We start from the raw sequence: 55,137 nt of genomic DNA on the forward strand, positions 1-55,137 counted from the left end.
CTCGGCATCACCGCGTCGCTGGAAGTGCCCGCGCGGCAGTCGTTCGTCGCCGAGATGGTCGGCAGGGACAAGGTCACCAACGCCGTCGCGCTCAACTCCTCGATCTTCAACATGGCCCGGATCGTCGGCCCGGCCATCGCGGGCTTCGCGATCACCTGGGTCGGCACCGGCTGGCTGTTCATGGCGAACGCGGTGAGCACGGGCGCCGTCATCGCCGCGCTGGTGATGATGAACCCCGACAAGCTCTTCCGCGGCCCGGCCATCCCGCGTGAGAAGGGCCAACTGGTCGAGGGGCTGCGGTACGTCCGGCGGCGCAGCGACCTGATGACCGTGATGGTGCTGGTGTTCTTCGTGAGCACCTTCGGCATCACGTACTTCACCTCGCTGCCGATCGTCGCCGCGAACGTCTTCCACACCAACGCCGACGGCTACGGCCTCCTGTCGACTCTGGTCGCCGTCGGCACCTTCACCGGCGCGCTGATGTCGGCCCGCCGCAACACCCGCGGCGGTCCCCGCGTGCGGCTGCTGCTGATCTCGGCGTTCCTGCTCGGCGCGTTCGAGGTGGTCACCGCGTTCATGCCGACGTACCTGACCTTCGGCCTCGCGCTGATCCCGCTCGGCTTCGCCACGATCACCTTCCTCAACACCGCGAACGCGCTGGTGCAGACCGCCGTCAGCCCGGAGATGCGCGGCCGCGTGATGGGCCTCTACGTGCTGGTGCTGATCGGCGGGAACCCCATCGGCGGCCCGATGACCGGCTGGATGGCCGACGCCTTCGGCGGCCGCTCGCCGTTCTACATCGGCGGTGCGATCTCCGCGCTCGCCGCGGTAGTGTGCGCCGTCGTGCTGATCCGGCGCGGTGGGGTGAGTTTGCCGGTGCGGCGGTTCGGAAACGGGCTGCGCGTGCTGAAGAGGGAGCGGGTGTGAACAAACTCGGTGTCGAACCGTCGGTGACCCGCTGGAACGACGGCGAGGCCCGGTTCCTGGACTGGACGATCGACGGTGTCGCGCTGCGCTCGATCGTCCCCGTGCAGGAGCGGACGCCGTTGTCCCTGGACGGGGACCTGTGGCGCGAGTCGGCGGTCGCGACGCTTTGCCGCCTGCTCGGCGATCTACCGGGCGATTTCGACGACGGCCGGGTCGCGTTGCTGTTCTGCCCGCTGTGCGGCGATCTCGGCTGTGGCGGCTACAGCGTCGAGGTCGTCTTCGGCGATGACTGGGTCGAGTGGCGGGGTTTCGGCTGGCAGTACGACTACGAGCCTTTCGACCCCGCTCAGGAGTTCGCCTTCGCCGTGGCCAGGTTCGATCGGAAGGCGTACGAGACCCTGCTCCGCGACCTCCTGTCGAACTACCGGGCCTAGCGCCCGAGGAGCGGGGGCACCATCTTTTCGGCGAGCGCCGTGAGATCGCCGGTGCCCTTGAACTTCAGCGTCTGCCCGCCCGGGTCGTTGGTGAGCTGCACGATGACGGATCCGTCGTCGACCTGCGCGGGCAGCCCCGCGACGCTCGTGGTCGGGCGGACGAGCGAGGACAGCTCGCTGTAGTCCGCGGTCACCCCGTTCAGCTCGCAGGCGGCGAAGAAGGTCGGTTTCGCGTTGTCGGCCGGTACCCCGAGCGCGCGGCCGAGTTCCCCGCACAGCAGCCAGGAGACCACCGGGAGCGGCTGGTCCTTGATCGGGCCGGGTTCGCGTTTCTCCAGCGGGATCTCGCCGTCTTCGCCGATTTTCGGCAACGCCGGCCCCGGCGGTGTCACCCCCGCGATCAGCGCCTCGGCGAGCGCTTTCGCCTTGCCCTCGGTCTCGGGATTCTTGATGGCCCTGCCGCGGAGGGAGACGCGCAGCACCGGCGAGGCGCCGTTGTGCGGCGCGACCTCGACCAGCTCGACGCTCAGGCTGGTGCCTTCCTTGTCGGTGGCGATGACCGCGACCTTGCCGGCGACGGTGGTCCTCGTCGGCAGGCCCCGGCTCGTGTCCTTGGGCAACTCGGGGATCATCTGCGCGCTGACGTCGAGTTCCGCGGTGACCGCGTGACAGGCCCCGCCCGCCTCCCGCAGCGTGCGGCCGCCGAGGATCTCCTCCCAGCGTTGCTCCGGGATCGCCTGGCAGAGCACCTGCGCGCCGGTGTCGTCCGTCAGTGCGGTCACCATCTCGCCCGTCGGCATCGGGACCGGGCGGAGCGCCTGCCCGGATTTGGACGGCCAAACCTCCGGCAGTTCGGCTCCGGTGCCGGGCTCGTCCTTGTTCAGCACGGTGATCGCGACGGCGATGGCGACGCCGGACAGCAGCAGGACGCTCGTCAGCGCGCAGCCCGCCCAGATCCACATCGGACGGTCGGTCTTGCGCGCGATGCTGCGGTAGTCGTTCCCGGTGGCCACGGGGAGAAGCTAGCCCGTCGGGCGCCCGCTGTCCGGCGAAACGCCAACCCGATGGGTGGATGGGGTGAGTGAGGTTGAGGTAGACTTCGATCAGCGCCGGTTACTAAACCGGTGAAGTGGACCCGGCAGCCTTCCGGACGGTGGGTGGGCCGGGTTTCGCGTATCCGGACCTCAGAGGGTTCTGACCTCCTTCACCATTTCTCTCGCCCGGGTCTTCCAATGGCCCCCACGCTGCCAGCACCACGCGAGCGCGTCCGGGATGGCGAGTAGTGGTTCCTCGAACGCGCGTAGGTGCCGGTACTCGAGAACGTCTTGGCATCCGTGCTGCCGGACGGATCGGTAGAGCGTCTTCCGGTCCAGCTCCACATCGACTCGTCGCTTTCCAGCACGAGCATTCTTGTGCCGGCTTCGGCGAGGTCCTCGACCAGCACGTCAAGACAGACTTCACGCTGACGTCGCCGACGATGCGCCGAGGCGTCGTAGATCCTCACTGTGGGCTCGAGCTCTGCGATCGTGTCCAGAATGCGTTTGCGGCGCCCGTCGTTCTCGTGGGTGAAATGCAGACGGCGTTGACCTGGCAGCACCAGACTTCGCATGGCGCGCCGGGCGGACGTGAGGTCGCCTGAGAGCAGTGCGGCGGCCGTCACCAAGTAGCCGCCTTCCTTGCTCTCGTCGACGAACACGTGGTTGATCATCCGGTCATTGTTCCGGAGTGGTCCGACAAGAAGATCATCGGCCGAGTGCGCTTTTCTTGAGAATGCGCAAGAAGCGGCAATTCCTGGCTGGGCTCCGTGAAGGACTCCTTCACTACCTTGAGGGCCAGGGTCTCGGCAAAGTCGGCTATCCGCTGGTCGCAGAGGTGACGGAGTGGGCTCGTCACCCGTGGCCTGACACGCTCCTCGAATGTCCACTGAGGACAGTCTTGGCACATTTTTGCCCGATTTGGGTGGTTTACGGGGTGGTCGTGAGTGGTAAGTGTCGTTCTAACGCTTCTTGTCGCTCACGACCCCGCTGGAAACCCTCGAAACCTGACACGTGCGGATAGTCGACTTTGCCGGAACCCTGACCTTGAGGGTAGTGAAGGAGTCCTTCACGTCCTGGGGCATCGGCCTTGAGTCACCGCCACCGGGCCGAGGGAGGCGGCTCCAGCGCCTCCCGCAGGTCACCGCCCACCGCGTCCGCGATGTCCTCGACCGTCCACCCGTCCCGCTCGAGGACGGGATCCTTGATCGCGGTCTGGCGGAGGACGCACAGGATGTCGCCGCGGAACCGGAGGATCTGCCCGGTGACCCCCGCCGAAAGGTCGCTGAGGAGGTAGGTCACCAGCGGCGCCACCCGTTCCGGGGTGTGCTCCGGGGTCTGGACGACGCTCGGGTCCCGCTGGGCCATCCGTGTCCAGGCCACCGGCGCGACGGCGTTGACGCGGATGCCGTGGTCGGCCAGATCGGCCGCCCAGGAGGCGGTCATGGAGGCGACGGCGCCTTTCGAGGCCGAGTACGCGGCCGCGCGCCGCTGGCCGATCATCGAGCCGGAGCCCACGTTCACGATCACGCCGCTGCCCCGCTCGCGCATCACGGCCGCCGCCGCGGTCCCGCAGAAGAGCGGGCCCAGCACGTTGACCTCGACCACTTCGCGTATCCGGGCGGGGTCGTCCGCCCACGGTTCGGCGCGGTAGTTGACGCCGGCGTTGTTGACCAGGCCGTCGAGCGTGCCGAACTCGGCGACGCACTGGTCGATCAGTCCGGCGGCATGTCCGGCGTCGGCGACCGAGTCGCCATTGGACACCGCGCGTCCGCCCCGGGCGCGGATCTCACGCGCGACCTCGTCCGCGAGTCCGGCTTCGACGTCGTTCACCACGACCGCGGCGCCCTGTGCGGCCGCATGGTGCGCGAAAGCCCTGCCCAGGCCCTGTCCGGAGCCGGTGATCACCACGGCCTTGCCGCTCAGAAGACTCATGGGGACAGTTTGCCGTCACTCGGAAGGGTGAGATCGGCGTCTCTCGGTCGTACCCCTTGCCGGGGTAGATGAGGTTAGGCTAACCTCATACATGTCCGCTTCGTGGTGGGAGCGGCAGTCAGTTCGGGAACGGACGAAGCCCCGCAACCGGGTTACCCCCGGAGGCGGGGCTTCGTTCATGCCGGGGGTTCATGGTCGAGGACCCCGCCGGTCTGGTCAAGGCCGTTCCGGTACCCGGGCGAGTTCGATCCCGAACTCCTTCCGGTAGACGTCCAGGATCTCCTGATCACTCGAAAGCCTGGTTTCCTCGCGGACGCCGTGGGTGGTGACGATCAGCTTGTCACCCGCCAGGGTGACCCGGCCGTGCTTGGTGGGCAGCGAGCACCTCGGTCCCCGCGTGAAGTCCGACTCCGGCGAGGCCGACTGCCAGAACGCCGTCGGGATGAACTCGTCCAGTGTCCGTGACCGCTGCTCCAGCCGGTACTGGGGCTTGCCGTCCTGGACGACGTCGATGTCGCCGTAGGCGGCGTCGAGGATCAGGAACTCGCCGTCCGGGTCGGCCTGCGACTCGGTGGCGGACAAGCGCAGCGGGAACCGGCTGAACTTGCCGAAGCCGACGTCGGACAGCCACGGCTCGTCGAGCTCCACCCGGACGGCCGCGTGGTCGAACGGTGGTCCGAGGGTGCCGTCCGGCCGGAAGACCTTCGCGGCCTTCAGCGTGGCGTCGAAGCCCAGTTCTCGCAGCAAGGCGGCGAAGAGCCCGTTCAGCTCGTAACAGAAGCCGCCGCGACGCCGTCGCACGATCTTGTCGAACAGCGCTTCGGTCTCCAGGACGATCGGCTCGCCGAGGTGGATGCTCAGGTTCTCGAACGGCACCACCGAGAGATGGCGTTCCTGCAGCACCCGCAGCGCGGCGACGTCCGCGGTGGCGGGACGGTCGAGTCCGAGGCGGTCGAGGTATGCGGCGACGTCCATGCGCCCACCTTGACACCTCGACTTCGCTGGAGGTCAAGCAAGGAAAACGGGGCCCTCCGGAAGGAGAGCCCCGCTTCGTGGTGAGAAGGTCAGCCGAGCAGCAGGCCGTTGCCACCGGCGACGGCGTTGTCGAACCGCTTGGAGATCTCGGCCCAGTTGAAGATGTTCCACAGGGCCTCGACGTACTTCGGCTTCACGTTCTTGTAGTCCAGGTAGAACGCGTGCTCCCAGACGTCGACCAGCAGGATCGGCGTGGTCGGCAGGACCAGGTTGTTGTGGTGGTCACGCAGCTGCTGGGTGATCAGCGTCTTGCCGATCGGGTCCCAGGAGAGCGCGGCCCAGCCGTTGCCCTGGATCGTGGTGGCGACCGCGGTGAACTGCGCCTTGAACTTGTCGAAGGAGCCGAACGCCTCGTCGATCGCGGAGGCCAGCTCGCCGGTCGGCTTGTCGCCGCCTTCCGGGGAAAGGATCTTCCACCACACGACGTGGTTGGCGTGCCCCGCGAGGTGGAACGCCAGCGTGGTCTGCAGGCCGACGATGTCGCCGAAGTTGCCGGCCTCACGGGCTTCGGCGATCTTGTCGAGCGTGTCGTTCGCGCCCTTGACGTAGGTCGCGTGGTGCTTGCTGTGGTGCAGCTCGTTGATCTCGCCCGAGATGTGCGGCGCCAAGGCGCTGTAGTCATAGTCGAGATCGGGGAGCACGTAGCGGGCCATCGGCCCTCCTTCTGTCTTCGACACAAGTTTCCAAGGACGAACTTAGTCGTCTTCACCCGTTTGCGGCGACCGGGGGCGCCGCGTTTCTCCCCAGGTGGAACGACTCGTTCTCAGCAGCTGTACCCGTTGGGCCGACTGCCTGAAACCCACTTTGCTAGCTCTAGTTAGCTGGAGGTCAAGGCAGTGTGACGGCGGTCATCAAGCCAGGTAGGGCAATCCCACCAGGTGATAGGACGCGATTACGCCGAGGAAGGCGATCAGTGCCACGGAAACCACCGTGTAGGTGATCCGGGCGGGCGTGTTCCACCAACCGCGCAGCCATGCGAGCGCCTTGCAGACGACGGCGGCGCCGGTCAGGAGCAGGACGGCATTCGGCAGGAGCAAGGTGACGCTCAGCAACGGGGAGTGTCCGGAGGTCAGCGCGACGGCGGCACCGCTGAGGTCGCTCATGAGCAGGGTGAAACCGACCGCGAACAGCGTCACGGCCAGCGCCGCGGACCAGGCGGCCACGGTCGCGAAACGGGCGCCCTTCGAGTACCGCTCCCGGCCGCGCCGGACGAACGCGCGGATCGGCCACCACAGCAGCGCGCCCAGCAGGAGCAGCAGCGCGATACCGAGGATCAGCAGGTGCGTGGAGGACGACTCGAGCCACGACATGCGTTCGTAGGAGGAGTTCGGGTCGTCGCCGGAGAAGAGCAGGACCTGCCCGCCGGACTCGCGGAACGCGATCCGCTCGCCGCCCTCGTCGGTGAACAGCCCGGGCTCGGTCTGCGTCCAGCGCCGGGTGCCTTCGCCGAGGCCGGATGTCGTCAGCACGCCGTCACCGTCCGCGGTCACCGAGACGGCGCCCGCGAGCGCACGGACCTTTGTGAAGTCGTCGAAGTCCAGCCTGGTGCTGTTGTAGCTGCCCTCGAACCGTGAGACGTCGCCGGCCAGCGGTTTCGGCGCAGGGACGGGTGCGGCGGGATGCAACCGGTCGAGGAACGCCTTCAAGGCCTCGAAGGTGACCGCGGCGGCGTCGCCGGAGAACGCGCCGCCGTTGAACGTCAGGTAGACGCCGGTGTTCTTCTCCGGGATCAGCTCCAGCACGCTCAGGAATCCCGGCGAGTCACCGACCTTCTCCACCAGGCGCAGCCCGTTCAGCCGCCGTTCCGAGAAGCCGAAGCCCACTCCGGGCAGACGCGGGTCGTTGCGGAACCGCGCGCCGTGCATCTGGTCGAGCAGGGAGCGGCTGAACGTACCGGGCACGAGGTTCGCGGAGAGGTAGCGGCCCATGTCCGCGGGGGTGGCGACGTTCCCGTCGCCCGCGGGCGGTTCCGGGCCGTAGTTCGCGGGCGGGACGACCTGCGCCGAGCCGTCCCAGCGGTGGCCGGTGGCCAGCGGGACGTCCGGAGTGGGCTGCGCGACGCTGCTGTTCTTCATTCCCAACGGTTCGAAGATGTGCTGACGGACATAGTCCGCATAGGACTGTCCGGAAGCGAGCTCGACGAGGTGCCCGGTGAGGGCGAAGCCGTAGTTGGAGTAGGCGGCGTACTCGCCGGGCGGCCGGACGCGGGTGGGGATCTCCGTCGCCAGGTGTTCCGCGAGCGGCGGAAGCTTCTCGTCGCGCGGGGTGAACATCCGGTACACGTGGTCTTCGAACCCCGCGGTGTGGGTCAGCAGGGAGAAGAGGGTGACCGGACGGCCGGGGAAGGTGTCGGGCAACTGGAACGACTTCAGGTAGCCGTTGACGTCGGCGTCCAGCGCGAGCTTGCCCTGCTCGACCAGCTGCATCGCGGCCGTGGCGGCGATCGACTTGCCGACCGAGTTGATCAGGAAGCCCGTGCGCTCCGGGTCCACCTTCGCCTGAGTGTCTATTGAGGACACTCCGTAGCCCTTGGAGAAGACGGTCTTGCCCCCTTCGACGACCACCACGGCGGCACCGGGAATGTGATGTTCGGCAAGGCTTCGAGGGACGATCTCGTCGAAGACCCCGGCGGCGGAGGACGGGGTGGCGGCCTGGGCGGCGGGAGCCGTGACGATCGTCGTGAGGGTCAAAAGTACGGCGGTGGCCGCGATCCGGAACATACCTGGAAAATTAGGGTCTTCCGGGGTGTCACGGGATCCGGTGGGCCGCCGATCGTGGGGTAGGGCGAGCCCTACCCCACGGCCCGCGTCAGGAGAACGAAACCGGGATGAAGACGTCCGAGTTCCGGTTGTTGGACGCGAAGTGGTCGCGCCGCGAGACGAGGGCACACGTCACCGACGGGTCCGAACAATCGAGGCCGTTGTTGACCTCGGCGATCCGGATCTGGGTGGTGAAGGTGCCGTTCGCGGCGATCGGCGAGGAGCCGCCGGGGAAGTTGGTGACCCAGGAGGACGGGCCGACACCGGAGCCGCCCTGGCCGTCGCCGCCCGCGCAGGGGCTCGGCTTGGTGCCGTAGCTGTAGTCCTCGGGCACGGCGCACAGTGCGACGTAGTAGCCCTCGGCGGAGCTGAAGCCGCTGCCCGTGACGGTGATGGTCTCACCGGCGGCGGCGAGGCCGGTGGCGTTGGAGGCGGAGAGGGTCTTGCCGTTGTTGGTCGCATTGCCCGGCGCGGCCGAGGCCGGGGCCGCGAGCGCGGTGACGGCCGCGGTGGCGGCGGTCGTGACCAGTGCGGCGCGGAGCAGGACCGATCTCTTCGACATGGGTAGTTCCCTTCGATCACAAGGAGGTCACAGCCTTAGGCAAGGCTTACCTATCGCCAGGTAAATATGGTTAGCCTTGCCTAATGTTGTCAAGGGGGTTGCTGCCCACGGTCGCTCTGCTCCTCGTCATCGTTGTCAGCGGCTGCTCGGCACCGCCCTTGGCGACCACGAAAGCGGTCGAATCCGGTGCCGATCTCCGGCCGCTTTCCCAGGTCGAGCCCTTGGCGGAGCCGAAAACCCGGACCGGACCCGGTACCGCGCGCCTGGCGCAGGCGGACATCGCCGGCGACAAACCGGCGGCGCGGCATCTTCCGGCGACGATCACCGACCACCAGGGCACACCGGTCACGGTGACCGACACCAGCCGGATCCTCGCCTTCGACATGTCCGGCACCCTCGCGGCGACCGTGTTCGGCCTCGGCCTCGGCGGCAACGTCGTCGGCCGGGACGTCTCCACCGGGTTCCCGTCGGCCAGGAACCTGCCGCTGGTCACCGTGAACGGCCATCGGCTCAACGCCGAGGCGATCCTGGCGCTGCGGCCGACCGTGGTGATCACCGACACCACACTGGGCCCCTGGGACGTCGTGCTGCAGTTGCGCGCGTCCGGGGTGCCCGTCGTCGTCGTGGACGCGAAGCGCTCGATGGACAACGTCGGCGACATCGTGCGCCAGGTCGCCGCCGCGCTGGGCGTGCCGGAGTCCGGCGAACGCCTCGCGACGCGGCTGGCCGGTGAGGTGGACGCCAAGAAGGCGGAGATCGCGAAGCTCGCCCCCGCCGATCCGGCCCGCAAACTCCGCGTCGTCTTCCTGTACATGCGCGGGCAGGCCGGGGTGTATCACCTGTTCGGCAAGGGTTCCGGCGCCGATTCGCTGATCGGCGCGCTCGGCGCCGTCGACGTCGCCACCGAGGCGGGGATCGAGGGCATGCGCCCGGTCAACCCGGAGGCGCTGGCCAAGGCGAAACCCGACGTGATCCTCATGATGACCAAGGGACTCGAGTCCGTCGGCGGGGTCGACGGCGCGCTCCAGGTGCCCGGCGTCGCGCAGACCCCCGCCGGGCAGCACCGCCGTATCGTCGACATGGCGGACTCGCAGATCCTGAGCTTCGGACCGCTCACCGCCGGCGTGCTCGACGCGCTGGCACGGGCCCTCTACACCCCGGGTGACCCAGGATGAACCGCGGTTTCCGGGTGACGGCGGTCTTCGCCGTGCTGATCGCCGGTGTCCTCGGGATCTCGCTCGTGTCCGCGGGCAGCGGGCAGTTCGGCATCCCGCTGTCGCAGGTCTTCGATTCGGTGCTGCACCGGTTCGGGCTCGCGGAACCGCGGCTGGACCCGTTCGCCGAGGGCGCGCTGTGGCAGGTCCGCTTCCCCCGCGTGGTGATGACGTTGCTGGTCGGCGGGGTCCTCGGGGTCTGCGGCGCGTTGATGCAGGGGGTGTTCGGCAATCCGCTCGCCGAACCGGCCGTGGTCGGGGTCTCGTCCGGGGCCGCCGTCGGCGCGAGTCTGTCCATTGTGGCCGGTTGGACCTTCTTCGGCGCCTTCACCACGCCCGCCTTGGGATTCGCCGGTGGGCTCGTCACGACACTGCTCGTTTACGCGCTTTCGCGGTCGCGCGGGCGCTCCGAGGTGGTCACGCTGATCCTGACCGGGGTCGCGGTCAACGCGGTCGCGATGGCGATCATCTCGTTCCTGATGTTCTCCGCCGACCAGGCCGCTCGCGAGCAGATCGTGTTCTGGCAACTGGGTTCGCTGGCCGGTTCGCGCTGGCCGTACGTCGTCACCGTGCTGCCGCTGGTCGCCGTCGGGGTCGTCGTGTCGATCGCGCTCGCGCGGAAACTCGACCTCCTCGCACTGGGGGAGCGGCAGGCCCGGCATCTCGGCGTGGACGTCGAGAAGCTGCGGCTCGGCGCTGTCGTGGTCGTCGCGCTGATGGCGGCGGCGGCCGTTTCGTACTCGGGGATCATCGGGTTCGTCGGCCTGATCGTGCCGCACGGGCTGCGGATGCTGCTCGGTCCCGGGCACCGCGTGCTGATCCCGGCGAGCCTCTTCGGCGGCGCGCTGCTGCTCGCCGCGGCGGATCTCGGCGCCAGGACCCTCTTCACCTACGCGGATCTGCCGATCGGCATGCTGACAGCGCTCGTCGGCGGCCCGTTCTTCTTCTGGCTGCTGCTGCGCACCCGGCGTCGATCGGGAGGCTGGGCATGAGCTTCTTCTCCCGGCGGGACATCGCCTTGCCCGAACCCGTGGAACGCGGTGCCGTCGCCGCCGAACTGGAGCGGGTTTCTTACGCGGTGGAAGGGAAAACCCTGCTTCGCGAGGTCTCGTTGCGGCTGCACGCGGGCGAGGTCCTCGCGGTCGTCGGACCCAACGGCGCGGGCAAGTCCACCACGCTCGGCCTGCTCGCCGGGGACCTCCGGCCGGAATCGGGCCGCGTCCTCGTCGCGGGGAAGGACTTGAGCGGCTGGAGCGGAATCGAACTCGCGCGGTTGCGTTCGGTCCTGCCGCAGCAGAACACCGTGACCTTCCCGTTCACCGTCGCCGAGGTCGTCCGGATGGGCCGGACGCCTTGGGAGGGAACGGAAGCCAAAGACTTCGACGAGACAGAGATCGCGGCCGCGCTCAAGGCGACCGGGATGACCGAGTTCGCCGAACGCCGGTTCACCACGTTGTCCGGCGGCGAGCAGGCGCGGGCCGCGCTCTCGCGGGTACTCGCGCAACGGGCGGGTGTCCTGCTGCTCGACGAACCCACCGCCGCACTGGATCTCCGGCACAGCGAGGAAATCCTCACCCTCGCGACCGCGCGGGCCGAGGCGGGGGACGCGGTGCTCGTCGTCTTGCACGACCTCGGGCTCGCCGCCGCGTACGCGGACCGGGTCGCTGTGCTGTCCGAAGGAGAGTTGGCCGCCGAGGGCACCCCCGCCGAAGTGCTGACGGAGTCGTTGCTCAGCGAGGTCTACCGGCATCCCGTGGAGGTCCTCATCCATCCCCGCACCGGGAAACCGATCGTCCTGCCCCACCGAGCGGCCGAGGAGCGCCGATGAAGAAGCTGACGATACTGGCCGTCGCCGCGGGCCTGCTCATGATCGCCGCGCCGATGCCCGCCGCCGCGGCGGGCGCGAGAGTGACGTTCTCGCCCGGCTCCGCGGATCCGGAGTACGCGACGTCCTTGCAGGTCAAGGGAACCGGATTCCAGTCCGTGCCGAAGGGGTACGGCGGGATCTACCTGTTGTTCGGCTGGGTCGCCGACGGCGCGTGGCAGCCGAGCCAGGGCGGCGCGGCCGGCGCGAGCTACCGCTACGTGAAGGACAAGGAGACCAAGGACAACAACGGTTTCCAGCGGTTCCTCGCCTTCCCCGGCAGCGACACGGCGTCCGCGGCCAACGGCGAGATCGCCGCCGACGGGACCTGGTCGACGAAGATCGTGCTCCCCGGCGCGCGGTTCAAGGCCGCCGACCGGACCGGGAACATCGTCGACGTCGACTGCCTCAAAGTCCGTTGTGGACTGATCACGGTCGGCGCGCACGGCGTGGTCAACGCGAACAACGAGACCTTCACCCCGGTGGCGTTCGCGGTGCCGAAGGCGCCCACGACCCAGGCCGTCGCGCCGCCGCCTCCTTCGTCTTCACCGGCGCCGCCGCCCTCCTCCGGCGCGGCGCCGGTGTCGTCCTCGGCGCCACCACCGGTGTCCACTGTGGAATCCCAGCCCGTGGCGGCTCCGGCTCCGGCCGTGCAGCCCACCGCGCAGAGCGGGGAGTCCGGTTCGTGGTGGTGGATCGCCGTCGTGGCGGGTGTGGTGCTGATCGCCGCGCTCGCCGTCCCCCTGATCCGGGCCCGCAAGCGGACCCGAAACGCGGAAGGTGAATGAAGTGTCCTTGCGAAGATGGGGCGCCGTGCTGGCCGGTGCGGCGCTGGTGGCCGGGATCGCCGTCACCCCGGCGCTCGCCGCCGATCCGTTCACGCCGAAGGTGACCGTGACGCCGAGCACCGGGCTCGACCCGGCGGGCACGAAGATCGTCGTCAAGGGCACCGGATTCGATCCGGCCGTCAACGACGCCAAGGGTTTCGGCCTCCGGGTGGGCCCGGCGAAGGCCGATGTCCGCGACCGAACCGGTAAGGACTTCCAGGTCAGCAGACTGATCAAGAAGGGCGCGGTCGGCAGCCAGATCCCGCTCGACGACGGCGGGAACTGGGAATACACGGTCACGATCAAGGCCGAGTACGTCGCGAGCGGCACGACCTACAGCGCGAAGACGCAGCCGTTCAGCCTGTTCGTCTTCGGCTGGGACACCCCGGTGCTCACCTGGGACAGCAAGACGCCGCTGAAGTTCACCGGGATCGGTGATCCGGATCCCGGACCGGGTGACGCCGGCGCCGGGCTCGGCTGGGGGGTCCGTCAGTCCTGGCGGAGCTACATCACCCGGGGCGGCGGCACGGTGACGCCGTCGAACGGGGCGGTGCTGGATCCCTCGGCGCCGAACGTCGAGCCGTTCCCGTACAAATGGAAGTACGGATCGTCCACATGGGACTCCGGCAAGGGCGTGGTCTCGTACACCGGCCAGGTCGCGTACACCTTCGAGGCGCACACGATCTGGGACTTCACTCTCGCCGACCCCCGGATCACCTTCGCCGGTGACGGCACCGGGAAGCTCACCGCGAAGGTCGGCTATTCCTTCTACGGCACCAAAGCCGCGCCCACGAAGGTGAGGGCACCGTCCGACGTGGTGTTCGCCGATCTCAAGCTGAAGGCGCCGTCGCAGGCGGGGGACAACGTCGTCGTCGACATCGAGTCGGCGAAACTGACCAAGGAAGGCGCCGACGCGTTCGCCGGTTTCTACCAGCCGGGTGAAGACGTCGACGCGGGCCGGATCGCGTTCCCCGGCAAAGTCGGCTCCCCGCCCACGACGACCACGCCGACTTCCCCGCCGACGTCCACCTCCGGTCCCGCACCGACCACGACGACCTCCTCGTCGGCGTGCGTGTTCACCCCGGGCTCGGTGGCGCAGGGAAACCTGTTGTGGGGCTTCAAACAGAGCTTCCGCCGCTACGTCGGCATCGGGACGGGCACGTCGATCACCGCGGCCGACGGCGTCGAGATCACCGACATCGACAAGATCGCCGGGACGGGTCCGCCGAGCGGGGCTTACCGGTGGGGCTTCGAGAGCGCTCAGTACAAATCGGCGACCGAGTTCACGACGCAGTTCCGGGGCAAGGTGACCTTCAGTTATCCGAGCCACTCCTTCGAGCTGTCGATCGGACGGCCGAAGGTGGTCGTGGCGCAGGGGAAGGGCACGCTCTACGCCGACGTCGAACTGAAGACGACCGGCGGGGCGCCTTCGCCGCCGGTCGACCGTCCAGGGGTCGCGCTCGCTTCACTGGACCTTTCGGCGGTGAAGACCACCGAGGGCGCGGGAGTGGTGAGCGTCGCCGGGATCAAGGTCGTCTTGGGCAACGCGGACGCGTTCGCGAAGTTCTACAAGGTCGGCGAGGTGCTCGACGACGCGACGGTGACCCTGGGCGCCGCGTGCGCGAACCTGCCCGGTGGTGCCGGGGCCGGTCCGGGTCCTGGCGCCGGTTCGGGTTCCGGCTCGGACGACCTGGTGCCGGACGTGAAGTACCGGCCGGACTCGGCGCTGGCGTCGACCGGAGTCGACGGCGGCGTGTGGCTGCTGTGGGGTCTGCTGCTGGTGGGCGGCGGACTGGCGCTGGTGACGATGGTGACGCGACGCAAGAGAGCGTAGGGCTCGTGAGTGGTAAGGACGGTTAGAACCGTCCTTACCACTCACGAGGTCAAGCGGCCCGGTACGTGTCCAGCTCTCCGGCCAGCTCGTCGAAGACCGCGATGTTGCACTCGAAGGCCACGATCGCCTCGTCGATCAGCCGCGCGCGCTCGTCCTCGCTCCACGGCGCCGAGTTCAGCTGCTCGCGGTAGTTGTCCCGGAACTTGGGCGCGCTGCCCAGCTGGTCGAAGTGGTAGAACAGCGAACCCGCCTCGCTGACCTCGTACTTGCGCTCCAGCAGCCGCCGGATGACCTGGCCGCCGGCGATGTCGCCGAGGTAGCGGGTGTAGTGGTGGGCGACGAAGCCGCCGGACCAGTCCGACGCCTCGGCCACGCGCCGCGCGTAGCGCTCGGTCGACGGCAGCGGGCGGACGGTCTCGCGCCAGTCCGGGCCGACGAGGTGTTCGAGGTCGCGTTCGAGGCTCGGCAGCCGCCGCAGCTCCTCGAAGACGAACTTGCCCGCCACCGGGTCCTGCGCCAGCTTGTCGGCGGCCTGCTCGATGGCCTGGTAGATGAAGTAGTACTGGATCACCAGCCGGGTGTACCCCTCGAGCGTGAGCTCGCCGCCGAGCAGCGCGTTCATGTACACGGAGTGGTTGGCCCGCTCGTGGGCGGGCAACGTGGAGGCGCGCAGGGCCGAGGAGAACGGCCCGGATTCGACGTCGGTGGTCACCGGCATGGGCAGAGCCTCCAAGCATCGTTCTGACATGCTGTCAGAAAGAGCGTAAGGCACAACTGCGGGTTAGGCTACCCTAATCTTCAAGGTTTTCCGCCATTCCGACCGCTCTGAGCACGAAGCGGACGGCTCCTTCGATCGCGTCGTCCAGCCGTTCGGGTGGTACGTCGACGACCTGGCGGCTGCCCAGCGCGGCGGTGATCATCGGGATCAGCACGTCGGGATCCTCCTCCGGCACACCCTCGGCGAGGATCTCGCGGAGCTGGCCGGTGATGGGGTCGGCGTGCGCGCTGATCCTCCGGTACGCCGCGGGTGCCAGCGCCGACGCGAGCGCCGTCCCGGGCGGCAGGTGGTACTCGGCCAGCACCCGCAGCTGCAGCCGGACGAACGTCGAAAGCTTCGCGACCGGGGTGTCGGCGGTCGCGACCGCTGCCGTCAGCCGTTCGACGTACCGTGTCGCCTCGTCCTCGACGAAGGCGACCAGCAGGCTCTCCTTGTCGGGGAAGTGGTTGTACATCGCCGTCCGGCCGAGGCCCGCTTCGGCGGCGACACCCGCGAGCGTGATCGCGTCGAACCCGCGCTCGTACAGCTGCCCGCGCAGGACGTCGAACACCCTGCTGCGGACCTCACGCCGGTGCTCCTCCAACGACCGGCCGATGATCTTGGGCAAGCGCCACCTCCCTGGGAGGTCAGCCTAAGCCTCGAGCGACCAGGTGTGCACCGGCGTCTCGGTCGCCGACAGCTCCAGGTACCGGCCCAGCATCCGGTTCAGCGCGGTCTCCCGCTCGGCGCCGCGCTCCTCCGCGCGCAGGACGTACTCCCGCTGCCACGCCGCGCCGGTCCGCCTGGTGAGACACCGTTGCTCGATGATGCCCAGGTAGCGCTCTCGCGCCTCGTCCGAAACATCCGAACGGCGTAGTCCTTCGTGGGCCAGCGGCAGCAGGACCCGCAGCACCAGCTCGTCCGGCGGGATCCAGCCGATGCCCGGCCAGTACAGCTGCGCGTCGAAACCCTTTCGCGCGCCCGCGTACATGTTCTCCTCGGCCGCCTGGAACGACATCTGTGTCCACACTGGACGGTCGGCTTCGGCGAGCGCCCTTTGCGCGCCGTAGAAGAAGGCGGCGTTCGCGACCATGTCGACGACGGTCGGGCCGGCGGGGAGCACCCGGTTCTCCACCCGCAGATGCGGCAGGCCGTCGACGACGTCGTAGACCGGCCGGTTCCAGCGCCAGACGGTGCCGTTGTGCATCCGCAGTTCGGTGAGTTTCGGGGCTTGACCGGAGTCGAGCGCCTCGACCGGGTCCTCGCTGTCGGTTTCGGGCAGCAGGCCGGGGAAGTACCGGACGTTCTCCTCGAACAGATCGAAGATCGACGTGATCCATCGCTCGCCGAACCACACCCTCGGCCGCACGCCCTGGTTCTTCAATTCCTCCGGCCGGGTGTCCGTGGCCTGCAGGAACAGCGGGATCCGGGTCTCGTGCCAGAGTGTCTTGCCGAGCAGGAACGGCGAATTCGCGCCGACGGCGATCTGCACCCCGGCCAGCGCCTGCGCCGCGTTCCAATGCGCCGCGAATTCCTCCGGCGCGACCTGCAGATGCAGCTGAACCGACGTGCAGGCGGCTTCGGGCAGGATCGATTCGGAGTAACTGCGCAGCCGCTCGGGCTGCCTGCCCGGCAGGGGAGCGCCCTCCATGGAGAGCACGGTCCGCTCACCGCGCGCGGCGAAGATCCGGTCGTTGAGCAGCGAATACCGGGCGTTGTTGGTGAGCCACTTCTGGTCGAAGTGCTCGTGCCGCAGGGTCGGGAGGATGCCGATCATCGCCAGTGAGGCGCCGGATTCCTCGGCCTTGCGCGCGGCCGCGCCCAGATACGCGCGGAGATCCTCCTCCAGCTGCAACGCGGACTCGCCGGCCAGCGGCCTCGGCGGCACGTTGAGTTCCAGGTTGTGCTGGCCGAGTTCCGTGGTGAACGACGGATCGTTCAGCGCGTCGAGGACCGTCGTGTTCGTCATCGACGGGCGTAGTTCGGCGTCGACCAGATTGAGTTCGACCTCTAGCCCGATGTTCTTGCGAGGGAAGGAAAAACTTCCATCGGTGAGCATACGGGCCAGGGTGTCGAGACAGCGCTGGACCTTTCGGCGGTAACGTCCGCGATCCTGCGGTCCGCAGGGTTCCGCAGAAAGATCCTTACCCATGTTCGTAGAGCTCCTCATTGGCCACGCTCCGCGGGATTCCAGGCGGGACTGCCAGGCGGCCCAACGGTTTCACGCATCGCCGTCGCCCGGCTAGCGGCCAAACTGGTGCTCTCTGTCACCAGGGGTTAACTTACAGCAAAATACGCCCGTTCGTACCACCTGCCGGTAGACGTTCGGAGGCAAACGGCTCGCGGCGGGCGGATGACACACTCTCCGGGTGGCCGAACTGATCACCATCGACGACCCCGCCGACCCGCGGGTCGACGATTTCCGCGACTTGTCCACAGCCGATCGGCGGCCAGACAGGCCGGGCGGGCGCGGCTTCGTGATCGCCGAAGGCACCGTCGTCGTCGAGCGTCTTCTCAAGTCCCGGTACCCGGTGCGAGCCCTCCTCGGAGTGGAGCGGCGATTCCGCGAATTGGGCGCCGACCTGGCGAAAGTCGACGCCCCCGGCTATATGACGTCGGCCGATACGATGGCCGAGGTGGTCGGATTCCACCTGAATCGCGGGGTGCTGGCCGTCGCGGACCGGCCCGTTCCGCCGCCCACGGTGGAAGAGGTCATCGACGGCGCGCGCGTGCTCGCGGTGCTCGAAGGCGTCGGTGACCACGAGAATCTCGGTTCGCTGTTCCGCAACGCCGCCGCGCTCGGTGTCGACGGGGTCCTGCTCGGCGGCGGCTGCTCGGATCCGCTGTACCGGCGCAGCGTCCGCGTTTCGATGGGGCACGTCCTGCGTGTCCCGTTCGCCACGTTCGGATCGTGGCCATCGGACCTGGAACTGCTGCGGGAACGCGGTTTTCGTATCGCGGCCCTCACTCCTCGTGCGGATTCCGTTTCGCTGCGCCAGTTGCGAGACCAGGCACCGGAGAAGGTCGCGTTGATGCTGGGCGCCGAGGGCCCCGGCCTGACCGAAGAGGCCATCGCCGCCGCCGACGTCGCGGTGCGGATTCCGATGCCGGAGGGCGTCGACTCGCTGAATGTCGCCACAGCGGGCGCGATCGCGTTCTACGAGACGCGTCCCCCGCTATCGTGAGCACCCGAGCGATCACGAGGAGAACCCATGGAATTGCGGATCCGTGAGGGACGCGCGGTGCTGGCCGGGCCCGGCGGCGAAACCGCCCGCGAGGTGGACCCGCATTCACTCGCGATTGGTTCAGACCTCGCCCAGGCGTTGCACGAGTGGGCGCGCGTCGCGTCCGCGGTCGGATCCGCCGCCCGTCCTGGCGAAACCGGCACCGAGGCCGCTTCCGTGGTTTCCCAGCGGGGCCGCCAGCTCGCCCAGCGGGTCGCCGCCACGATGGGCACGTCGGTCCGGTTCGTCGACCCCGTCTCCGGCGACGGCGTCATGATCGACCCGCCCGCCCCCACCCCCCGCAACGAACTCGCGCGGCGCCTTTTCGGCACGCCGGACCCCGCCGGGGAGCCGACGCCGTGGCTGACCGGCCTGACCGTCTCCGCGTTCGCCGCGGCCGTGGTCGTCGTCGCGATGCTGGCGCTGGCGAACACCCTCGCGCGTGAGACCAACGGCTGGCTGGCGCTGCTCGCGTCCGCCGTCGTGACCGGCGGGATCACGCCGTCGCTGTGGCTCGCGCGGCGCGTCCCGATCGTGCGGTGGGCGTCCTTCGGGGCCGCCGCCGGGATCGTGATCGCGTGGATCGGCGTGCTGATCGTCGTCTTCTAGACACGTTCGCGGAACGGGGATACTGAGATCCATGGCCGGTGATCCGCTCATTTTGCTCAGGCGGCTGTGCCTCGCGCTGCCGGAGACCTCCGAGCGGCTCAGTCACGGCGAGCCGACCTGGTTCGTGCGCGGCAAGAAGACGTTCGTCATGTACGCCGATCAGCATCACGACGACAAGCTGGCCTTCTGGTGCCCGGCGCCGCCCGGGGCGCAGGAGGAACTGGTGGGCGCCGAGCCGGAGCGATTCTTCCGGCCGCCGTACGTCGGGCACCGGGGATGGCTCGGGGTGCGGCTGGACGTCGACGTCGACTGGGCCGAGATCGAGCGGATCGTCACCGACGCGTACTGCCTCGTGGCGCCGAAATCCCTGGTCGCGCAGGTCCCTGGACGCACGTAATGGCCCCTCCACCGGAAGGGGCCATTACGTGCGAATTCAACCTCGTTGCGATCGGACGCCCAGTAGGACGTCTTCCCAGGATGGGACTATGGGGTGGTTCTTCTTCCCCTTCGCCCGTGGGGCGGGTTCGGCCACTTCCGCCGGCTCGTCAGCCGCGGGAGGTGGCTCGATGTCTTCTTCCGGCTCCGCTATCGGCGCGTCGATCACCTTCGCGACCTGCTCTTCGGGAGCACTGTCGAGAGTGGGTTGGACGACGGCTTCCTTGGCCGGTTCCAGTGCCCGGACCGTACGCGGAGCGCGGTAAGCGTTGGGGTTGAGCAGGACTTCGGCGTTCTCGTCGAGCGCCTGCACGGTGCCGCCGTGCGCGCCGGGCGCGAACGACCAGTGCGCGCGGTTGTCCGACCGGCCGGCCTTCCAGCTCAGCACGACGACCCACTTGCCGTCGTCGCCTCGCCAAGAGTCCCAGGTCGCCTGGCTGTAGTCGTGGCCGCGGAGACCGAACGAGTGCGCCATGACCTCGCCGAGCGTCTGCACGTCGGGGCCGTCTTCGCGGATCGGGTGCGCGCGCTGGGCCAGTTCGGCGGTACGCGAACGCTCGAGCAGGACCGGGTACGCGAACCGCTCGACACGCTGCACGGTGACGCCGGCGCTGCTCGCGACCTGCTCCACGGACTCACCGGCCCGGATTCGTGCCTGGATCTCGCGTGGCCGCATTTGGCTCTCCAACTCGATCTCGATCTGGCCGAGGCGGGTGATGTCACCCCTCGCCGCCGCTCGCAGCCTCTCATCCGCGGGGAGCAGGAAACGCGTGCGGCTCGCCGGGTCTTCGCACACGATGGACTTACCGTCCTCGTGCAGCCCGACCACTCGTAGCGCTCGCATTTTCGCCTCCCCTGCTCTTCACCTTTGTGGGTGTCAACGCTAGTACGGCGCGTCGCCTTGACGTGCGAGGCGCGCCGATGTCATGTGTCCTGCTCACTATTTTGTTCATGGCAGCAAGTGCATTCTGCTGGAGCAATCCGTGGCTCGCAGAGTGACGCGCCGGACACGCACCGTCACGATCGGGGGAATCTAAGGCAGCCGCACCCGGACGACCAGTCCGCCGCCCCGGCCGCCGGGTTCCGCGCCCGCGGTCCCGGCGTGCGCGGTCGCGATGGACCGGACGATCGACAGGCCGAGCCCGGCGTTGCGCGAGTCCCCGGTCCGGTCGCCCGAGAGCCGCCGGAACGGCTCGAACAGCGCGGGAACGGCGTCCAGCGGCACCTGCGGGCCGGTGTTGCGCACCACCAGCGCCGGATCGCCGCCGACGTCGACGTGGATCCAGCCGCCCTTGCGGTTGTAGGTGATGGCGTTGTGCACGAGGTTCGTGACCAGCCGTTCCAGGAGTACGGGGTCGCCGGACACCGTCCGCCGCCGCAGCCGCGACTCCACCGTGACGCCCGCTTCCTCGGCCATGGCCGCCGCCGACCGGATCACCGTCGCCGTGACCTCGTCCAGCCGGACGGGGCCGCGTGAGGCCAGGCCGCGATCACTGCGCGCGAGCACGAGCAGGCCTTCGATCATCCGCTCGCTGCGCTCGTTGGTGTAGATCAGGTGTTCGCCGAGTTTCCGGACCTCCGGGCTGACGTCGGGATCGGCCATCGCCACCTCGACCAGCGTGCGCTGCACCGCGAGCGGGGTCCGCAGTTCGTGGGAGGCGTTGGCGACGAAGCGTTTCTGGCTGTCGAACGACACGGCGAGCCGGTCGAGCATGCCGTCGAAGGTGTCCGCGAGTTCCTTGAGTTCGTCGTCGGGGCCGTCGAGGTCGATCCGCCGGTCGAGGTTCTCGGCCTCGAGTTTCCGCGCGGTCGAGGTGATCGCGTGCAGCGGCCTCAGCACGCGGCTCGCCATCATCCAGCCGAACAGCACCGCGAGCGCGCCCGCGATCGCCAGCGCCACCAGGGATTGCCAAAGCAGCGTCGAAAGAACGTCCGAGCGGTACTCGGTGATCGAGGTCGCGACCAGTTGCGTGGCCTGGGCGCGCTCGACGGGCATGATGGTCGCCTCGTCCAGCGGATACGTCTGGGCGCGCTGGAGGGAGATCCCCGCGGCACTGTCGTTCGCGAACGCAGCCGTGTCCGGCAGGGACGAACTGACCAGCAGGTAGTTGACGATCAGCAGGGCGAGCCCGACGACCAGGAACGCCCCACCGTAGAGCGCGGTCAGCTTGGTGCGCAGGGAAAGCCGGAGCGGTTTCATGACCCGAACCGGTAACCGGCGCCGGGCACGGTCTCGATCACCGGCGGATCGCCGAGTTTGCGCCGCAACGTCATCATCGCCACCCGGACGGCGTTCGTGAACGGGTCGGCGTGCTCGTCCCACGCCTTCTCCAGCAGTTCCTCCGCGCTGACCACGGCCCCTTCGGCGCGCATGAGCACCTCCAGTACCGCGAATTCCTTGGGGGACAAGGGAAGGAACCGGCCGTCGCGGGACGCCTGGTGCCGGGGCAGGTCGAGGACGACGCCGCCGCGTTCCAGCACCGGCGGCAGCGCCGGCCGCGCGCGCCGCGACAGCGCCTGCACCCGCGCGACGAGTTCGGCGAACGCGAACGGTTTCGTCAGGTAGTCGTCGGCGCCCAGCCCCAGCCCGGCGACCCGGTCGTTGACGTCGGCGGCGGCCGTCAGCATCAGGACCCGCGCCTCGCCGCCCGTCTTGAGGACAGCGGCGCAGACCTCGTCGCCGTGCACGACGGGAAGGTCCCTGTCGAGCACGACGACGTCGTAGCCGTGCACCCCCACCCGGTCCAGGGCCTGTTCGCCGTCGTAGCAGACGTCGACGGCCATGGAGAACCGTCGCAGGCCCTCGGCGATCGTGTCCGCCAGGAGCCGCTCGTCTTCCACTACCAGCACTCTCACCAGGTCAGTCTGCCCCGGGAGGGGGTAAGCGCGGGATAAGCGTGGATCAGCCGGGTGGGGGCTGAAGGGGACTTTCCCCGCATGTGATGTGGGGAAAGCGCCCTTCGCCGCGTGAGATGCGGGGAAAGTCCCCTTCAGCCAACCGGGTGCAACTGCCGCGCCGGGATCACCTGCTGGGGAGTGTTCGGGCTGGACCACAGCAGCTTCATCGACGCCTCCCCACCTCGTTCGGTGTGGTCGAGCCGGATCGCGTACGACTTCCCGGCGACCAGGTCCAGGGTCGCTTTGTCGACACTCGGGCCGTGCGGGGTGGTGTTGTCGATGAGGAGTTTCCCGTCGACCCACAGCCGCACCGTGTCGTCCGAAACCGTGGTGAACGTGTATTTCCCGGTGTCCCGCGCGGTGACCTGGCCGCTCCATCGCGACGAGAAGGCCTCCGCCGGGATCTTCGCGTCGGGCGAGCCGGTGAACTTCCAGTTGTGGTTCACGCCCGGCTCGACGCGGCGCACCGTCGGTGTCCCGGTGAAGTCCGCGTTCGGCCAGTACTCGGCGGTCAGGCCCGTCCCGCGTCCGGCGGGTGCCTGCGGCAGCGGGTCGACATTCAGCTCGATGACGGTCGCGACGTCGTTCGTCTTGCCGCCCGATGGCGTGAGTTTCACGCTTCCGGACGACTGCTCCACGCGGACGCGCTGCCCGCTGCCGAGCACCCGCGCATCACGAACCCGGAAGGGCGCCAACGCGTCGAGCGTCAGCGAACCGCCCGAAGCGGGCCAGTCGAACACGGACGCGTAAAGCTTGTTGCCGCGCCTGCTGACCACGCCCCATTGAGGTTCCGCGACGAGCCCTGGCGCGCCCGCGCCGTAAACGGCCGAGGACTGCTTGTTCGTCCGTAGCCAGTGACCCATCTGCTTCAGCCGGTCGACGGATTCCTGCGGGACGCGGCCGGTGCGATCGGGTCCGACGTTGAGCAGGAAGTTGCCGCTGCGGCCGGCGATCGACAGCAGTTTCCTGGTCAGATCCGCCGCGGACTTCCAGTTGTGGTCCCAATCGGTGTATCCCCAGCTGCCGTTGAGGGTCATGCACGACTCCCAGAGCTGGCCGTCGACAGGCTTGTCCGGGATCTCCTGTTCGGGGGTGCCGGTGTCACCGTCGACCACCCGCCGTTTGCCGACGCGGTTGTTGATCGCGATGGACGGATCGAGGCTCCGGACGTAGGCCTCGAGTTCCTCACCGTCCTTTTCGGACCAGGGGTTGTTCGGCCGGTCGGTGCTCCATTCGCCGTCGAACCACAGCACCGCCGGGTGGTAGTCGTCGACGAGTTCCTTGAGCTGGGCGTACATCCGCTCCTTGTACTTCGGGAACGTCGCGGGATCCGGGAAGTCGGGATCGTGCCAATCCCAGATCGAGTAGTAGAAGCCGAGTTTGACGTCGCGTGCGGCCGTCGCGCGCTTCAGTTCGGCGAGGATGTCCCGCTTCTTGTCGAACGACGAATGATCGCGAAGGTTGAACTTGTTGACCTTCGTCGGCCACATCGCGTAACCCTCGTGGTGCTTCGACGTGATCACCACGTATTTCTGCCCGGCGTCCTTCGCCGTCTGCGCGATGGCGTTCGCGTCGAAACCGGACGGGTCGAACTTCGCGGCCATCTGCTCGTACTCGGCGCGCGGGATCTGGCAGTTCCGCTGGATCCATTCCGCGTCCTGGCAAACGCTTCCATCAGGGCGCTGGTACTTCCCCTGCAACTGGGAGTACGCGCCGAAGTGGATGAACTGGCCGAAGCGGTCGTCGCGCCACCAGCGTGTCCGGTCGGCGGTGAAGGGGTCGTCGTAGGCGTGGTCGGACGGGAGTGGCGCGGCCTGCGTGACGGCGGGTGAGACGCCGAGCGCGGTGGTCGCGATGACGAGGGCCGCCAGGGCCCTGAGTGGCTTGCGGCGATTCATGCACTCCTCCTCGCTGAGGTGTGGACGTCGAGGACTCTAAGAAGCCAGAGATCCGATGTGAACCTCCGAAAGGCTCGTCAGGTCACCAGTTCACCCGTAAAGACGGTAGATACATCCGATCTTTGTGTCGCTGAGTGGGACTGTAAGCGCCGCATAAGCGACTTCGCTTACCGCGCCGGAATCGCCGTTTCCGTAGAAATCGGTTCGCCAAGACGACCGAAGGAGCAGCGATGCGGAAACGACCGATGGCGGTACTGATCGCCGGAGCGGTCCTCACGCTGGTGTCCGGCTGCGGTGGTGGCGGGGACGGCGGCGACAAGGTCGCCTCGATCTCGTCGCCGCCCGCCGCCGGTGCCGGCGACGGGAAACAGGCCGACAACGTGTCCGATGAGGACAAGAGGCGCAACTTCGCGAAATGCATGCGCGAGCACGGGGTCAACATGCCCGACCCCAAGACCGACTCGAACGGCCAGGACACGATCACCCTCGACGCGGGCGACGTCCCGCTCGACGAGAAGAAGATGAAGACCGCGGACGAGGCGTGCCGCAAGCTGCTGCCGAACGGTGGCGAGATCAAGCCTCCGACGCCGGAAGAGCTCGACAAGATGCGCAAGGAAGCCAAGTGCATGCGCGACCACGGCATCGACTTCCCGGATCCGGACCCCGACCCCGGCAAGGGTGGCGCCGCCATCGCGCTGGGTGACGCGGGTGGCGATCCCAAGAAGTTCGAAGACGCGGCGAAGGCCTGCGGTCTCGGCATGAGCATGAGGGTGGCCCCGGCGAAATGAGCGAACACGAAGGACCCGGCGGCGCACGGCGTTCGCGCCGGGCACGCTGGTTCATCATCGCGGCGGTCCTGGTCGTCGTGGTCGGGACGATGTCGGTGGTCGTGCTGACCCGCGTCACGTCGGAGGCCCAGCAGGTCGGGCAGGCGCCGCCTCCGGTGGAGACCGCGAAGGTCGAGAAGACCGACCTGCAGGAGGAAGAAGAGGCGAACGGAACGCTGGGCTACGGCGCGGAAAACGCCCTCGCCGGCCGGAAACAGGGGACCATCACGTCCCTTCCGGACGCGGGTTCGGTGCTCACCCGCGGCAAGGCCGTGTACGGCGTCGACGCCAAACCGGTGCCGTTGTTCCACGGCACGCTGCCGTTCTTCCGTGACCTCGCGGACGGGGCCACGGACGGCCCGGACGTCAAGCAGCTGGAAGAGAACCTGAAGGCGCTCGGTTTCGGCGGTTTCGGCACGCCGGACAAGAAGTTCACCTCGGCCACCGCCGCCGCGATCAAGAAATGGCAGAAGTCGCTGGGAGTGGAGCAGACCGGCACCTTCGGCCAGGGCGACGCCGTCCTCGCGCCCGGCGAGATCCGGGTTTCGCAGGTCGCCGCGCAGCTCGGCGGTCCCGGCGGCGGTGACCTGCTGAAGTACACCGGCACCGAACGTCAGGTCGAGGTCAAACTCGACGCCGCCAAGCAGGCCATCGCCAAGACGGGGGACAAGGTCGGGATCGACATCACCGGCGGCAAGACCGCGACCGGTGTGATCACCGAGGTCGGCAAGGTCGCGGAGACCGGCAAGGACGCCGCCGGGCAGGACGACGGCAAACCGAAGATCAAGGTGAAGATCAAGCTGGACGATCCGGCCGCGGCGGGGTCGCTCGATTCGACGCCGGTCTCGGTGCGGTTCACCAAGGAAGTCCACAGTGGAGTGCTGGCGGTCCCGGTCGGGGCGCTGCTCGCGCTCGCCGAGGGCGGGTACGCCGTCGAGGTCGACGAAGGCGGCAAGCGGCGGCTCATCGCGGTGAAGACCGGCCTGTTCTCCGGCGGCCGCGTCGAAGTCACCGGAACCGGCCTCGCCGCCGGGATGCGGGTGGTGACGACGTCATGACCCCGGTGCTGGCCGTGCGCAACGCCTCGCGCACCTATCCCGGCGGCGTGCGCGCCCTGCACGAAGTCACACTGTCCATTGAGGACAGGGAGATGGTCGCCATCCTCGGGCCGTCCGGTTCGGGGAAGTCGACACTGCTGCAGCTGATGGGCACGCTCGACCGGCCGACCAACGGCGTCATCGAACTGCGCGGGCACGACGTCGCGAAGCTGCCGGACCGCAAGCTTTCCGCGTTGCGGTCGCGGTGGATCGGCTTCGTGTTCCAGCAGTTCTTCCTCAGCGAGGGGGTGAGCGCGGTCGACAACGTCGCGACGGGGCTGCTGTACGCGGGGGTGCCGCGGCGGAAACGGCACGAGCGGGCGCTGGCCGCGCTCGACAGGGTCGGCCTCGCGCACCGGGCCACCCATTTCCCGAACGAGCTCTCCGGCGGGGAGCGGCAGCGGGTGGCGATCGCGCGGGCGGTCGTCAACTCGCCGTCGATCCTGCTGGCCGACGAGCCGACCGGGAACCTCGACACGGGCAACGGCGCGGCGATCCTCAACCTGCTCGCCACGTTGAGTTCGCAGGGGACGACGGTCGTGATCATCACGCACGACCGGGAGATCGCGGCGGGGATCCCGCGGCGGATCGAGCTGCGGGACGGCCGGATCCGGCTCGACACCGGGACGGGGGTGCTGGTGTGAGCGCACCCGTCCTCGACAAGGTGCCGACGCCGAATCCGGCCCGGCTCGGCCCGCGTGACGTGCTGACCCTCGGCGCGCACGGGATGCGGACGCGGCCGATGCGCGCGGTGCTGTCCGCGCTCGGCATCGGGATCGGGATCGCCGCGATGGTGGCGGTGCTCGCGATCCCGGCGTCGGGCGCGAAGGCGTTGCAAGATCAGCTGTCCGCGCTCGGCACCAACCTGCTCTCGGCGGGGCCGGGCAAGACGATGTTCGGCGGCGACGCGACCCTGCCGGACAGCGCGGTGCCGATGGCGAAGCGGATCGCCCCGGTCACGGCGGCGTCCGCGACCGGGAGCACCGGCGGGTCCGTGCGGCGCACGGACAAGATCCCCAAGGACGAGACGTCCGGCCTCGGCGTCTACGCGGCGACGCCGGATCTTCTCGACGTCATCGGCGGGGCCGTCCGCACCGGGCAGTTCCTCCGTGACGCGACCCGTGACTACCCGGTCGCCGTGCTGGGTTCGGTCGCGGCCGCGCGGCTCGGGATCGACCGCATCGACCCGGCCAAACCGCCGCAGGTGTTCATCGGCGGGCAGTGGTTCACCGTGGGCGGGATTCTCGGGCCGACGCCGCTGGCGCCCGAGATCGAGCGCTCGGCGCTGGTCGGCTGGGATGTCGCGAAGCGGCTCCTCGGCTTCAAGGGGCATCCGAGCACGGTGTACGTCCGGGCGAAGGACTCGCAGGTCGAGAACGTCCGCTCGGTGCTCGCGCAGACGATGAACCCGGAGGCGCCGAACGAGGTCGAGGTGCGACGTCCGTCGGAGGCGTTGGAGGCGCAGAAGCTGACCGAGAACACCTACAGCGCCCTGTTCCTCGGGCTCGGCGGGGTGGCGTTGCTGGTCGGTGGTGTCGGGGTGGCGAACACGATGGTGATCTCGGTGCTGGAGCGGCGCCGGGAGATCGGCCTCCGCCGCGCGCTCGGCGCGACGAAACGGCAGGTGAGAGGCCAGTTCTTGGCCGAGTCGGTGCTGTTGTCCGGGCTCGGCGGGATCGCCGGGGTGCTGGTCGGCGTGCTCGTGACGTCCGGGTACGCGCTGAGCCAGGGCTGGCCGGCGGTGCTGCCCGTCGGCGCCCTGCTCGGCGGGGTCGGGGTCTCGGCACTGGTCGGTGCCGTCGCCGGTGCCTATCCGGCGATGCGCGCGGCCCGGCTCCCGCCGACCCAGGCCCTCGCCTGACCCGCGTTTCGTCCTCTGGTTGCGGTAGTCGGTACTCCCCACTACCGCAACCAGAGGACTACTTGCGTGGTGGCGGTGGGTAACCTCGCCGGGTGCTGGTGGGATTGTCGGGGCGGAAACTCGCGGGGGCGCTGATCGCGCTCGAAGTCGTCGTGGTCGCCGTGCTGTTCACCCTCAAGGTGTTCGACGGCCAGGACCTCGAGGTCTACATCGGCGGCGCGCGGCTGCTCCTCGACGCGGGTGACCCGTACGGCACCTGGGTGCAGACGCACGGGGGCTGGCTGCCCTTCACCTACACACCGTTCGCCGCGGCGGTGTTCCTGCCCGGCACCCTGATTTCCGCCGCGCTCGCCACGAGACTGGTCGGGCTCGCGTCGATCATCGCGGGCGGGATCGTCGTCTACCTCTTCGTCGCGACGCTCAACGGTTCGCTCACCGATCGATCCGCGGTGCGGGGCCGCGCCATCGCCGTGCTGGCGGCGATCGGGGCGCAGGCGGCGGGCGGTGTCATGGAGCCTGTCCGTTCGACGCTGGGCTTCGGCCAGATCAACACCCTGCTGATGCTGATGGTCGTCCTCGACGCCCTGCTCCCGGGACGCGCCCGCACGAAGGGGCTGCTGATCGGCGTCGCCGCGGCGATCAAGCTCACCCCGGCCTTCTTCATCCTGTTCTTCTTGTTCCGCAAGGACTTCCGCTCCGCGGCGCGGGTCGTGGCCGGTTTCCTCGGCGCGGGCGCGCTGATGTGGCTGGCCGCGCCCGGCGCGTCGGCGAAGTTCTGGACGAACATCCTCTTCGACACCAGCCGCATCGGCGACAGCGGTTACGTCGGCAACCAGTCGTTGCGCGGGATGCTCGCGCGGTCCGGGCTCGGATCGGCGGAGTCCGTCGTCTGGGTGGCGGCCGCGGTCGTGGTGGTCGCGCTGACCGGGTTCGTGATCGTGCGCCTCGCGGAACCGGTGTTCGCGCTGACCGCCTGCGCGATCGGCGGGCTGCTGGTCTCGCCGGTGTCCTGGACGCATCACTGGATCTGGTGCGTCCCGATCCTCGCGCTGCTCGTCTGGATGCGATCGATCGTTTCGTACGGGCTCGCGGTGGTGACGGTGGCGCTGTTCGTCGTCGCGCCGATGTGGCTGGCGCCGCGGCCCGCCGGGAGCTTCGGCTGGTGGCTGGCGACGGAATCCTTTGTGCTGTACGGCCTTCTGCTGCTGGTGCTGGCCGCGATCTTCCCCAAATACGTGAAGGCCTCCTTCCCTACGCTCAAGGTAGGGAAGGAGGCCTTCACGGAAAGCTAGCTCAGCCCAGGCGCTCGACGACGTACTCGATGCTCTGGGTCAGCTTCGTGATGTCGTCCGGGTCGATGGCCGGGAACAGGCCGACGCGCAGCTGGTTGCGGCCCAGCTTCCGGTACGGCTCGGTGTCGACGATCCCGTTGGCGCGCAGCACCTTCGCCACCGCGGCGGCGTCCACCTCGTCGGCGAAGTCGATGGTGCCGACGACCTGCGAGCGCAGCGACGGGTCGCTGACGAACGGCGTCGTGTACGAGGTCTTCTCGGCCCATTCGTACAGCCGGGTCGACGAGTCGAGGGTGCGCGCGGTGGTCCACTCGAGACCGCCGTTGGAGTTCATCCACTCGATCTGGTCGGCCAGCAGGAACAGCGTCGACACCGCCGGGGTGTTGTACGTCTGGTCCTTGCGGGAGTTGTCGAGCGCGGTGGTCAGCGACAGGAACTCGGGGATCCAGCGGTCGCTCGCGCCGATCTCGCCGATGCGCTCGACGGCTGCGGGGGAGGCCAGTGCGATCCAGAGGCCACCGTCGGCGGCGAAGGACTTCTGGGGCGCGAAGTAGTAGACGTCGAAGTCCTCGGCCTTGACCGGCAGGCCGCCCGCGCCGGAGGTGGCGTCGATGGCGACGAGAGCGCCTTCACTGCCTTCGGGGCGGCGGACCGGCACGGCGACACCGGTCGAAGTCTCGTTGTGCGCCCAGCCGACCAGGTCGGCACCGGCCTGGTAGGCGATCTCGGGTGCGGTGCCCGGGTCGGACTTGACGACGATCGGGTCGGCGAGGAACGGGGCGCCCTTGGTCACCGTGGCGAACTTCGAGGAGAACTCGCCGTAGGTGAAGTGCTGCGAACGTTCCCGCACGAGGCCGAACGCGGCGGCGTCCCAGAATGCGGTCGTCCCGCCGTTGCCGAGGACCACTTCGTAGCCTTCGGGCAGGGAGAACAATTCGGACAGACCCGCACGCACGCGGCCGACGAGGGACTTCACCGGCTTCTGGCGGTGCGAGGTGCCGAGGTAGGTGGCACCGGATTTCGCCAGGTTGGCGAGCTGCTCGTCACGGACCTTGGACGGTCCGCAGCCGAAGCGGCCATCGGCAGGCTTCAGGTCCGCGGGGAGGGTCAACTCAGGTGCGTCGGTCATGTGCCCAGTCTCTCAGGTCGGGATGGGCCTGCTGACAGTTGGTGCCGCGTGTCCGGAATGTGAGATCGGTGGACTGGCTCCCATCGCGGCCGACCGCCGGGTAGCTTCTCGCCTCATGGCGACAGTGCACGAGCGATTCCCCCTGCCCCCCGAGGCGTTGTGGCAGGCCCTCCCGAACGGGGTCACCGCGGTCAAGGGACAGAACCCGTTCTACGACGCGGCCGCCGGCTACGTCACCTTCTCGACCAAGCTCGGCTTCTTCAGCTACGGGCAGACTGTCACCGTGAAGGTCGAGCGGACGTCGGAGGGCTCGGGCCTGGCGATCCAGACGAGCCTGAAGTTCGGCTTCGTCGACTGGGGCGAGGGCAAGCGCATCGCCCGCAAGTTCATCGCGGCCGTCGGCGACACCGTCGGGCACACCCCGGCCGCTTGACGCTGTCGTGAGTGGCGATTCGGGTTAGAACCAAAGGGGTCTTAGGTACCTGCTGATTGTGGCTGGAGGCCTTCACCCCTTCCCCAAGTACATGAAGGCCCCCTTCCTGTACCTAGGCGCAAGGAAGGGGGCCTTCATGTACTGCGGGGGCGAGCCAGGGCTGCGGTGGCCACTCACGACCCGCGGGACCGGTCAGCGCCAGCCGTCGGGGTCGACACCACCCGGGATGGGCGCGGCCGGGTCGAACGGCGTCCGCGAGAAGATGAACGTCGCGAGGTCGAGGTGGTTCGGCTTGCCCGCAGCGTCCCGGCCGACCCGCAGCGTCTCGCCCGCGTAGTACGCGTCGAGGCCGATCCAGGTGTCGTCACCGAGCGGCGCGAACCGCGACGCGCGGCCGGGGCCGTCGGTCGGCGCGAGGGAGAACAGGCCGTCCGGGAGCAGCCGCAGGTGGTACGGCGTCGGGCCCCAGTGCCACAACCCGGTCAGCTCCAGCAGCTTCGGGTCCACAGTGGACGGCTGCCATTCCGCGGGCAGCGACGGCTCGTGGGTCTCGGTCAGCGTGATCAGGTCGAGGCACAGCTGCGTGATGCCGACGCCCGCCGTCGAGTTCGTCAGCACCAGCGCGCCGATGCCGGCGTTCGCATCGATCAGGGAGCAGGCGAGGAAGCCCGGCATCGACCCGGTGTGCCCGGCCAGCCGCCTGCCCTGCGTGCGGACCAGCATGATCCCGAGGCCGAAGCCGGTGGTCCAGGTGTCGCCGTCGTCCACGGTGACCATTTCGCGCATCTCGGCGACGGTCTCTTCGCTCAGCACACCGCCGGTGTTGCCGCCGAGGAACGCCGTCCAGCGGGCGAGGTCGGTGACCGTCGACCACAGCTGCCCGGCGGGCGCCATCGCGCCCGCGTCCGGCGACGGCTCCGGCATGAGGACGTCGGCGAAGGGGTGCACGGCGAAGCCGCTCGCGTGCGCGCCTTCCGGATGCGGCGAGGTCCGGGTCATGCCGAGCGGGCCGAGGATCTCGGCGCGGACGACGTCCAGCCACGACTGCCCGCGGTGGCGGGAGACCAGCTCGCCGAGCACACCGTAACCGACGTTGCTGTAGTGGAACCGGCTGCCCGGCCGCAGCCGCGTCGCGCCGTCCTTGAGGCTTTCGACGAGGGCGGCCCAGTCGGCGCCCACCGTGCGCTCCCACCAGGAACCGGGCGATTCCGCGGTCAGGCCGGAGGTGTGCGAGAGCAGCTGAGCGATGGTGGCCGAGCCGAACGCGGTGCCCGGCAGGTGCATTTCGAGCGGGTCGTTGAGGTCGAGCTTGCCTTCGTCGCGCAGGCGCAGGACGGCGGTCGCGACGAGGGTCTTGGTGATCGAGCCGAGCCGGTACTGCGTGTCGTCGTCCGGTGTCTCGCCATTGACGCGGCCACGCGCCCCTGACCAGGCGATTTCACCATCGCGGACGACAGCGGCGACGAGGGACGGGGCGCGGCACGAGGATTGCTCGTGCGCGAGGCGGCGAAGCAGCGCCGATTCGGTCGTGGCAAGCATGAGATGCATTGTGCCTACCCGAGCAGGCCCAGCCGCATAGCGGTGGTCACGGCGGCCGTCCGGTCCGAAACGTCCAGTTTGCCGAACACGCGCAGCAGGTGCGTCTTGACGGTCGCCTCGCTGATGTGGAGCGCCCGCCCGATGTCGGCGTTCGTGTTCCCCTGCGCCACCAGCCGCAGCACCTCGATCTCTCGCGCCGACAGCGGCGACGCCGTCGGGTTGCGCACCCGGTTCACCAGCTTCCCGGCGACCGAAGGCGCCAAGACCGTCTCGCCGCGTGACGCCGCTCGGATCGCTCCGGCCAGCTCTGTGCGTGAAGCGTCTTTCAACAGGTAGCCGGAGGCGCCCGCTTCGACGGCGCGCAGGATGTCCGCGTCCGTCTCGTAGGTGGTGAGCACGACGACTCGCTGCCCCGGCCGGTCGGCGAGGATCTTCCGGGTCGCGCCGACGCCGTCGAGACCGGGCATCCGCAGATCCATCAGGATCACGTCCGGCTGCTTGACCCGGCTCAGCGCGACGGCCTCGTCGCCGGAACCCGCCTCCCCGATGACGCTCAGATCCGGCTCGGCCTCCAGCATGCCGCGCAGGCCTTCCCGTACCACGGGGTGATCGTCGACCAGCATGATCGTGATCACGCGGGCACCTCCAGTTCCAGCGTCGTCCCCGCACCGGGTTCGCTCGTACACGTCACGATGCCACCGACCTGATCGGCCCGCGCCCGCATCCCCGCCAGGCCGAAGCCGCCGGTGGGTTCGGCGGGGTCGAACCCCGCGCCGTCGTCGGTCACGCCGAGCCGGACCCTTCCCTCCACAACGGACAGCCGGAGGGAAACCCTGGTGGCGCGGGAGTGTTTGCGGATGTTGCTGAGTGCCTCCTGCGCCCCTCGCAGCAGGACGACCTCGGTGGCCATCGGCAGCGCGGGCAGCGGGCCGTCGATCTCGATCGCCGCCTCGATGCCCGCTTCTTCGGTCAGCCGTTCGACCTGCCGCCGCAGGGCCTCCTCCAGGGAGTCGGAGGCGAGCGCGGACGGCCCCTGCGCCGCGACCATCGCCCGCGCCTCGGTCAGGTTCTCCCGCGCCGTCCGCGCCGCCAGTTCCAGGTGGCGCCGGGCCGCTTTCGGATCGGTGTCCATTTCGGACTCGATGGCTTGGGTGAGCGTGACGATGCTGGTGAAGCCCTGCGCGAGCGTGTCGTGGATCTCGCGGGCCATCCGCTCGCGTTCGGCGGCCGTGCCCGCCTCTCGGGAGAGCCGGGAAACCTCCGCCTGACTGGCTTCCAGTTTTTCGATCAGCACGGCCCGGGCCTTGCTCTGTTCGATGATCTGCGTGGTGTAGCGGCCGGCCAGGAGGCTGAAGATGACCAGGATCGCCGTCATCGGCAGCAAGACCGGCTGTTCGTCGATCCCGCCCCGGACGAGCAAGGACAACGGGGTCAGCAGCACCGCCGCCGTGGTGAGGATCGACGCGGTCTTCGTCGGCAACGTCATGTAGAGCAGCGGGCAGACCAGGAACAGGATGAAACTCGAATTGCCCGCGGCGAAGACGGCGCCCACCAGAAGAGCCATCATGGTCGTGACGAACAACCACGGCGTGTACTCGTAGTCCGGCCCGGTGACGAGGCGGCGTCCGCGGACGAGGTAGACCACGCCGATGCCACCGAGGCACAGTACGGCGATGACCTTGTTGACGGTTTCGCCGTCTTCGAAGAGCACCAGGCCCGTCGTCGCGACGTAGGTGATCGAGAAGAGGACTTCCCAGAGCCAGAAGGACCGCTCCCAGGCGTTCACTTGCCTTCGTTCGACCAGCGGAACGTCAGCGTCGCCAGCAGCAGCCCCGCGACGCACCACGCCGTCAGCACCAGTGCCACCATCGGAAGTTCCCATGTCCCCGCCATTTCCTGTGTCGCGGCTTCGGCCGGCAGGAACACCGAGCGGAAGCCCTGGCAGATCCACTTCACCGGGAAGAACGAAGCGATGTCGACCATAACCTTCGGCAGGTTGGTGATCGGCGTGACGAACACCCCGGAGACGAACTGCAGCGCGATGTAGATCAGGTTGGTCACCGCGACCGCGCCACTGACCGTTTTGGTCACCGAACTGAGCGCGATGCCCAGCAGCGTGCAGCTGGTGATGCCGAGCAGGAAGACCCATACCGCGGTCAGCAGCTTCATCGGGTCGGTGGGCATTTCCAGGTCGAACAGCAGGCTGCCGACGATCGACATCAGCACCACCTGGGCGATGCTGGTGAAACCGACCAGGATGATCTTGCCGATGAAGTAGGACGCGGCGGGCATCGGCGTTCCGCGCAGCCGTTTCAGCGCGCCGAGCTCGCGATCGGACGCGAGGTTGATCCCGATGCTGTTGAACGACGTCGAGACGATGCCGGAGCCGATCATGCCCGCCGCCAGCACCTGGCCGGTGGTGATCGCCATGCCGGGCATCGAGGAGTTCAGCATCGAGCCGAGCAGGATCATCAGCAGGGACGGGAAGGCGAAGGTGAAGATCACCTGTTCCCGGATGCGGAAGAACTGACGGAGTTCGGCGGTGCCCCGGAGGAGGCCGAGGGACCAGGTGCCGGGGAGTTTGCCCTGGTGGGTCAGCGTCGTCATCGGGCTTCTCCGATCAGATCGAGGTAGGTCTCTTCGAGGGTGGGCCGGTGCACGGTTAGCTCCGACGGCTCGCGGCCGTTCGCGGACAGCTCGCGGACGAGCTTGGCCGGGTAGTGCGTGCGCTCCTGGTGTGTGCCGTTCTCGTCGGCCCAGCGGACGGTGGCCTCCGCGGTCGCGCGGCCGCCCAGCGTCTGCGGCGTCCCCTCCGCGACGATCGCGCCGCGCGTGATGACCGCGACGCGGTCGGCCAGCGCCTCGGCCTCGTCGAGATAGTGGGTGGTGAGCAGGATCGTGGTGCCTTCGTGGGCGAGACTCCTGATCAGATCCCAGAACTGACGCCGGGCCGCCGGGTCGAAACCGGTGGTGGGCTCGTCCAGGAACACCAGCTCGGGCCGCCCGATGATCCCGAGCGCGACGTCCACACGGCGCCGTTGCCCGCCCGAAAGGCTCTTCACACGGGCGCCCGCCTTCTCGGTCAGGCCGACCTTCTCGATCACTTCGCCGGCGTCACGGGGATTCGGGTAGTAGCGGGCGTAGTGCCGGACGGTCTCGGCGACGGTGAGCTCGGCGGCGTCGTTGGCCGTCTGCAGCACGATCCCCAGCCGCGCCCGCCATGCCCGGCCCGCGGTACCGGGATCCTCGCCGAGGACGTCGACCTCGCCGTCCGTCCGCTTCCGGTGCCCCTCCAGGATCTCGACCGTCGTCGTCTTGCCCGCGCCGTTGGGTCCCAGCAGGGCGAAGACCTCGCCCTGCTCGATGTCGAGGTCGATACCCCCGACGGCCGTGTGGCCCGGATACTCCTTGCGCAGGCCGCGCACTTTCACTGCCGTTCTCATACGTCGATCGTGCTGCGCGGGACGGGCTGCGCGGGACGTCCGCAGGACTGAACCCGGCTGTCAACCGTTCGGTGGACACCGGTGTCACCGCCAGGTTCGTTCCTCGGGGCACCATCGCCCTGCTGGAGGCTCGGCCTGGAGCAGCGGGGTGATGAAGGCGTCCGCGAGAACGTGTACGCCTTTGAGCGTCCGAAGCTCATCGGGGAGTTCACGGACATCTTGAGCGGCCTTGCGGTAGCCACCGGTCCAGGAACGAGGATCCGGCGCCTCGAATCCGTCGGGCACCTCCAGCCTCAGCCCACGTCTCCGGCGGCGGGTGATCTCGTCGTGCAGGATCTCGTGCATCGTCTCGCCCGAAATCGGTGCCTTCAAAGCGAAGAGTGCGAGATCCACGAGATCCTTGTAGCGCGTGGACGGATGCAGCCTGGCCGTGTGGCGCTCGTACAACGCGCAGATCTTCTCCGCGACGTGGTCTTCGATCGGGAACATCCGCACCTTCGGCCTAGAGGTGCACTCACTCGCGAACGGTGGTTTCAGCGGCTCGGTGGTGATGATTCCGCGTGGCGTGAGCCCGGAGGTGACGACGTCGACGGGGACCCGGTACCTGAGGCTCGCGTTCTCGAACATCGCCATGAACACCACCTTGCGGGTCGGGCGTTCGATATGGGTCTGTTCGGAGGTACTGAGGTGGGAGAACCAGATGGCGTCGTCGAGACGGAGCGCGGCAGCCGTCTTGAGCGCTTCGACCGCGGCGGCGGTGGTGTCCTCTGTGGACAAGAGATCGACGTCGGTGGAGTAGCGCGCGGCAGGCCAGCGCGCGAGCAGTGCTTGCCCGCCTTTGAGCACCCAGTTCGAGGCGTCGTCTCCGTGGAACACCCGCGCGATCAGCCGCCGGTGAAAATGCAGCTGGAGCAGTTCGCCGGCCGGGACACCGGTCTTCGACGCGCTGTTCTTCGCCCGGCTCTTCTGGGAGTCGAGATAACCGCGCGGTGTACTCGGACGCTGCGATGGCATGCCCGCCATCGTCGCGTGTCATGGCGAACTCGTTGGAATAGGTTCTCAGGGCTGGATTTCCTGCTCCGCAAGTTCTAGTGCGCGTCCGGTGACCGCGGCGGAGCGAGGAGGAGCGGGGCGGTGGGCGAGTCTCGTGACCGTGGTGCCGACCTTGGCGAGCAGCAGTTCGAGCAACGCTTCGCCGTCGCCGGAACGGCGGAGGCCGTAACGCAAGGCGTAGGGACCGATGTGCTCCGCGAGTACGTCCAAGCGAACCAAGTTCGCTTCCACGGCTTCACGGATGATGGTGGCGACATGACTGCCGTCGAGGTGCTGTTCCAGCAGGTCGCGGATAGTGCGCAGCGCGGTGGTGACGGGGAGCCCGTCGATCGACGTGACATCGTCGGCGGTCAGCGCGGCGGTCCTGAACCGTACGTCCGGGTCTCGGCTGGTGCGGCGGCGTGGTGTCGTCAGGACTATCCGGTCGTTGACGAGTTCGCCGAGCCGATGCAAACGGGCGGCGGACTCGTGAGAGACGACCCCTCCGTCCGGATCGAGAGGCGTTCGCTTCCAAGCGGGCTTGGCGACGTCGAGCATCAGCCAGGCGGCTTGTTCCTCCCGGGCTTCGGCAACGACGGCGATAGTGGCCGCGTAGACGCCGTGACGGATCCGGTCGAGGTGGCCCGCCTGCTCCAGGCGATGCAGCGTGACACCGTCGACGCCGACTTCTTTGGCCTGCCGAGAGGTGACCATGCCCCACTGGGCGCTGGTGAACGCGCCGAGCAACTCAAGCGCGCCACTCGTCTTCATGCAGCATAATTTACACCTATGAGCAGCGATAGTTGCATCTGAATGTAATTATCGCTGCGTCGAGGTCAGCAAAGTACGCACTGCGGTTTCGAGGGAGGGGAGCAGAGCGGCCGGGTCGGCGGAGGTGAGCATCCGGTTCGCGAAGCCGTCCGAGAGGGCGAGCACGGCATTGGCCAGGTCGCGCGCCGCGAGGTCGTCTCGGACGTCACCCGCGGTCTGAGCCTCCTCGAGGTACCGCGTCGTGATCTCCTGCAGTTCGTCGTAGCCGGTGCGGATGAACTCGGCCCAGGACGGCAGGACGGCGGCGCGCGCGGTGAAGGCGTTGATGACGATCACTTCCGCTCGGCGTTGTTCGTCGAGCGGCATCGCCTCGATCAGCAGTCGTATCAGCAGGTCCAGCAGGTTTCCGGACTGATCGAGGGTCTTCCAGCGCTGCTCCAGGAATTCGCTCGTCATGTCGAGGGCGAAGCGGAACAGGTCCTCCTTGGTGGAGAAGTACTTCTGCACCGCGCCTGCGGAAACGCCGGCCTCTGTGGCGACAGAGCGCACGCTGACGGCTTCGACGCCCTCGCGCGCGACGATGCGTAAGAGGGCTCCGGCGATCTCTCGTCGGCGTTCGGTCCGGTCCACGATCTTCGGCACGGCCGTATCTTCCCCTTCGCTGACTCGATCGGCAGCCTTGCCCGTCCGTACTTTTTAGAATACATTCGTATCCGAAACGGGGGTACTGGGGTGGACGAAGTCACGCAAAAGAAGCGGTCGGAAGAGAATCAGCTCGCCGCCGCGCTGACCAAGGGGCCGGCGGAGGTCCTCGACTTCCTCCTGCCGTTGTGGGTGGGGAGTCAGCTCGGCGCGTCGGCCGCCGAGGTCGGGGCGCTGACCGCGCTGGAGACGCTGGTGTCGTTCGTGGTCCGGCCGATCGCGGGCTCGCTCGCGGACAGGTTCGACCGCGGCCGCGTCGCCGCCGCCGGGGCAGTCCTCTATGGACTGTCCTTTGTGGTCTACGCCGTGACGCCGGGAATCGGGGTCGCCTATCTGGCCGCGGTTCTCGGCGGCGCGGGCGGCGCGCTGTTCTGGGTCGCGTTACGGGCCCGCGTGGGGGAAGGGCTCGCGAGGGACGATTCCGCGTTCAGCAGGCTGTTCGCGGCCGAAGGTGGCGGCACGTGGATCGCGTTCGTGGTCGCGCTGACCGCGATCGCCTGGATCGACTACCGGGGCGTGTTCTGGCTCGGCGCGGCGGCCTGCGTGGTGGCCGCGGTGGTCCTGCTGAACGCGAAATCCGCGCCGGTCCGGGCGGAAGGCGCGCCGCGGCTTCTGCAACTGGGCAAACGGATGCGCCCGATGCTCGCGCTCGTCGCGTTGACCGCGATGGCCGAGGCCGGGGTCGCTCTCCTGCTCCTGATGCATCTGCAACGCGGGCATCAGCTGCAGCTCGGGGAGATCGCGGCCGTCTTCATCCCCGGGTTCATCGTGTACAGCATCCTGCCGGACTACCTGCACGGCTTCGTCCGCAAGATCGGCCGGACGCGGGTGCTCGCGCTGGCGATGGTCGCGAGTGCGCTCTTCGCCGCCGGGCTGTCCTTCGCGCCGAGCCCGGCGGTGCTCGCGGTCATGTGGATCCTGTCCGCGGCGGCGTTCGCGGCGGCCATCCCGGTGGAGCAGGCGGTGGTCGCCGAGGCGGCCGGGCTGAGCCTCGGCCGGGCGATGGGGATCTACGAGAGCGCGACGCTACTCGGAGCGACGATCGGGACGTTCCTGGCGGGTCAGCTCTACGGCTCGGACGCGGGCTGGCGCGTCGCCTGCTTCGGAGCGGCGGTGCTCCTGCTCTTCGGATCGTTCGTGGTTCGTGGCGCCGTCCGGCGTGTCGGAGTTGCAGAGTTTCCCGTGGAACCAGCGAAAACGGTGTCACAGAAGGAAGAACCGGCGCTCCGCATGATCGAGGAGGCATCGCAAGAGTCCGAACCGGTGAAGGCCGATACGAACAAGCGCGCGAATCCGATCCGGAACTGGGCGGTCCACGCCGCCGTCTACGTCCTCGCGCAGGCGGCGCTGGCGATGGCCGGATACAGCTGGCCCGTCGAAGCGTTGTTCGGCGGCCCGCACGACGCCGGCTGGTTCTGGAACTCGAGTGGTCACTGGCTGTTGAACCTCGGCCGGATCTGGACCTTCGTCTTCGTGATCGACACCGTATGGACGGCGGGTCGCGCGCTCCTGAAAAAGCGGCCTTATTGACATGTTGTCTAACATGACACTATGTCTTACAAGCGGGTGTCTGATACGTGGGTGACGGCCAGCGACGGTGTCCGCCTCTCGGTCCGGGTGACCGGTGTCGACGACGCGCCCACGGTGGTGCTCGTCCACGGTTATCCGGACAACGGCTCCATGTGGGACGGCGTCGCCGCCCTGCTGGAACGCCGTTTCCGGGTCGTCGTCTACGACGTCCGCGGCGCGGGCCGTTCGGACAAGCCTTCGGGACGCAAGTCCTACAAGCTGGACCAGCTGTCCGATGACCTCGCCGCGGTCGTCGACGAGGTCCAGCCCGAGGGCAAGGTCCACCTGCTCGCCCACGACTGGGGCTCCATCCAGACCTGGCATTCCGTCACCGGCGACAGGCTGCGCGGACGGCTCGCGTCGTTCACGTCGATCTCCGGACCGAGCCTCGATCACGCCGGTGCGTGGTTCCGCGCGCAGATGCGCCCGAATCCGAGGCGACTCAAGAACGCGCTCGCGCAGGGCACGCACTCGACGTACATCCTCGGCTTCCAGCTTCCCTTGATCCCGCAACTGCTGTGGCGCACCGGCGCGATGGGCGCGCTCATCGGCCGCATGGACCCGGCAGCGGCCGCACCCTCCACTTCGGACGGCCTCTACGGGCTCAACCTCTACCGCGCCAACATGTTCACGCGTCTCTCCCGGCCGAAGCCGCGTAACGCCGAGATCCCGGTGCAGGTGCTCGCGCCCACCGGCGACAAGTTCGTCACCACGCCGCTGCAGACCGAGATCGAGCGCTGGGCGCCGGATCTGCGCGTCCGCCGGATCGCCGGCACGCACTGGGTGGTCCGCGAAAAGCCGCAGGTGATCGCGACCGCCACCGCCGAGCTGATCGACCACGTCGAAGGCGGCGAGGAAAGCCGCGCGCTCAAGCAAGCCCGAGAGGGTGGTTTCGCGCACAAGCTCGTCGTGGTCACCGGCGCGGGCAGCGGGATCGGCCGCGCGACGGCGCTCGCGTTCGCGGACAAGGGCGCCGACCTCGTCATCACCGACATCAACGGCTCGGCGGCCGCGGACACCGCGAAACTCCTGCGGGACAAGGGTGTCACCGTCGGGGAGTACACAGTGGACTCCTCCGACGCCGAAGCGGTCGAGAAGTTCGCCCAGCAGGTCAAGGAGGAGTTCGGCGTCCCGGACATCGTCGTGAACAACGCGGGGATCGGCCTGTCGGGCCCGTTTCTCGACACGACAGTCAAGGACTGGGAACGCCTCATCGACGTGAACCTGTGGGGCGTCATCCACGGTTGCCGCGTCTTCGCCGAGCAGATGCGGGACCGGGCCGAAGGCGGCCAGATCGTCAACGTCGCCTCGGCCGCCGCGTACCTGCCGTCGAAGATCCTTTCCGCCTACGCCACCACGAAATCCGCCGTGCTGACGCTGAGCGTGTGCCTGCGTGCCGAACTCGCCGCCGAGAACATCGGCGTCACCGCGATCTGCCCCGGCATCGTGAACACCAACATCACCAGCACCACGCGGTTCGTCGGCGTCGACGACGTCGAGCAGAAGCGGCGCCAGAAGTCGAGCAGCAAGCTGTACGCGAAACGCGGCTTCGGCCCGGAGAAGGTCGCGCGGGACATCCTGCGCGCCGTCGAGAAGGACAAGGCGATCCAGCCGTCGACCCCGGAGGCCAAGGCCGCGCTCGTCCTCTCCCGGCTCACCCCCGGACTGCTGCGGGCCGCGGCGAAGCTGGACATCACCCCGTGACATCCGCCAGACGGCCTCGCCGGATGTCGCCCCAGGCGCGCCGCGAGGACCTGATCCGCGCCGCGCTGGACCTGTTCGGCTCGCGCGCGCCCGAACTCGTCACGGTCGACGACATCATCGCCCGCGCCGAGGTCTCGAGGCCGTTGTTCTACCGGTACTTCTCGAGTCTGAGGGAACTGCAGGTCGAGGCGCTGAAGACGGTCACCGAAGGGCTCATCGACGGCCTGGCCGGGCTCGAGGAAGGCCCGCCCGAAACGCGGCTGCGGGCCGCCGTCCGCGGGCTGATCGACGTCGCCGACCACTACCGGGCGGGCTACGTCGCCCTGTTGCGCAGCGGTTCGGTGATCGCGACCTCGGAGACGGACGCGGCGATCGACGAGGTCCGCAACCGCGCCGTCGAGCTCATCCTCGACGCGCTGGTGGTGCCGGAGCCCTCGCCCATGCTCATGCTGACTTTGCGGTGCTGGACCGCTGTCGTCGAGGGCGCCCTGCTGAGCTGGCTGCAGGAGCGCTCCGTGCCGCGCGAGGTGCTCGACGGCTGGCTGGTCGATCAGCTGACGGCCATGCTCGCCACTACCGCTCGGCACGATTCTTCGGTCCCGCAGACGCTATGAAAGTCCCGTTACTTGCAAAATTTGCAAGTAACGGGACTTTCATTGCACGCGCTAGGCCTGCTTCGCGACCAGGTCCCAGCCTTCGACGTCTTCCGGCTTGCGCGGCTCCGGCCCGACGTACTTGGCCGACGGGCGCACGAGGCGGCCGGTCTTCTTCTGCTCCAGGATGTGGGCGGCCCAGCCGGCGGTGCGGGCCGAGCTGAACATCGCGGGCATCATGTGCGGCGGCACCTGGGCGAAGTCCAGGATCACGGCCGCCCAGAACTCGACGTTGGTCTCGATCGGGTGATCCGGACGCCGCTCGCGCAGCTCCTTCAGCGCCACCTGCTCCAGTTCGGCGGCCGCCTCGTAGCGTGACGCGCCGAGTTCCTGGCAGGTGCGGCGCAGCACGCGCGCCCGCGGGTCTTCCGCGCGGTACACGCGGTGCCCGAAGCCCATCATCCGTTCCTTGCGGTCCAGGATGCCCTTGACCAGGCCGGCGGCGTCGCCGGTCTTCTCGACCTCTTCGATCATCGGCAGCACCCGCGCCGGCGCGCCGCCGTGCAGCGGGCCGGACATGGCGCCGATCGCGCCGGACAGGGCCGCGGCGACGTCGGCACCGGTCGAGGCGATGACGCGGGCGGTGAAGGTCGAGGCGTTGAGACCGTGCTCGGCGGCCGAGACCCAGTAGGCGTCGATGGCCTTGACGTGGGCCGGGTCGGGCTCACCGCGCCAGCGGACCATGAACCGCTCGGTGATCGACTTCGCCTCGTCGACCCGGGTCTGCGGGACGGCGGGCTGCCCGATGCCGCGAGCGGACTGGGCGACGTAGGAAAGCGCCATCACCGAAGCGCGGGCCAGCTGGTCGCGGGCTTCTTCGTCGGTGATGTCGAGCAGCGGCCGGTAGCCCCAGATGGGGGCGAGCATGGCCAGCGCGGCCTGGACGTCGACCCGGACGTCGCCGGTGTGCACCGGCAGCGGGAACGGTTCGGCGGGCGGTAGCCCGTGGCCGAACCGGCTGTCGACGAGAAGACCCCAAACGTCACCGAAGGTCACCTTGCCGGCGAGATCCTCGATGTCGACACCGCGATAGCGCAGCGCGCCACCGTCACGGTCGGGCTCGGCGATTTCGGTCCGGAAGGCGACAACGCCTTCGAGGCCCGGTCGGAAACCGTCGTCGACCTGGTCGGACGGCTGATTGGTGCTGATCGTGGAGGCACTCACTGTGGTGAAACCTTTCGATGCGCATTCCCCGGCTTTGTGTTTCACGCGTGGACGGGATACACGCAGCGAAGGCGCGCCTCATCGCACGGATGGACAAACCTTGCTCCACGTAGGGGCCAGGGGCAATCGAAAGATGTGGTGGTTTCGGTCACGATTACGAGAACGATTCAGTGAAAACGGCCGTCGTACGCGAAGAGTTACGGCGACGTTCACTTTGCGTGTACCGGGCGCCGAGGTAAATCCTGTGTTTCGAGAACCGGCGCAGGACGGTTTCCGGTGATAGACCTTTCTCATGCACCTGAGCCCCCAGGAGCGGGACAAACTGCTCATCCACGTCGCGGCGGACGTAGCGCGCAAACGCCTGGAACGCGGGGTCCTCCTGAACTACCCCGAGGCGGTGGCACTGATCACCGACCACGTTCTCGAAGGCGCCAGGGACGGCCGGACGGTGAGCGAACTCGTCGCCGGCGGCCGGTCGGTGCTCTCCCGGGCGCAAGTGCTGGACGGCGTGCCGGAAATGGTCGATTCCGTCCAGGTCGAAGCCACTTTCCCCGACGGTACGAAGCTCGTCACCGTGCACGACCCGATCGTCTAGAAGGGGGACGGGTGCGCCCAGGAGAGATCATCACCGGCGCGAAGCCGGTCGAACTGAATCCCGGCAGGCCGCGGATCCGGCTGCTCGTGCGGAACCTCGGCGACCGGCCCGTCCAGGTCGGTTCGCACTACCATTTCGCGGCGGTCAATCCGGGACTCGAATTCGATCGCGAAGCCGCGCGCGGGCACCGTCTCGACGTGCCCGCGGGAACTTCGGTTCGTTTCGAACCGGGCGTCGAACGGGAAGTCGACCTCGTTCCGCTGGCCGGGAACCGGCGCGTGCCCGGCTTGCGGAAGGAATCCTGATGCCGTCGATCGACCGTGAGCGTTACGCCGAACTCTTCGGCCCGACGACCGGGGACCGGATCCGCCTCGCGGACACGGACCTGCTGATCGAGGTCACCGAAGACCGCAGCATGGGGCCGTCCGGCAGCGGGGACGAGGTGCTGTTCGGCGGCGGCAAGGTGATCCGCGAATCCATGGGCCAGGGGATGGCGACCAGGGCCGAAGGAGCGCCGGACCTGATCATCACCGGCGCGGTGATCCTGGACCACTGGGGGATCATCAAGGCCGACGTCGGCGTCCGGGACGGCCGGATCGTCGGCATCGGCAAGGCGGGCAACCCGGACACGATGGACGGTGTGGATCCCGCGCTGGTCGTCGGACCGTCGACGGAGGTGTTGTCCGGCAACGGGAAGATCCTCACCGCGGGCGGGATCGACTGCCACGTCCACTTCATCTGCCCCCAGCTGACCGATACCGCGCTGGCGTCCGGGCTGACGACCCTGGTCGGCGGCGGGACCGGGCCGGTCGAGGGCAGCAAGGCGACCACGGTCACGCCCGGCGCGTGGAACCTCGGCCGGATGCTGCAGGCGATGGACGGCCAGCCGGTCAACGTCCTGTTGCTGGGCAAGGGGAACACCGTCCGGCACGAGGCGCTGCGCGAGCAGCTCGCCGCCGGCGCGGGCGGGTTCAAACTGCACGAGGACTGGGGAAGCACCCCGGCCGCGATCGACGCCTGCCTCGCCGTGGCCGACGAATCCGGCGTCCAGGTGGCGATCCACACCGACACCCTGAACGAGGCGGGTTTCCTGGAGTCCACTGTGGACGCCATTCGGGGCCGTTCGATCAACGCGTACCACACCGAAGGCGCGGGCGGCGGGCACGCGCCGGACATCATCCAGGTCGCCGGGCTGCCCAACATCCTGCCTTCGTCGACGAACCCGACGCGCCCGCACACCGCGAACACCCTCGACGAGCACCTCGACATGCTCGTCGTCTGCCACCACCTGAACCCGTCCGTGCCCGAGGACCTGGCGTTCGCCGAAAGCCGCATCCGGCCGACGACGATCGCGGCCGAGGACGTCCTGCACGACCTCGGCGCGATCTCCATGATGAGCTCGGATTCCCAGGCGATGGGCCGGATCGGCGAGGTGATCATCCGGACCTGGCAGACCGCGCACGTGATGAAGCGGCGGCGCGGCGCGCTGCCCGGTGACGGCGCCGCCGACAATCTGCGGGCTCGTCGCTATGTCGCCAAATACACGATCAACCCCGCGATCGCGCACGGGATGGAACGCGAGATCGGTTCGGTCGAGATCGGGAAACTCGCGGATCTCGTGCTGTGGGAGCCGAAGTTCTTCGGCGTCCGGCCGCATGTCGTGCTGAAGGGCGGATTCCCGGCATGGGCGGCGATGGGCGACGCGAACGCGTCCATCCCGACACCGCAGCCGGTGCTGGCCCGGCCGATGTTCGGCGCGGCCCCGAGGGTCGCGTCCGCGAGCAGTTTCCATTTCGTGGCGCAGGAAGCGATCGACAACGAGGTGGCCGAACGGTTCGGCATCTCGCGGACACTGGTGCCGGTCTCGAACACCCGCTCCCGAGGCAAGGCCGACATGGTGCTCAACGACGCCACGCCGGACATCCGGGTGGAGCCGGACAGTTTCGCCGTGCACGTCGACGGTGAGCTGATCGAACCGCAACCGGTGACGGAACTGCCGATGGCGCAAAGGTACTTCTTGTTTTGATGGACCTCGCCGCGCTCATTTTGGCCGACTCCCGGTTTCCCGGGGGTGGCCACGTCCATTCCGGTGGTCTCGAAGAGGCCGTCGCCCGGAAGCTGATCACGCACGAACGCGACCTGCCGGGATTCCTCTCCGGGCGGTTGCGGACGGCGGGTTCGCTGGCCGCGGTGTTCGCCGCGGCGTCGGCGCACGCGGCCGCCAGAAATGTCCAGAGTGGACATTGGTGGCGGCTCGACCTCGAACTCGACGCCCGGACGCCGTCGCTCGCGCAACGGGAGGCGTCCCGGGCGCAAGGGCGAGGAACGGCGAGGGCGGGCAAGGCGGCGTGGCCGTCTCCGGTGCTTTCCCGGCTATTGAAGGAAACTCCGCGACCGCATCATCCGGTGATCGTCGGTGCGCTGGTCGGGGTGCCCTTCGACGCGGCGATGGCGGTCGCGTACCTGGCGATCAGCGGTCCGGCGAGCGCGGCCGTCCGGCTGCTCGGGCTCGACCCGTTCGCCGTCAACGCCGTCGTGGCACGGCTCTCCGCCGAGGTCCGGGAGGTTTCCCTGCGTGCGGCCGAAGTCGCGGGGGGCGATCCGGCCGAGCTTCCGGCGCCGGGGTCTCCGGCGCTCGATCTGTTCGCCGAGGCACACGCCCGGCATCACAAGGAAGAGGTGCGTCTCTTTGCCAGTTGAGCACGGTCATGGACACGGTCATGTCCACCCGGTCAACTTCGACCCGACCGCCGCCGAACCCGATCACTACGACCAGGCGCCGACCGCCGGGCGCGCGTACCGGATCGGGATCGGCGGGCCGGTGGGCAGCGGGAAGACCGCGCTCACCGCGGCGCTGTGCCGGGCGCTCGGCGACGAGGTGAACCTCGCCGTCGTCACCAACGACATCTACACCACCGAGGACGCCGACTTCCTGCGCAAGGCCGGAGTGCTCGACCCGGAACGGATCGAGGCCGTGCAGACCGGGGCTTGCCCGCATACCGCGATCCGCGACGACATCACCGCCAACCTCGACGCCGTCGAACTGCTGGAGGAGCGCTTCCCGGGGCTGGACCTGGTGATCATCGAAAGCGGCGGCGACAACCTCACCGCGGTGTTCAGCCGGGGGCTCGCGGACAGCCAGGTTTTCGTGGTCGACGTCGCTGGTGGCGACAAGGTGCCGCGCAAGGGCGGTCCTGGCGTGACGACCGCGGATCTGCTGGTGATCAACAAGATCGACATCGCGCATCTGGTCGGCGCGGACATGGACGTGATGACGTCGGACGCGCACCGGATGCGGGGCGAGCTGCCGGTCATCACGCAGTCCCTTGTGGACACTCCGAACGCGCCGGACGTCGCGGCCTGGGTCCGCTCGCTGCTTCCGGTCCGCGCGGGGTGAAGGCACACGCGCGGCTGACCGCCTGCTTCGAGGGCGGCCGGACCGTACTGCGTGAGCTGCGCTCGATGGCGCCGCTCACGCTTCTTCCGAAGCGGGGCGCCGGCGCGACGGCGATCGTGCACCTGGTCAACTCGGCGACGTCGCCCTTGGGTGGCGACGAACTGAAGCTGACCATCCGCGTCTGCGCCGGTGCTTCGCTGCGGCTCTCCGGGGTCGCGGCGACCATCGCGCTCCCCGGCCTGCACGGCGAGGGCAGTGTGTCCGAAGTGGATGTTTCCGTGGAGGACGGCGGGTCGCTGGAGTATCTGCCGGAACCGACCGTGGTGACCGCCCGTGCCCGGCACTCGGCGGTGTTCAAGGCGTCTCTGGCTGCCGATGCCTACCTGCATACGCGGGAGGTGCTCGTGCTCGGTCGGGCAGGTGAGCGGCCTGGGTCTTTGGTGACCACTCAGCACGTGACGCGCGGGGAAGTCCCGGTGCTGCGCCAGACGTTGGAGATCGGTGATTCCACTTTGGACTCCAGTCTCGCGCATCTGGCCGGACGCAGGGTGCTGGCGACCGACCTGGTCGTCGGTGGCCCGGAGCTGCCCGAGGCGTCCGGCGAGTGGTGGTCCCGGACGTCGCTCGCAGCGGGTGGGACACTCACGACGTCACTGGCGCACGATGCCGTGACCGCGCTCAAACCGCTGAGCTGAAGGGGACTTTCCCCGCGTCTAACGCGACGAAAGGGCCCTTCGCCGCATCGCATGCGGCGAAGGGCCCCTTCAGCCCGACTCCCCGTCAGAACTTGGTGCCCAGCCAGGTCATCGCGACCGGCCCGCCCACCGAGACCCCGCCGATGTGTTCCAGCAGCGGGAACTCCTGCCAGGTGACGTCGGCGCCGAGGGCGCGGTAGCGGTCGCGCAGGCCCTTGCCGACCGAAAGCGGGATCAGCTCGTCCAGCGACGCGTGGTACAGGTAGACCGGCGCGCCCGGCTTGGTCTTGCCCGCCTGGTTCTCGCTCAGCCGGGCCTGCCAGCGCGGGTCGGACGGGACGTTCGGCACGGTCGTGAAGTCGTTGAGCCGCGCGAAAGGTGCCGCCGCGCCGAGTTCGACGGTGCACGCTTCCTTGACCTTCGCGACGGCCCTCTCGCCCTTCGCGTTGAGCACGTCGTTGAAGGGTAGTTCCGGGTACGCCGTCGAGTAGCCGACAGCGGCGCCGAGCACCAGCCCGAACGCCGGTCCGCCGTCGTTGAACTTCAGGACCGCGTTCAGGTCCGCCGGGACACCGCCTTCCGCGACGCCGACCAGGTTGACGTCGGGCGCGTAGGACGGCTGCAGTTCGCCGGCGAACGCCGCGGCCTGACCTCCTTGCGAGTAACCGAAAACACCGACCGGTCCGGTCTTGGACAGGCCCGCTTCGGGGACGCGGGAGGCGGCGCGGGCGGCGTCGAGGACGGCCCGGCCTTCGGACTGGCCGACGGCGTAGGTGTGCGTGCCCGGGGTGCCGAGGCCTTCGTAGTCGGTCACGACGACCGCCCAGCCGCGCGAAAGCGCTTGGCTCATCAGGAGGACTTCGTTCTCGGACCCGTTCGTCAGCCGGGTCGACGGCGCGCAGCGGTCGCCGAGGCCGTGGGTGCCGACGGCGTAGCTGACCAGCGGGCGCGGCCCCTTCGTCCACGGCGTGTGCGGGACCAGCAGGATGCCCGACACCGTGTTCGGCTGTCCGGTCGCCGAGGTGGAGCGGTAGTTGAGTTTCCAGGCCTTCGCCGGGGCGGTGGCGATCACCGGCCGGTAGTCGACCAGGTCCCCTGGCGCGTTCGGCGCGGCTTGCGCGGCGGGCGCGCCGATCAGGGCGGCTGCGAGGGCTGAGACCAGAACTGTCCGAAGCACCGTTGCCTCCAGTTTGGTAATTGAGATTTTCGCAATGTAGGCGGTGTTGGTAGCATCTGGCAATCCCTATTACCGAATCGGGGGAGGTCGAGTGGCCCGCACGTACGGCGGGGTCGCACCCGAGCAACGGCGCGCCGAACGGCGTGAACGCCTGCTCACCGCGGCCCTGGACCTGTTCACTTCGACGGGCTACCAGCAGGCGAAGATCACCGAGTTGTGCACGCGCGCCGGCGTCTCGACGCGGAACTTCTACGAGGAGTTCGAGAGCAAGGAGAAGGTGCTGCTGACCCTGCACGAGCGCATCAACGCCCTCGCGCTGGAGCACGTCACCGGGATCCTGGAACGGCTGGAGGACGCGGACGCGGTCACCAGGATCGGGACGCTGCTGGACGTCTTCGTCAGCACGGTGACCTCGGATCCCCGGATGCCGCGGCTGAACTACGTCGAAGCGGTCGGCGTCAGCGCCGCTTTGGAGGAGCAGCACCAGGAATGGGTCGACCGGTGGGCCGCGTTCATCGAGTCGGAGGCCCGGCACGCCGCCGTGGCGGGCGTCGCACCGGACCGCGACTATCACCTGACCGCGATCGCGCTCGTCGGCGCGGCGACCGGACTGCTGCGCGAGTGGCAGGCGCACACGCCGCCGTTACCGGTCGCCGACGTCACCGCCGAACTCCGGGCCCTGATGCTCGCCGCCATCACCCGGCCCGTCTGACGCCCCGGCGTTTCGTCCTCTAGTTGCGGTCTATGCCGTGTGCAAGGACGGCAACTAGAGGACTGAACGCGTCAGGAGGCGGTGGACGCCCGGCGGAAGGTGTTGTGCAGGACGGCCAGCAGCGCGTCCCGGACCGACAGCCGTTGCCGCGCGTCGAAGGTGATCAGCGGGACGTCCTCGCTCACCGCGAGCGCCCAGCGCACGTCTTCGAGGTCGTGCTTGAGGGAACCGTCGAAGACGTTCACCCCGACCACGAAAGGCAAACCGGCCTTCTCGAAGTAGTCGACCGCCGGATAGCAGTCGTCGAGCCGCCGGGTGTCGACGATGACGAGCGCGCCCAGCGCGCCCAGCACGAGGTCGTGCCACATGAAGCCGAACCGGTCCTGCCCCGGCGTGCCGAAGAGGTACAGCTTCACCTCGTCGTCGATGGTGAGGCAGCCGAAGTCCAGCGCCACCGTGGTGGTGGTCTTCGACGGCACCTCACCGCTCGTGCCGTCGACGGCCGCGCCGGCCGAGGTCATGGCGGCCTCGGTGGTCAGCGGTTTGATCTCCGAGATCGCCCCGACGGTGGTCGTCTTGCCGACGCCGAATCCGCCCGCGATGACGATCTTGACCGGTGTCGGCGGCTTGACCGCCGCCGGTTCAGCGAATTGCTTCGAGTCCACGAATGACCCTTTCGATCATGCCGAGGTCCTGGGTGAGGGCTCCGGCCGGGCGCCGGAGCACCACGTAGCCGAGCGCGGCGAGATCCGCCACGAGCACCCTGGCCACGCCGATGTGCAGGCCGAGCATCGCCGCCACTTCGGCGACGGATTTCGTGTCCCGGCAAAGGGAAACGATCTCCCGTCGTTCGAAGGTCAGCCTCGCCTGCGACGCCGCGCCGAGCCTGCTGGTGAGCACCTGCGCTTCGATTTCGAGCGTGCCGTCCACCGGCTGCGCACGGCCGGCGGTGAGCAGATACGGGCGCAGCGGCGAGATGCCCTGATCGCCGCCGCGGGGCCGAGGTACCTGATCGTCGCTCATTCCCTTATCCCCTCGTCATTTCAGCTGCCGACACTCTTCTTGAGTTCCTCGATCAGCGCGGGGGTGAGCACCTCGGTGGCCCGGTTGGCGAACATCGCCATCTCGTAGGCGATCGTGCCGAGGCTGGCCTGCTTGGTGGCGAGCACGCCGAGCGAGCAGCCGATGCTGATCGTGCAGACCAGCAGGTAGCCCTGCTCCAGCTCGATGATGATCTTGTCGGGCGACCCGAGCGGGTGGCTCTCCGAGACACCGTGGGCCAAACCGAGCATCGCCGAGCAGATCGCGGCCAGCCGGTCGGCGTTGGCGCGTTCCAGCTCGGACGACATCGCGATCAGCAGGCCGTCGGCCGACACGGCGATCGCGCCCATCGCGCTCGCCGTGTTCTGTGCGAAGCGCGTCACCAACCAGTTGAAATTCCGGGCTTCGACGCTGACTCCGGTCGTCATCTCTTGCTCTTCTCTCTCTGTTCCATCTCCGGGTTGACGGCTTTCTCCAACCCGTCACTGAAGGCGTCGAACGCGGCACGTTCGGCCTCGGGGTCACGCATGCCCTTGGGCTTGGCGGTGTTCAGGGCGGCCCGCGCGGTCTGGTGGCGCGCGGCCGGTCCTTTCGACAGGCCCGGCGCCAGCTGGGCACCGGGGACCCGGCGGGTGAGGCCGCCGCGGGAGGCGGCGGGAACGGGCGTCGGGGTCGGCATGGGCATCGGCATCGGGTTGCCCGCCGGTGGGCTCACCGGCGGCGGCGGGGCTTGCGGCGGTACCGATTCTGCTGGCCCCCCGGTGGCCTTCGCGAGTCCTGCCTCGAAACCGTCGAAGGCCGCTTTCGCCGCTTCTGGATCATGCCTTGACTTCTGCCGCGACGGTGCTTCGGGGGCACCGGGAAGCTGCGCGCCCTTGACCCGCCGCCGCAGTCCGCCGCGGGTCTCCCCGGAATCGGCGACCGGTGCCGGCGCGGGAGGCTCGTAAACGGGCATTGGTACGGGCAACGGGGTGGGTTCCGGCATCGGCGTCGGCTCCGGGATTTCCCGGTCGGTCTTGCGGAACCACCGGAAGTCCTTGGGGGGCTGGCCGTCGCGCGGGATCATCCCGGCGATCGCCAGTGTGGGCAGTTCGCGTCCGGCCGCCTTGTCCCGCGGCTGGGACTTGGGCTGGGACCGCGGCGGGGCGGGCTCGTCGCCCGGTTCCGTCGTCGGCCACGCCGGCGGTGGAACGGCCTTCTGCACGGGCTGCCGGTAGGTCAGCAGATTCGGCGGGACGGCGATGCGCGCGGTGATGCCCGCCCCCGGCTCGGTCTCGGTCAGTTCGACCTTGAGCCCGTGCCGCCGCGCGAGCCGCCCGACCACGAACAGCCCGAGCACACTGGTCGGCGCCAGTTCGAGCCGCTCGCGTTCGACCAGTCGCCGGTTCTCCTCGGCGAGCCGTTCGGCGGTCATGCCGATGCCCTGGTCCACGATCACGATCAGGCAGGAGCCGTCGGGCAGGATCTTCGTGCCGACGTCCACAAAGGACTCCGGCGGGGAGAACGAGGTCGCGTTCTCCAGCAGCTCGGCGAAGATCAGCACCAGATCCGAACCGAACGGTGACGACAGCAGGACGTCGCCCATCGAGCCCAGCCGGACCCGCTGGTAGTCCTCGATCTCCGCGAGCGCCGAACGCAACGCGGTCGACAGCTCGATCGGTCCGGAAATCCTTGCCTCGTCACGGTTTCCTGAAACGACGAGGAGGTTGTCCGCGTTCCGGCGCAGACGGGTGGAGAGGTGGTCGAGCCGGTAGAGACTCGCCAGCAGGGCGACGTCCTGCTCGTTGCGCTCCAGTTCGTCGACCAGCGCCAGCTGCCTGCCCACCAGGTTCTGCGTCCGCTTCGCGACGTTGGCGAACATCAGGCCGACGTTGCGCCGCGTGACGGCCTGCCGTTCCACCAGTTCGGCCGCGGTGGCCTGCACCCGGTTGAACGCCTCGGCCAGTTTGCCGAGTTCGTCCTGGGAGGACACGTCGATGGTGGCGAGCCGCGGCGCGAGTTCTTCGGCCTGCTCGGTGTCGGTCACGCGGACCAGTTCGGTACTCGCGAGGTCCGCGACCGACGTCGCCGCCGTGGTCAGCTTCCGCAGCGGATCCGCGATCGACCGGCTGACCGCGATCGCGAGACCACCGACCAGCAGGAACAGCACGCCGGCGCCGACACCGATCGTCCACGCCAGGTTCTGCGCGGCGTCCGCTCGCGCGGTCGCCGCGTCGGTGATGCCGGTGGTGACCGCGTCCTGGGCGAGCCGTCGCTGATTCGACTGGGCCTCGACGGCGCCGAGGATGTCCGGCAGCAAGGCCTGCACGGCCTGTTGCCCCCGGGTGTCCGGAAGCCTGGTCTCCAGCGCGTCGACCCGGCGGCCCGTCTCGCCCTGTTCCACCGAGACGACCTGCGTCGCCTGGGTGACGTCGGCCTGCTGCACGAACCGTTCGAGGAACAGCGACGCCTGCTGCTTCGCGTCGTCCAGCACCGGCTCACCCGAATCCGGGGTGATCAGCACGATGATCAGCGCCATCCCGCGCAGCGAGTTCTCCTCGTTCGCGCGCAGCAGCGCGTCGAGCGCGGTCAGCTGCCGGGTGCCCTCCGCGTCACTGGTCTGCTGCGGGACGAGGCGGAGCGAGTTGATGACCGAGTCGATCACCGCGTGGTACGTCCGCGCCACGCTGTCCAGCGAGGCACCGCGCCGGAGCGCGTTCTCCCGGATCTCGCTCAGCGACCCGATCCGCACCAGGGCGGCCGCGAGTTCCTCCGGCGCGTCGGCGCTCAGCTGTGAACGCACCCGGTTCACCGTGTCCGCGACGACGCCCTGCTGCTTCTGCATGGCCCCGCTGCCGGCCGTCGACGACGCGATGTAGTGCGCCGTCAGCAGCCGTTCCCGCTGCAGTTCCCACGCCAGCGTGCCGAGGGCGCGTGCCTGCGACGCGACGTCGGCGGTGGTGCGGGCGGACCGGGCGTCGTCGATCTCCCCGGCGACGTAAGGCACCGACACCAGGACCACGGCGGTCAGCGGCAACATCAGGAGCAGGTTGAGCTTGCCCCGGATGCCGAGTCTGCCGAGCAACCCGGAACGCGGGGTGCGTTCCGGCCGGGTCTTCCCGTGCCTCATGATCACCTTTCTTCTCAGCTTCGTCCGAGGTGCCCGCGGTGCTGCTCCCGGACGAGATCTTCGATGGACGCGCGCAACGCGAGGAACTCCGGCGCGCGTTTGACCGCGAGGTCGCGTTCACCGGGCAGGTCGACCACGATGTCCGCGGCCACCCGGCCCGGGTCCGAGGCGAGCACCACGACGCGTCTTCCGAGGAACACTGCCTCTTCGACGTCGTGGGTCACCATCAGCACGGTGGTGCCGGTGTCGGTCCAGATCCGGCGGATCAGGACCTGCATGTCTTCTTTGGTCTGGACGTCCAGCGCGCCGAAAGGTTCGTCCAGCAGCAGGACGTCGGGTTCGCACACCAGTGCCCGCGCGATCGCGACCCGCTGCTTCTGCCCGCCGGAAAGCTGTTTGGGCAACGACTTCCGCAACCCGTCGAGCCCGGTCTCCTCGAGATACCAGTCGACGCGGCGCGCTCGCTCGGTCTTGTCGAGGTTCAGCAGTTCGAGTCCGAACGCGACGTTGCTCTCCACCGAGCGCCACGGGTACAGCGCCCCGTGCTGGAACACCAGCCCGCGATCCGGGCCGGGCCCGGTCACCGCGTCGCCGTCGAGGGTGATCAGGCCCTCGGACGGTTCCGCCAGCCCGGCGATCAGCGAGAGCAGCGTCGACTTGCCGGACCCGCTCGCGCCGACCACGCACACGAAGTCGCCGCGCGCGATGTCGAGATCGATCCCGTCGAGCGCCCGGGTGGTCTTGCCGCGGACGGTGTAGTCCTTGGCCACGGCCTTCAGCTGGAGCGTCATACCGCCCACTTCCCGACGCGCGTCCGCAGCTGCCGCAACGCGATGTCGATGACCAGTCCGAGCAGGCCGATCACGATCAGCAGCGCGAAGATCCGGTCGGTCTGGGTGAACCGCTGCGCCCGCATGATCCGCAGGCCGAGACCGGCGGTGGCGTTGAT

The 55,137-nt window shown here is 68.8% G+C and carries 57 protein-coding genes (2 of these 57 running past the window's edge); 26 read left to right on the forward strand and 31 right to left on the reverse strand.

The window, feature by feature from the left end:
- Both ACLJRM_RS36330 and ACLJRM_RS36335 read left to right on the forward strand, forming a co-directional pair.
- Positions 1-927: the 3' portion of an MFS transporter gene (locus ACLJRM_RS36330; RefSeq protein ID WP_101610868.1), read on the forward strand. Its footprint begins 333 nt before the window's first position; only the last 927 of its 1,260 coding nucleotides appear in the window; the start codon falls outside the window, past its left edge; its stop codon occupies positions 925-927.
- Positions 924-1,361 carry a hypothetical protein gene (locus ACLJRM_RS36335; RefSeq protein ID WP_410600190.1) on the forward strand — a complete coding sequence of 146 codons (438 nt, stop codon included), beginning with the start codon at positions 924-926 and terminating at the stop codon, positions 1,359-1,361. The genes ACLJRM_RS36330 and ACLJRM_RS36335 overlap by 4 nt, the downstream gene beginning before the upstream one ends.
- Here ACLJRM_RS36335 and ACLJRM_RS36340 read toward each other — a convergent pair.
- The 7 genes from ACLJRM_RS36340 to ACLJRM_RS36370 form a co-directional block, all read right to left on the reverse strand.
- Positions 1,358-2,374: a hypothetical protein gene (locus tag ACLJRM_RS36340; RefSeq protein WP_410665647.1), complete on the reverse strand. Its 1,017-nt coding sequence runs from the start codon at positions 2,372-2,374 to the stop codon at positions 1,358-1,360. The two genes, ACLJRM_RS36335 and ACLJRM_RS36340, sit on opposite strands and share 4 nt — an antisense overlap.
- Before the next feature lie 191 nt (positions 2,375-2,565).
- Positions 2,566-3,069 carry a hypothetical protein gene (locus tag ACLJRM_RS36345; RefSeq protein WP_410665648.1) on the reverse strand — a complete coding sequence of 168 codons (504 nt, stop codon included), beginning with the start codon at positions 3,067-3,069 and terminating at the stop codon, positions 2,566-2,568.
- 421 nt (positions 3,070-3,490) lie between these two features.
- Entirely contained in the window at positions 3,491-4,330 is an 840-nt protein-coding gene (locus tag ACLJRM_RS36350; protein WP_410665649.1) for an SDR family NAD(P)-dependent oxidoreductase, read from the reverse strand.
- A gap of 216 nt (positions 4,331-4,546) precedes the next feature.
- On the reverse strand, positions 4,547-5,305 hold the full coding sequence (locus tag ACLJRM_RS36355) for an arylamine N-acetyltransferase family protein (RefSeq protein ID WP_410665650.1): 759 nt from the start codon (positions 5,303-5,305) through the stop codon (positions 4,547-4,549).
- 89 nt (positions 5,306-5,394) lie between these two features.
- Entirely contained in the window at positions 5,395-6,018 is a 624-nt protein-coding gene (locus tag ACLJRM_RS36360; RefSeq protein ID WP_037317970.1) for a superoxide dismutase, read from the reverse strand.
- A 198-nt stretch (positions 6,019-6,216) separates the two neighbouring features.
- Positions 6,217-8,085, reverse strand: a complete 1,869-nt coding sequence (locus ACLJRM_RS36365; RefSeq protein WP_410665651.1) for a serine hydrolase domain-containing protein — start codon at positions 8,083-8,085, stop codon at positions 6,217-6,219.
- 88 nt (positions 8,086-8,173) lie between these two features.
- The gene (locus tag ACLJRM_RS36370) at positions 8,174-8,686 is read right to left on the reverse strand and encodes a hypothetical protein (RefSeq protein ID WP_410665652.1); all 513 of its coding nucleotides are present in this window, start codon (positions 8,684-8,686) and stop codon (positions 8,174-8,176) included.
- Positions 8,687-8,769: 83 nt separating this feature from the next.
- On the opposite strand from ACLJRM_RS36370, the gene ACLJRM_RS36375 reads away from it, so the two are divergent.
- Genes ACLJRM_RS36375 through ACLJRM_RS36395 form a run of 5 tightly spaced genes read left to right on the forward strand, consistent with a single transcriptional unit; the run spans position 8,770 to position 14,425 of the window.
- Positions 8,770-9,861: a hemin ABC transporter substrate-binding protein gene (locus tag ACLJRM_RS36375; protein WP_410665653.1), complete on the forward strand. Its 1,092-nt coding sequence runs from the start codon at positions 8,770-8,772 to the stop codon at positions 9,859-9,861.
- The gene (locus ACLJRM_RS36380; RefSeq protein ID WP_410600198.1) at positions 9,858-10,892 is read left to right on the forward strand and encodes a FecCD family ABC transporter permease; all 1,035 of its coding nucleotides are present in this window, start codon (positions 9,858-9,860) and stop codon (positions 10,890-10,892) included. The genes ACLJRM_RS36375 and ACLJRM_RS36380 overlap by 4 nt, the downstream gene beginning before the upstream one ends.
- Positions 10,889-11,728 carry a heme ABC transporter ATP-binding protein gene (locus tag ACLJRM_RS36385; RefSeq protein WP_410665654.1) on the forward strand — a complete coding sequence of 280 codons (840 nt, stop codon included), beginning with the start codon at positions 10,889-10,891 and terminating at the stop codon, positions 11,726-11,728. The genes ACLJRM_RS36380 and ACLJRM_RS36385 overlap by 4 nt, the downstream gene beginning before the upstream one ends.
- Positions 11,725-12,552 (forward strand): hypothetical protein, encoded by an 828-nt coding sequence (locus tag ACLJRM_RS36390; RefSeq protein ID WP_410665655.1) that lies wholly within the window; start codon positions 11,725-11,727, stop codon positions 12,550-12,552. Before ACLJRM_RS36385 ends, ACLJRM_RS36390 begins: the two co-directional genes overlap by 4 nt.
- Position 12,553: 1 nt before the next feature.
- Complete coding sequence (locus ACLJRM_RS36395) at positions 12,554-14,425, forward strand: HtaA domain-containing protein (protein WP_410665656.1); 1,872 nt, start codon at positions 12,554-12,556, stop codon at positions 14,423-14,425.
- A gap of 49 nt (positions 14,426-14,474) precedes the next feature.
- Here ACLJRM_RS36395 and ACLJRM_RS36400 read toward each other — a convergent pair whose 3' ends face one another.
- The 3 genes from ACLJRM_RS36400 to ACLJRM_RS36410 all read right to left on the reverse strand — a co-directional run bounded on the left by ACLJRM_RS36400 (position 14,475) and on the right by ACLJRM_RS36410 (position 17,334).
- A complete protein-coding gene (locus ACLJRM_RS36400; RefSeq protein WP_410665657.1) occupies positions 14,475-15,143 on the reverse strand; it encodes a heme oxygenase (biliverdin-producing) in 669 nt (222 codons plus the stop codon).
- 73 nt (positions 15,144-15,216) lie between these two features.
- Positions 15,217-15,810: a TetR/AcrR family transcriptional regulator gene (locus ACLJRM_RS36405; protein ID WP_101610854.1), complete on the reverse strand. Its 594-nt coding sequence runs from the start codon at positions 15,808-15,810 to the stop codon at positions 15,217-15,219.
- A 24-nt stretch (positions 15,811-15,834) separates the two neighbouring features.
- Complete coding sequence (locus ACLJRM_RS36410) at positions 15,835-17,334, reverse strand: glutamate-cysteine ligase family protein (RefSeq protein WP_410665658.1); 1,500 nt, start codon at positions 17,332-17,334, stop codon at positions 15,835-15,837.
- A 217-nt stretch (positions 17,335-17,551) separates the two neighbouring features.
- On the opposite strand from ACLJRM_RS36410, the gene ACLJRM_RS36415 reads away from it, so the two are divergent.
- The 3 genes from ACLJRM_RS36415 to ACLJRM_RS36425 are packed head-to-tail and all read left to right on the forward strand — an operon-like array spanning position 17,552 to position 19,412.
- Positions 17,552-18,367: a TrmH family RNA methyltransferase gene (locus ACLJRM_RS36415; protein WP_101610852.1), complete on the forward strand. Its 816-nt coding sequence runs from the start codon at positions 17,552-17,554 to the stop codon at positions 18,365-18,367.
- 27 nt (positions 18,368-18,394) lie between these two features.
- Entirely contained in the window at positions 18,395-19,015 is a 621-nt protein-coding gene (locus ACLJRM_RS36420) for a DUF2537 domain-containing protein (RefSeq protein WP_101610851.1), read from the forward strand.
- 31 nt (positions 19,016-19,046) lie between these two features.
- Positions 19,047-19,412: an MmcQ/YjbR family DNA-binding protein gene (locus ACLJRM_RS36425; protein WP_410665659.1), complete on the forward strand. Its 366-nt coding sequence runs from the start codon at positions 19,047-19,049 to the stop codon at positions 19,410-19,412.
- A gap of 36 nt (positions 19,413-19,448) precedes the next feature.
- On the opposite strand, the gene sepH is transcribed toward ACLJRM_RS36425, so the two are convergent.
- The 4 genes from sepH to ACLJRM_RS36445 all read right to left on the reverse strand — a co-directional run bounded on the left by sepH (position 19,449) and on the right by ACLJRM_RS36445 (position 24,246).
- Entirely contained in the window at positions 19,449-20,294 is an 846-nt protein-coding gene (gene sepH / locus ACLJRM_RS36430) for a septation protein SepH (protein ID WP_101610849.1), read from the reverse strand.
- A gap of 189 nt (positions 20,295-20,483) precedes the next feature.
- On the reverse strand, positions 20,484-21,650 hold the full coding sequence (locus ACLJRM_RS36435) for an ATP-binding protein (protein WP_101610848.1): 1,167 nt from the start codon (positions 21,648-21,650) through the stop codon (positions 20,484-20,486).
- Positions 21,647-22,306, reverse strand: a complete 660-nt coding sequence (locus ACLJRM_RS36440) for a response regulator transcription factor (protein ID WP_101610847.1) — start codon at positions 22,304-22,306, stop codon at positions 21,647-21,649. Before ACLJRM_RS36440 ends, ACLJRM_RS36435 begins: the two co-directional genes overlap by 4 nt.
- Positions 22,307-22,440: 134 nt before the next feature.
- A complete protein-coding gene (locus ACLJRM_RS36445) occupies positions 22,441-24,246 on the reverse strand; it encodes an alpha-L-fucosidase (RefSeq protein WP_410665660.1) in 1,806 nt (601 codons plus the stop codon).
- 230 nt (positions 24,247-24,476) lie between these two features.
- Here ACLJRM_RS36445 and ACLJRM_RS36450 point away from each other — a divergent pair, with 230 nt between their 5' ends.
- The 5 genes from ACLJRM_RS36450 to ACLJRM_RS36470 all read left to right on the forward strand — a co-directional run bounded on the left by ACLJRM_RS36450 (position 24,477) and on the right by ACLJRM_RS36470 (position 29,323).
- A complete protein-coding gene (locus ACLJRM_RS36450) occupies positions 24,477-25,034 on the forward strand; it encodes a hypothetical protein (RefSeq protein ID WP_101610845.1) in 558 nt (185 codons plus the stop codon).
- Complete coding sequence (locus ACLJRM_RS36455) at positions 25,031-26,131, forward strand: peptidoglycan-binding protein (RefSeq protein WP_410665661.1); 1,101 nt, start codon at positions 25,031-25,033, stop codon at positions 26,129-26,131. Before ACLJRM_RS36450 ends, ACLJRM_RS36455 begins: the two co-directional genes overlap by 4 nt.
- The gene (locus ACLJRM_RS36460; RefSeq protein ID WP_101610843.1) at positions 26,128-26,814 is read left to right on the forward strand and encodes an ABC transporter ATP-binding protein; all 687 of its coding nucleotides are present in this window, start codon (positions 26,128-26,130) and stop codon (positions 26,812-26,814) included. The genes ACLJRM_RS36455 and ACLJRM_RS36460 overlap by 4 nt, the downstream gene beginning before the upstream one ends.
- Positions 26,811-28,031 (forward strand): ABC transporter permease, encoded by a 1,221-nt coding sequence (locus ACLJRM_RS36465; protein ID WP_410665662.1) that lies wholly within the window; start codon positions 26,811-26,813, stop codon positions 28,029-28,031. The genes ACLJRM_RS36460 and ACLJRM_RS36465 overlap by 4 nt, the downstream gene beginning before the upstream one ends.
- Positions 28,032-28,123: 92 nt before the next feature.
- Entirely contained in the window at positions 28,124-29,323 is a 1,200-nt protein-coding gene (locus tag ACLJRM_RS36470; RefSeq protein ID WP_410665663.1) for a glycosyltransferase 87 family protein, read from the forward strand.
- Between the two features lies 1 nt (position 29,324).
- Here the strand turns inward: ACLJRM_RS36470 and serC are convergent, their stop codons facing one another.
- Positions 29,325-30,452, reverse strand: coding sequence for a phosphoserine transaminase (serC, locus tag ACLJRM_RS36475; protein ID WP_410600213.1), 1,128 nt, complete (start codon positions 30,450-30,452; stop codon positions 29,325-29,327).
- Positions 30,453-30,567: 115 nt separating this feature from the next.
- Here serC and ACLJRM_RS36480 point away from each other — a divergent pair, with 115 nt between their 5' ends.
- On the forward strand, positions 30,568-30,885 hold the full coding sequence (locus ACLJRM_RS36480) for a hypothetical protein (RefSeq protein ID WP_101610839.1): 318 nt from the start codon (positions 30,568-30,570) through the stop codon (positions 30,883-30,885).
- Between the two features lie 192 nt (positions 30,886-31,077).
- Here the strand turns inward: ACLJRM_RS36480 and ACLJRM_RS36485 are convergent, their stop codons facing one another.
- The 8 genes from ACLJRM_RS36485 to ACLJRM_RS36520 form a co-directional block, all read right to left on the reverse strand.
- Complete coding sequence (locus tag ACLJRM_RS36485) at positions 31,078-32,424, reverse strand: serine hydrolase domain-containing protein (RefSeq protein WP_410665664.1); 1,347 nt, start codon at positions 32,422-32,424, stop codon at positions 31,078-31,080.
- Positions 32,425-32,438: 14 nt separating this feature from the next.
- Entirely contained in the window at positions 32,439-33,059 is a 621-nt protein-coding gene (locus ACLJRM_RS36490; RefSeq protein ID WP_101610838.1) for a response regulator, read from the reverse strand.
- Entirely contained in the window at positions 33,056-34,210 is a 1,155-nt protein-coding gene (locus ACLJRM_RS36495) for a sensor histidine kinase (protein ID WP_410665665.1), read from the reverse strand. The genes ACLJRM_RS36490 and ACLJRM_RS36495 overlap by 4 nt, the downstream gene beginning before the upstream one ends.
- Complete coding sequence (locus tag ACLJRM_RS36500) at positions 34,207-35,031, reverse strand: ABC transporter permease (RefSeq protein ID WP_101610836.1); 825 nt, start codon at positions 35,029-35,031, stop codon at positions 34,207-34,209. The genes ACLJRM_RS36495 and ACLJRM_RS36500 overlap by 4 nt, the downstream gene beginning before the upstream one ends.
- Positions 35,028-35,867: an ABC transporter ATP-binding protein gene (locus ACLJRM_RS36505; protein WP_410665666.1), complete on the reverse strand. Its 840-nt coding sequence runs from the start codon at positions 35,865-35,867 to the stop codon at positions 35,028-35,030. The genes ACLJRM_RS36500 and ACLJRM_RS36505 overlap by 4 nt, the downstream gene beginning before the upstream one ends.
- Positions 35,868-35,951: 84 nt before the next feature.
- Positions 35,952-36,881, reverse strand: a complete 930-nt coding sequence (locus ACLJRM_RS36510) for a nucleotidyl transferase AbiEii/AbiGii toxin family protein (RefSeq protein ID WP_410665667.1) — start codon at positions 36,879-36,881, stop codon at positions 35,952-35,954.
- A 45-nt stretch (positions 36,882-36,926) separates the two neighbouring features.
- Positions 36,927-37,670, reverse strand: a complete 744-nt coding sequence (locus ACLJRM_RS36515; protein WP_410665668.1) for a type IV toxin-antitoxin system AbiEi family antitoxin domain-containing protein — start codon at positions 37,668-37,670, stop codon at positions 36,927-36,929.
- 48 nt (positions 37,671-37,718) lie between these two features.
- Positions 37,719-38,312, reverse strand: coding sequence for a TetR/AcrR family transcriptional regulator (locus ACLJRM_RS36520; protein ID WP_410665669.1), 594 nt, complete (start codon positions 38,310-38,312; stop codon positions 37,719-37,721).
- Positions 38,313-38,402: 90 nt separating this feature from the next.
- Between ACLJRM_RS36520 and ACLJRM_RS36525 the strand changes: the two genes are divergently transcribed.
- The 3 genes from ACLJRM_RS36525 to ACLJRM_RS36535 are packed head-to-tail and all read left to right on the forward strand — an operon-like array spanning position 38,403 to position 42,259.
- Positions 38,403-39,902, forward strand: a complete 1,500-nt coding sequence (locus ACLJRM_RS36525; RefSeq protein ID WP_410665670.1) for an MFS transporter — start codon at positions 38,403-38,405, stop codon at positions 39,900-39,902.
- A gap of 51 nt (positions 39,903-39,953) precedes the next feature.
- Positions 39,954-41,645: an SDR family oxidoreductase gene (locus ACLJRM_RS36530; RefSeq protein ID WP_101610830.1), complete on the forward strand. Its 1,692-nt coding sequence runs from the start codon at positions 39,954-39,956 to the stop codon at positions 41,643-41,645.
- Positions 41,646-41,668: 23 nt separating this feature from the next.
- Positions 41,669-42,259, forward strand: coding sequence for a TetR/AcrR family transcriptional regulator (locus tag ACLJRM_RS36535; protein WP_101610829.1), 591 nt, complete (start codon positions 41,669-41,671; stop codon positions 42,257-42,259).
- Positions 42,260-42,310: 51 nt separating this feature from the next.
- On the opposite strand, the gene ACLJRM_RS36540 is transcribed toward ACLJRM_RS36535, so the two are convergent.
- The gene (locus ACLJRM_RS36540) at positions 42,311-43,462 is read right to left on the reverse strand and encodes a citrate synthase 2 (RefSeq protein ID WP_410665671.1); all 1,152 of its coding nucleotides are present in this window, start codon (positions 43,460-43,462) and stop codon (positions 42,311-42,313) included.
- Positions 43,463-43,754: 292 nt separating this feature from the next.
- Between ACLJRM_RS36540 and ACLJRM_RS36545 the strand changes: the two genes are divergently transcribed.
- From ACLJRM_RS36545 to ACLJRM_RS36570, 6 genes are read left to right on the forward strand one after another with little or no spacing between them, the layout of a single operon-like run.
- Positions 43,755-44,057, forward strand: coding sequence for an urease subunit gamma (locus ACLJRM_RS36545; RefSeq protein ID WP_101610827.1), 303 nt, complete (start codon positions 43,755-43,757; stop codon positions 44,055-44,057).
- An 11-nt stretch (positions 44,058-44,068) separates the two neighbouring features.
- Positions 44,069-44,362, forward strand: a complete 294-nt coding sequence (locus ACLJRM_RS36550) for an urease subunit beta (RefSeq protein ID WP_410665672.1) — start codon at positions 44,069-44,071, stop codon at positions 44,360-44,362.
- Positions 44,362-46,083, forward strand: coding sequence for an urease subunit alpha (locus tag ACLJRM_RS36555; RefSeq protein ID WP_410665673.1), 1,722 nt, complete (start codon positions 44,362-44,364; stop codon positions 46,081-46,083). The genes ACLJRM_RS36550 and ACLJRM_RS36555 overlap by 1 nt, the downstream gene beginning before the upstream one ends.
- Complete coding sequence (locus ACLJRM_RS36560) at positions 46,083-46,757, forward strand: urease accessory protein UreF (RefSeq protein WP_410665674.1); 675 nt, start codon at positions 46,083-46,085, stop codon at positions 46,755-46,757. Before ACLJRM_RS36555 ends, ACLJRM_RS36560 begins: the two co-directional genes overlap by 1 nt.
- The gene (gene ureG, locus ACLJRM_RS36565; protein ID WP_101610823.1) at positions 46,747-47,454 is read left to right on the forward strand and encodes an urease accessory protein UreG; all 708 of its coding nucleotides are present in this window, start codon (positions 46,747-46,749) and stop codon (positions 47,452-47,454) included. Before ACLJRM_RS36560 ends, ureG begins: the two co-directional genes overlap by 11 nt.
- Complete coding sequence (locus ACLJRM_RS36570; protein ID WP_410665675.1) at positions 47,451-48,149, forward strand: urease accessory protein UreD; 699 nt, start codon at positions 47,451-47,453, stop codon at positions 48,147-48,149. The genes ureG and ACLJRM_RS36570 overlap by 4 nt, the downstream gene beginning before the upstream one ends.
- Positions 48,150-48,234: 85 nt before the next feature.
- Here ACLJRM_RS36570 and ACLJRM_RS36575 read toward each other — a convergent pair whose 3' ends face one another.
- A complete protein-coding gene (locus tag ACLJRM_RS36575; protein ID WP_101610821.1) occupies positions 48,235-49,326 on the reverse strand; it encodes a lipase family protein in 1,092 nt (363 codons plus the stop codon).
- Positions 49,327-49,417: 91 nt separating this feature from the next.
- On the opposite strand from ACLJRM_RS36575, the gene ACLJRM_RS36580 reads away from it, so the two are divergent.
- Positions 49,418-50,038 (forward strand): TetR/AcrR family transcriptional regulator, encoded by a 621-nt coding sequence (locus ACLJRM_RS36580; RefSeq protein WP_410665676.1) that lies wholly within the window; start codon positions 49,418-49,420, stop codon positions 50,036-50,038.
- A 71-nt stretch (positions 50,039-50,109) separates the two neighbouring features.
- Here ACLJRM_RS36580 and ACLJRM_RS36585 read toward each other — a convergent pair whose 3' ends face one another.
- The 6 genes in view from ACLJRM_RS36585 to ACLJRM_RS36610 are tightly spaced (at most 20 nt apart) and all read right to left on the reverse strand, a layout consistent with a single transcriptional unit that may run on beyond the window.
- Positions 50,110-50,703 (reverse strand): GTP-binding protein, encoded by a 594-nt coding sequence (locus tag ACLJRM_RS36585; RefSeq protein ID WP_101610819.1) that lies wholly within the window; start codon positions 50,701-50,703, stop codon positions 50,110-50,112.
- Positions 50,681-51,061 carry a DUF742 domain-containing protein gene (locus tag ACLJRM_RS36590; protein WP_101610818.1) on the reverse strand — a complete coding sequence of 127 codons (381 nt, stop codon included), beginning with the start codon at positions 51,059-51,061 and terminating at the stop codon, positions 50,681-50,683. Before ACLJRM_RS36590 ends, ACLJRM_RS36585 begins: the two co-directional genes overlap by 23 nt.
- A 20-nt stretch (positions 51,062-51,081) precedes the next feature.
- Positions 51,082-51,507, reverse strand: coding sequence for a roadblock/LC7 domain-containing protein (locus ACLJRM_RS36595; RefSeq protein WP_005156032.1), 426 nt, complete (start codon positions 51,505-51,507; stop codon positions 51,082-51,084).
- On the reverse strand, positions 51,504-54,188 hold the full coding sequence (locus ACLJRM_RS36600) for a nitrate- and nitrite sensing domain-containing protein (protein ID WP_101610817.1): 2,685 nt from the start codon (positions 54,186-54,188) through the stop codon (positions 51,504-51,506). The genes ACLJRM_RS36595 and ACLJRM_RS36600 overlap by 4 nt, the downstream gene beginning before the upstream one ends.
- Positions 54,189-54,202: 14 nt before the next feature.
- Positions 54,203-54,979, reverse strand: coding sequence for an ABC transporter ATP-binding protein (locus ACLJRM_RS36605; RefSeq protein WP_101610816.1), 777 nt, complete (start codon positions 54,977-54,979; stop codon positions 54,203-54,205).
- Positions 54,976-55,137 carry the 3' end of an ABC transporter permease gene (locus tag ACLJRM_RS36610; protein ID WP_101610815.1) on the reverse strand. 798 nt of this gene lie beyond the right edge of the window, so the window shows 162 of its 960 coding nt (coding positions 799-960); the start codon falls outside the window, past its right edge; the stop codon is at positions 54,976-54,978. The genes ACLJRM_RS36605 and ACLJRM_RS36610 overlap by 4 nt, the downstream gene beginning before the upstream one ends.

Source organism: Amycolatopsis sp. lyj-84 (genome assembly GCF_046549075.1).
In the GTDB taxonomy this organism is placed as follows: domain Bacteria; phylum Actinomycetota; class Actinomycetes; order Mycobacteriales; family Pseudonocardiaceae; genus Amycolatopsis.

Coding starts and splice junctions, on each gene's coding strand:
- ACLJRM_RS36345 (WP_410665648.1), bottom strand. CDS start 3,069: ATGATCAACCACGTGTTCGTCGACGAGAGCAAGGAAGGCGGCTACTTG.
- ACLJRM_RS36350 (WP_410665649.1), bottom strand. CDS start 4,330: ATGAGTCTTCTGAGCGGCAAGGCCGTGGTGATCACCGGCTCCGGACAG.
- ACLJRM_RS36355 (WP_410665650.1), bottom strand. CDS start 5,305: ATGGACGTCGCCGCATACCTCGACCGCCTCGGACTCGACCGTCCCGCC.
- ACLJRM_RS36360 (WP_037317970.1), bottom strand. CDS start 6,018: ATGGCCCGCTACGTGCTCCCCGATCTCGACTATGACTACAGCGCCTTG.
- ACLJRM_RS36365 (WP_410665651.1), bottom strand. CDS start 8,085: ATGTTCCGGATCGCGGCCACCGCCGTACTTTTGACCCTCACGACGATC.
- ACLJRM_RS36370 (WP_410665652.1), bottom strand. CDS start 8,686: ATGTCGAAGAGATCGGTCCTGCTCCGCGCCGCACTGGTCACGACCGCC.
- ACLJRM_RS36375 (WP_410665653.1), top strand. CDS start 8,770: ATGTTGTCAAGGGGGTTGCTGCCCACGGTCGCTCTGCTCCTCGTCATC.
- ACLJRM_RS36380 (WP_410600198.1), top strand. CDS start 9,858: ATGAACCGCGGTTTCCGGGTGACGGCGGTCTTCGCCGTGCTGATCGCC.
- ACLJRM_RS36385 (WP_410665654.1), top strand. CDS start 10,889: ATGAGCTTCTTCTCCCGGCGGGACATCGCCTTGCCCGAACCCGTGGAA.
- ACLJRM_RS36390 (WP_410665655.1), top strand. CDS start 11,725: ATGAAGAAGCTGACGATACTGGCCGTCGCCGCGGGCCTGCTCATGATC.
- ACLJRM_RS36400 (WP_410665657.1), bottom strand. CDS start 15,143: ATGCCGGTGACCACCGACGTCGAATCCGGGCCGTTCTCCTCGGCCCTG.
- ACLJRM_RS36410 (WP_410665658.1), bottom strand. CDS start 17,334: ATGGGTAAGGATCTTTCTGCGGAACCCTGCGGACCGCAGGATCGCGGA.
- ACLJRM_RS36420 (WP_101610851.1), top strand. CDS start 18,395: ATGGAATTGCGGATCCGTGAGGGACGCGCGGTGCTGGCCGGGCCCGGC.
- ACLJRM_RS36425 (WP_410665659.1), top strand. CDS start 19,047: ATGGCCGGTGATCCGCTCATTTTGCTCAGGCGGCTGTGCCTCGCGCTG.
- sepH (WP_101610849.1), bottom strand. CDS start 20,294: ATGCGAGCGCTACGAGTGGTCGGGCTGCACGAGGACGGTAAGTCCATC.
- ACLJRM_RS36435 (WP_101610848.1), bottom strand. CDS start 21,650: ATGAAACCGCTCCGGCTTTCCCTGCGCACCAAGCTGACCGCGCTCTAC.
- ACLJRM_RS36445 (WP_410665660.1), bottom strand. CDS start 24,246: ATGAATCGCCGCAAGCCACTCAGGGCCCTGGCGGCCCTCGTCATCGCG.
- ACLJRM_RS36450 (WP_101610845.1), top strand. CDS start 24,477: ATGCGGAAACGACCGATGGCGGTACTGATCGCCGGAGCGGTCCTCACG.
- ACLJRM_RS36455 (WP_410665661.1), top strand. CDS start 25,031: ATGAGCGAACACGAAGGACCCGGCGGCGCACGGCGTTCGCGCCGGGCA.
- ACLJRM_RS36460 (WP_101610843.1), top strand. CDS start 26,128: ATGACCCCGGTGCTGGCCGTGCGCAACGCCTCGCGCACCTATCCCGGC.
- serC (WP_410600213.1), bottom strand. CDS start 30,452: ATGACCGACGCACCTGAGTTGACCCTCCCCGCGGACCTGAAGCCTGCC.
- ACLJRM_RS36480 (WP_101610839.1), top strand. CDS start 30,568: ATGGCGACAGTGCACGAGCGATTCCCCCTGCCCCCCGAGGCGTTGTGG.
- ACLJRM_RS36485 (WP_410665664.1), bottom strand. CDS start 32,424: ATGCTTGCCACGACCGAATCGGCGCTGCTTCGCCGCCTCGCGCACGAG.
- ACLJRM_RS36500 (WP_101610836.1), bottom strand. CDS start 35,031: ATGACGACGCTGACCCACCAGGGCAAACTCCCCGGCACCTGGTCCCTC.
- ACLJRM_RS36505 (WP_410665666.1), bottom strand. CDS start 35,867: ATGAGAACGGCAGTGAAAGTGCGCGGCCTGCGCAAGGAGTATCCGGGC.
- ACLJRM_RS36510 (WP_410665667.1), bottom strand. CDS start 36,881: ATGCCATCGCAGCGTCCGAGTACACCGCGCGGTTATCTCGACTCCCAG.
- ACLJRM_RS36515 (WP_410665668.1), bottom strand. CDS start 37,670: ATGAAGACGAGTGGCGCGCTTGAGTTGCTCGGCGCGTTCACCAGCGCC.
- ACLJRM_RS36535 (WP_101610829.1), top strand. CDS start 41,669: ATGTCGCCCCAGGCGCGCCGCGAGGACCTGATCCGCGCCGCGCTGGAC.
- ACLJRM_RS36545 (WP_101610827.1), top strand. CDS start 43,755: ATGCACCTGAGCCCCCAGGAGCGGGACAAACTGCTCATCCACGTCGCG.
- ACLJRM_RS36555 (WP_410665673.1), top strand. CDS start 44,362: ATGCCGTCGATCGACCGTGAGCGTTACGCCGAACTCTTCGGCCCGACG.
- ACLJRM_RS36560 (WP_410665674.1), top strand. CDS start 46,083: ATGGACCTCGCCGCGCTCATTTTGGCCGACTCCCGGTTTCCCGGGGGT.
- ACLJRM_RS36590 (WP_101610818.1), bottom strand. CDS start 51,061: ATGAGCGACGATCAGGTACCTCGGCCCCGCGGCGGCGATCAGGGCATC.
- ACLJRM_RS36595 (WP_005156032.1), bottom strand. CDS start 51,507: ATGACGACCGGAGTCAGCGTCGAAGCCCGGAATTTCAACTGGTTGGTG.
- ACLJRM_RS36600 (WP_101610817.1), bottom strand. CDS start 54,188: ATGAGGCACGGGAAGACCCGGCCGGAACGCACCCCGCGTTCCGGGTTG.
- ACLJRM_RS36605 (WP_101610816.1), bottom strand. CDS start 54,979: ATGACGCTCCAGCTGAAGGCCGTGGCCAAGGACTACACCGTCCGCGGC.